The organism is Salinisphaera sp. T31B1 (assembly GCF_040361275.1).
Taxonomy (GTDB): Bacteria; Pseudomonadota; Gammaproteobacteria; order Nevskiales; family Salinisphaeraceae; genus Salinisphaera.
Window position 1 is genome coordinate 745,956 of record NZ_APNH01000002.1, and the last position, 57,671, is coordinate 803,626.

Here is a 57,671-nt window from a genome sequence, read left to right on the forward strand (position 1 = left end):
AAATTCGATACCCCGATCGCGCGGATCTTGCCCGCCTGTTTCAATTCCGCCATGGCTTCGGCGGTTTCACGCACGTCCACACGCGGATCGGGCCAGTGCACCTGCAAAAGATCGATCACATCAGTCTGCAGCCGACGTAAGGAATCGTCGGCCTCTTCTAGAATGCGTGGCCGACGCGCGTCTCGGGCCACGCGCTCGCGACTGTCCCAGGCCAGCCCACATTTGGTGGCTAGCAACACATCATCGCGCAGACACGCTTGCCGGATCGCCTTGCCCACGATCTGCTCGGACGCGCCGAAGCCATAGACGGGTGCCGTATCGATCAGAGTCACCCCGTGGTCGGGCGCGCTCTGGATGGTACGGATCGCCTGGCTCTCATCGGTTCCGCCCCACATCCAGCCGCCGATTGCCCAGGTGCCCAGGCCGATACGCGAGCCGATCAGAGCCTGACCGTTGAGATCCACCGTTTCCGTCTGGCGTCGTGCTGTAGTCATGCGCACAGAGATGGGATCGCGGCGCGGCCATTCAAGCGTGCGACATGCGAAACAGCGAGCTCAGAGTTTCAGAAGGTGGCGACGGGTGCCACGGGCGACCGAGCCGCGCACGCCGGCCCACGAAAAAGAGCCGGCCCCTGCGGAACCGGCTCTTCAACCACCATGATTGGTGGGCCGTGTAAGACTCGAACTTACAACCAATTGATTAAGAGTCAACTGCTCTACCATTGAGCTAACGGCCCATGTGGCCAGACGCCATAGCGACTTGCCGATGACGAGTAAACCTCGTCGTGCGCCATAATAAGCGCTGCTGCTCCCCAACGCCAAGAGTTGGAATGGGGTGGACGATGGGACTCGAACCCACGACGACTGGAATCACAATCCAGGGCTCTACCAACTGAGCTACGCCCACCACTGACGAACAGCCTGCAACGGCCGGTTAGCCTTGAACTGACCTGCCAGCCGATGCAGGCCGCGTATTCTAGTCGCCTTGGCCAGCGGATGCCACCCCTTCTGATCGCTTCACCTGACTCGGGCGACATGCGCGAGCCCCAACCCCTGCCCCTGGACATCTTTTCGACGAAGGTTACCGGCGGCGGGCCCTAAGCGAGCGCACGTGGCACCCAGCACCCGGATACGCCGGTACTCGCCCGATGAATGCCCGCCGGCTGCGCACCGGCTCACCCTTCGGGCCAGCGCGGCGGGTGCCGCCGTGTTCGGATGTGCCCGACGCATATCCGTCGAACCAGGCTCGTTGTTGTGTCGCTGATTCGAATGACGAGTCGAATAGGCCATTGCTATAGGCCGCGCTCCGGCGGCCTATAGCAATGGCGCGCCCGGCTGGATTCGAACCAGCGACCGACGGCTCACGCTTCGGGCCCGTGCGGCGGGTGCCGCCCTGTTCGGATGTGCCGACGCACATCCGTCGAACCAGGCTCGTTGTTGTGTCGCTGGTTCGAATAACGAGTCGAATAGGCCATTGCTATAGGCCGCGCTCCGGCGGCCTATAGCAATGGCGCGCCCGGCTGGATTCGAACCAGCGACCGACGGCTTAGAAGGCCGTTGCTCTATCCCCTGAGCTACGGGCGCAAAAAAAGGCCGGCCGCTCAAGAATCGGCCGCCGGCGGCGCTGCTCGAACAGTGCCGTTCAATGGTCGGGGCAGCAGGATTCGAACCTGCGACCCCCTGCTCCCAAAGCAGGTGCGCTACCAGGCTGCGCCATACCCCGATTAACTTTTTCTCGTCGTGCAATCGTACGCCCGTTCGGCGTCGATCTACACCTGCTCTGCGAGCAGTCTGTTACTAATCTCGGCGGGGCCTCGACAAGTAACCCAGCCTCGAAACCTGTGTTTCTCGGCGTTCGTCGTATACGACTCACCCCAAAGCAGGTGCGCTACCCGGCTGCGCCATACCCCGATTAACTTTTTTCGTGTCGTGCGATCGTACGTCTGTTCCGCCGCACTCGGCACCCGCTTGCGCGATCGATCGTCTATCTCGACAAGACTGTGACGATGCCGGCCGCCGGTCATGCCGCCGCTTACCGTAACGCCGCTCGAACGAACGATGACCGGCGACATCGCAGTGCCGGCGTTGTACTCTCGCCGAACCTCGCGGCGACTTGAAGGATGCAAAGTCTATCGCTTCAGGCGGGCTTGTGCGAGCACTTGTTCAGCTTGCGAAATTGTCCGCCCGTGCACGCCATGCGAAAATCCGCGGCCTCATTCGACCGACGATACCCGCATGGCAGCCCGCCTGATCGATGGCAAGCAGATCGCTCTGGATTACCGACACTCGGTGCGTCGCGCCGTCGACGCCCGCCTGGCGGCCGGCGCACGCGCGCCGGGGCTGGCGGTGATTCTCGTGGGCAGCGACCCGGCCTCGCAGATTTATGTCGGCAAGAAGATAGAGGCCTGCGAGCAGGCTGGTCTGGTCTCACAGGCGATCTATCCGGATGCGGACGTCAGCCAGGCAGATCTACTCGCCCTGATCGATCGCTGTAACGAGGACGACAGTATCGACGGCATCCTGGTACAGCTGCCATTGCCGCGCCATATCGATGCCAGCACGGTGATCGAGCGAGTTCGTCCCGACAAGGATGTTGACGGATTCCACCCCTACAATATCGGCCGTCTTGCCCAGCGCGTGCCCCGACTGCGCGCCTGCACGCCGCTGGGTATCGTCCGGTTGCTGGAAGCGATCGACGAGCCCTTTCACGGCCGGCAGGCCGTGGTCATCGGCGCTTCGAACATTGTCGGGCGTCCCATGGCGCTGGAATTCCTGCTCAAGGGCGCGACCACCACGGTTTGCCACCGTTTCACCCGCGACCTCGAGTATGAAGTCGGTCAGGCCGAGATCTTGGTGGTCGGGGTCGGCAAGCCGGGCCTGATCAAGGGTGAGTGGATTCGCGAAGGCGCCACGGTCGTCGATGTCGGCATGAACCGCTTGGACAGCGGCAAGCTCGTGGGCGATATCGAGTTCGACACCGCCGCAGAGCGCGCGGCATGGATTACGCCCGTGCCGGGGGGCGTCGGACCGATGACCGTGGCGATGCTGATGACCAACACGCTTCAGGCGGCCGAAGCCCGAGACGCTGCACGGGGCTGAACGCCCGGGGCCCCGGTCTTAGCCGCGGCGCCAAAGTGTACCGTCCGGTCCGTCTTCGAGGACGATACCTGCCGCGGTCAGTTCGTCACGGATACGGTCGGCGGTAGCGAAATCCCGATCTCGTCGAGCTGCCAGCCGTTGCTCGACCATCGAATCGACGGTCGCGCCGTCCAGTCCGCCTTCGGCAAGATCGCGATCGTTGCCCTTGAGAAAATCCGCGGGTGTCTGCTGAAGCAGCCCGATCTGGCCCGCCAGCTCGATCAACAACGCGGCAAGATCGCCCGCGGTGCCCGGCTGGTCGCGGTGCCGATTGCATTCGCGAGCCAGCTCGAACAGTACAGCGATCGCGGCCGGGGTATTCAGATCGTCTTCCATTGCTTGCGTGAAACGCTCGCGATAGTCGCCGAGCGCCCTTTGCCCATCACCGCCCGACGGCGCGTCGCGCAGCGCGGTATACAGACGCGTGAGCGCACTAGTCGCCGCGTCCATGGCATCGGCGTTGTAAGCCAGTGGGCTACGATAATGTGTGGACAGCACGAAGTAACGCACGCTCTCGGCGTCGTATCGCGCCAGCACGTCGCGGATGGTCAGAAAGTTGCCGAGCGACTTCGACATCTTTTCGTCGTCCACCGTCACGAAGCCGTTGTGCATCCACGTGCCGACATACCGCTGACCGGTTGCCGCCTCGCTTTGCGCGATCTCGTTCTCGTGATGCGGGAACTGCAGATCCAGACCGCCTCCATGGATATCGAACGAATCCCCCAGGCAGTGCGTGGACATCGCCGAGCACTCGATATGCCAGCCGGGACGACCGTCGCCCCACGGTGAAGGCCAGCTCGGCTCGCCCGGCTTGGCCGCTTTCCAGAGCACGAAATCCAGCGGATCGGTCTTTGCTTCGTCGATCGCGATACGCGCCCCCGAACGCAGATCCGCCGTACGCTTGCCCGACAGGTTGCCGTAGGCTTCGAACGTGCTCACGTCATAGTAGACATCGCCATTGTCCGCCGCATACGCCGAACCCTTGTCGACCAGCCGGCCGATCATGGCCAGGATCTGCTCGATATGCGCCGTGGCAGTGGGCTCGTTGTCCGGAGCCTGCAAGCCAAGGGCGGACTCATCCTCGCGCATGTACAAAGCGAACCGTTGCGCAATCGTCTCCGGCGATTCACCGACCTCGGCCGCCCGGTTGATGATCTTATCGTCGATATCGGTGATGTTGCGCACGTAGGTCACCCGCCAGCCGCGTGCCCTTAGATAACGCACCACCATGTCGAAGACGATCATCACGCGGGCGTGGCCCAGATGACAGTAGTCGTAGACCGTCACACCGCATACGTACAGGCGTACGTGGTCGGGTTCGAGGGTCTCCAGCGGCCGGCGCCGGCCGCTCAGGCTGTCGTGCAGTTCGAGCATGGCTGTTCGTATCGGTGATCGAGCGCGCATTCTACCGGCTCCGGCAAGCCGCGCCGCTCGCCCTTGGCCGGGGTGGGTGTCTTATCATGTCGTGATGAAGTACGTCCTTGCCGGATTCGCGATCGCGCTGACCGCCGCGCTGGGCGTGATCGCCTTCGATCCACACATGGACATACGCTGCGCGGTATCGACGATTCACGACCGGGCCACGGACAAGCACCGGGGCTGGCAGTGTCTGCATTATGCGGCCGCACGCGGCGACCGAGCCGGCGTCGAGTCGATTCTGGACAACGGTCTGTCGGTCAACCTGCGAACCCGACGTGGCCGCACGCCGCTGATTCTCGCCGCCCAGCACGGCCACCTCGGCGTGGTGCATGCACTTTTGGCCCGGCATGCCGGACTGGAAGCACGCGACGGACAGAACGGCTTTACCGCGCTGCATTGGGCGGCCGATCGCTATCATCCGGCGATCGCGCGCGCACTCCTTGTACACGGCGCACGCGTCGATGCGGCCAACAAGTGGAACCAGACACCGCTATGGCAGGCCGCATGGCAGACAGACCAGGCCAACACCGAGATCGCCCATATCCTGGTCGCTGCCGGCGCGGATTTTGACCATCCGGACATACACGGAAACACCCCCTTGCTGATGGCCGCACGCGCCGGTCATCGGCCGATGATCGCCTATCTGCTGGATCTCGGCGCGGACATCAACGCCCGAAATCGACAGGGCCAGACGCCGCTATATCAGGCGGTAGCCGGCGGCCACCCCGGCGCGGTACGACTGTTGCTCGCACGAGGCGCGCCGCCTGATGCCGCGGTCGTCGGGCAGACACCGCTGGCCCGAGCGGTCACCGATGATCGGCCCGAGATAATCGACCTGCTGCGAGCCAACGGGGCGACCGGCTATCGTCGCTATGCGGCCGAACGGGCGCTGCGTCGAGGCCGCGCGGCGTATACCGACGGCCGCTATGCCGATGCGGTCGCTGCCTTCAGCGATGCCATCGCGTTCCAGCCGGACCAGGCGCAGGCGTACTATCGTCGGGGACTCGCCCGCGCGGCGACCGGCGCCAGCGAACCGGCCGCGGCCGACCTGCGCGCCGCCATTGCCTATGACGACCAGCTGCACGCCGCACGCGAAGCGCTGGCACGGCTGTACGTGGATCACGGCGATTTCGCTCGGGCGATCGCTCCGCTGGGCCGCCTCGTCGCGGCCGAACCCGACAATCCGCGCGCGCTCTACCTGCTGGGCGAGAGCCGGCGCGGGCTGGGCGAAGCAGAGCGCGCCGGACCGTATTTCGCCAAAGCCTGTGCTCTGGGCTTCGAGCCGGCCTGTTCGCGCTGAACCGCTCCGGGTTTACCCGAAATGGTCCCAACCGGGCGCGGCCCCGGCCAAGGGTTCCAACGGTTGCCCATCGCTATTCTCATAACGCAGACCCGGTCGGGCCTCGATCCGGCCGATCACGGTCAACTGGCAGTCCAGGGCCGTGCGAACTTCCGCCAGCAGACGGGGGGCGATGATCAGGCACAGTTCGTAGTCGTCACCGCCGGCCAGCTGTAGCCGGTGGCGCGCACCGGCCTCGGGAACCTGGCGCGCCAAGGCGGGCGAAGTCGGCAGCCGACTCGGATCGAGCGTCGCGCCGACGTCGCTGGCCTTCAGAACGTGGCCCAGATCGGCCGCCAGGCCATCGGAAATATCGATCGCGGCACTCACCTGCCCGCACAGCGCATCGGTCGCACGCCACTGCGGTCGGCACAGGCGCTCGCGCAGGTACAGGGCGTCCGCGCTCCGGTCGTTCTCACGCTCGGACCACAGACTCAGGCCGCAGGCGGCATCGCCCAACGTACCGGTCACGGCCACGAGATCACCCGGCTGCGCCCGATCGCGCCGCATCGCCTGGCCAGACCGTACCAAGCCCAGAGCGGTGATCGTGATCGCCAGCGCGCCGCGGGTAGTGTCGCCACCCACGATATCGACCTCGGCCGAGCCGATGGCGGCCTCGGCACCGTCGATGAATGCCTCGCACCAGGCCGGCTCGAGGTCCGGCGCCGCCAGCGCGATCGTCAACCAGGCCGGTACCGCCCCCATGGCTGCCAGGTCGCTGAGATTGACCGCAACAGCCTTGTAGCCGATATCGAAGGCCGAGGTGTCGGGCGGAAAATGCCGGCCCGAAATGAGCGTATCGGTCGTGACCGCAATTTCGTGACCTGCCGGGGGGGCCAGCAGCGCCGCATCATCGCCGATCCCGAGCGTGGTATCGGCGCGGCGCGCGCGCAGACGGGAACGCAAGCGGTCGATGAGTGCGAACTCCTGCATGCGCCGACCGGCTCGGACGCGCTTCAGCTGCGCGCGCGAATCTCGGCAGCGCGCAGATCCCGGGCAGTCGCATCCAGCACGCCGTTGATGAACCGGTGCCCGTCGGTCGCGCCGAAGACCTTGGCCAGGTTCGTGGCTTCGTTGATGACCGCCGCAAACGGGATCTCGACCCGGTCACGCAGTTCCAGCGTGGCCAGCAGGAGAATGGCGTGTTCGACCGGGTCCAACTGCGCCGCGGGACGGCTCAAATGGCGATCGAACACGGCCTCGAGCGCCGTCGCGTCGTGGGCAACCCCGCGCAACAGCATCTCGAAATAGTCGCGATCGAGTTCACGCAGGCGACCGGCTTGCGCGAACTGGAGAATGAGTTCGCCGATCTCGGTGCCGCTGATACGCCACTGGTAGATCGCCTGGACCGCGGCCATGCGCGCACGAATGCGTGCGCCGCCGGGGGAACGCGTCGGGGCAGGCAGCTGATCGGCGTCGTCAGTATCCGGGTCGAGTGGCTCGTAGCGAACCTGATCGTCATTGATGATCACGGCGTGATTCTATTCCGTGTCGCTGCCAATCGCGCGCAGCAGCGTGATCATCTCGATCACGGCCGCCGCGGCCTCGGCGCCTTTGTTGTGGTCTTCATCAGGCTGGGCACGGGCATCGGCCTGCTCGGCGGTATCGGCGGTGATCACTCCGAAACCGACCGGTACACCGTACTCGAGCGCCGTGGCCGACAGCCCCTTGGCGCATTCGCCGGCTACGAAATCGAAATGCGGGGTTTCGCCGCGGATGACGGCCCCAAGCGCGATGATGCCGTCGTAATCCTCGCTGTCGGCCAGCCGATCGGCGGCCAGCGGCAACTCGAACGCACCGGGCACCTTGACCAGCGTGATGTCGTCGTCGTCCACACCGCAATCGGTGAGCACATCGGCCGCACCGTCGACCAGCCGATCCACGATGTCGTCGTTCCACCGCGTGGATACGATCGCGATCCGCAGACCGTCGCCGTTGAATTCACCCTGGATATTGCGCATGTTGGTCTCGGCTGAGCATTCAGGCGCGCATTATTGCATGCCCGTCCAGCCGCCGGTGCACGGCGTCATCGACATTCAGCCCGAGGTGAGCTCCTCACGCCCCTGGACGTATTCGACGACCTCCAGACCGAACCCCGATATCGCCTGCATGCGCATCGGCGCCGAGAGCACCCGCATGCGCCGCACGCCCAGATCCGTGAGTATCTGCGCGCCGACGCCGTAGGTACGCAGTATCCGGCTTTCGTCGCCGGCCTCGTCCGGCACGGGCGCCGGCGTCCCACCCTCGAGCACGCGTATCCGTTCGATCAGCTCACGCGCGGTCTCGGGCTTGCGTAGTACGACCACCACGCCACACCCCTGTTCGGCCACCCGCGCGAGCGTATCGCGTAGCGGCCAGCCGAACTCGCCGTGCCGAACGCCCAGCATGTCGGCCAGCGTGTTGCGCACGTGCACGCGCACGAGCGTCGGCGTATCCGCGTCGATCTCGCCTCGCACCATGGCAAAGTGCAGCACCTTGTCGACCTCGTCCTCGAACGAATACAGCGTGAATGGGCCGAACTCGGTCTGGACCTGAGACTCGGTCACCCGCACGACCGTACGCTCGTTCTCGATGCGATATCGAATTAGATCGGCGATCGTGCCCAGCTTGATGTCGTGCTCGGCCGCAAACGCCTCCAGATCCGGCAGGCGCGCCATCGTACCGTCCTCATTGAGAATCTCCACGATCACCGAGGCCGGTTCAAGCCCGGCCAGGCGCGCCAGATCGCAGCCTGCCTCGGTATGGCCGGCCCGGGCGAGCGTGCCGCCAGGCTGCGACATCAGCGGAAAGATATGCCCGGGCTGGACCAGATCCGACGGGGTGGCATCGCGACGCACCGCAGCTCGCACGGTCTGGGCGCGGTCGTGTGCCGATATCCCGGTGGTCACGCCCTCGGCTGCCTCGATCGATAGCGTGAAATTGGTGGACTGCTCGACATCACTGGCGGCAACCATCAAGGGCAGGTGCAGTTGACGACAGCGCTCCCGGGTGAGCGTCAGACAGATCAGGCCGCGCCCGTAGCGGGCCATGAAGTTGATGTCCTCAGGGCGTACGCATTCGGCGGCCATGATGAGATCGCCCTCGTTTTCGCGATTCGCATCATCGAGCATGATCACCATGCGTCCGGCACGCATGTCGGCGACGACATCTTCGATAGGGCTGATAGCCATGGTTATCCTTGCCTTTGGAACGGGCGCGCCGGGCGCTGTGTCGCGCCGCAGTCTAGCACCGGCCGGCGCTGCCGACGGTCGCTAAGCCGGCGGCTCGGCTGGCCCCGGCACCGCCGCCAAACGGGCCAGGTAGCGCGCGACGACGTCGATCTCGATATTGACCGAATCACCGATCTCGCGTTTACCCAGCGTGGTGTGGGACATGGTATGGGGCACGATATTGACGCCGAAACGATCGCCGCTGACCTCGTTGACCGTCAAGCTGATGCCGTCGACACAGATCGAGCCCTTGGCAGCGATGAACCGCACCAGTGCCGCCGGCACCGAGAAGATCAGGCGCCACGATCGAGCATCCCGGGTCGCACGCTCTAGCCGTCCGAAACCATCGACATGGCCGGACACCATATGGCCGCCCAAGGGCTCGCCCGCGCGCAACGCTCCTTCGATATTCACCGCCGACCCCGTTTCGAGCCGGCCCAGCGTCGTCAGCGATCGCGTCTCCTGCGACACATCAGCCACGAATCGGCTGCCATCGAGCTCGACCGCGGTCAGACATACGCCGGACACCGCGATGCTGTCGCCAATCGCGATCGGCCCCAGATCCGTGTCGTTCATGTCGATGGTGATCCGGGTATCGCCGCCGCGCGCCTGAAGGTCGGCCACCGTGCCGATTCCCTTGATGATGCCGGTGAACATGCTGGTTCTAGTCCTCGTTGTGGCCCGCCTCGGCCGTGTTGGCCGGCCGTGCCCGGATCCGCCAATCGCGCCCCACCGGCTCGATCGCCTCAATATGCAGGGCAAGGGCCTGGTCGAGCTCGGTCACGCCGTCGAGCCGCAGCAGTTCGCGGCCGGCATGCCCGATCAGCGTCGGCGCCATGTAAATGATGAATTCGTCCACCAGCCCGGCCCGTGCGAACGCGCCGGCCAGCGTCGGGCCGGCCTCGACCAGTACATCGTTGATCTCGTCTTCGGCCAGCGCGGTCAATACCGCGGAAAGATCCGCGCGACCGTTGTTTGCGGGCACCCGATCGATACGTGCACCGGCCGACTCGAGTGCGGCGATGCGCTTGCTGTCGCCGCTGAGGGTGAACACTCGGGTACACCCGTCCAGCCCGAGCATGCGCGCCTGCGAAGTGATTTCGAGATTGCCGTCGACCACCACTCGCAATGGCTGCGGCCACTGGCCCGGCAGGCGCACGGTCAGCGACGGGTCGTCGGCCAACAGGGTTCCACGGCCGATCAGAACCGCGCCGGACTCGGCGCGCAGCCGGTGAACATCCGAGCGGGCCTCATCGCCGGTGATCCACTGGCTCTGCCCGCTGGCTGCCGCCGTTCGGCCGTCCAGGCTCATGGCCAGCTTCACGCGCACGCGTGGCCGACCCACCGTCATACGCATGTTGAAGCCTGTATTCAGTGCGGCGCAGCCTTCGGCCAGAATATCGGTGACCACGTCGATGCCGGCCGCGCGCAGACGTGCCACACCCTGGCCGTTCACCCGCGGGTTGGGATCGAGACAGCCAATGACCACGCGCGTCACCCCCGCATCGATCAGCGTATCGACACAGGGCGGCGTGCGTCCGGTATGGCTGCAGGGCTCAAGTGTGACGTAGACCGTGGCACCGCGCGCGCTACCGCCGCGTTGCTCGACGTCGGCCAGAGCCGCCGGCTCGGCGTGCCGCTCGCCGGCTCGCTCGTGCCAGCCCTCACCGACCACCTGCTCATCGACCACCACGACACACCCGACACGCGGATTCGGACGCGTGGTGTACCAACCACGGCGCGCGAGTTCGATCGCGCGCTGCATGTAGTAGGCGTGCACCGAACGTCTGACTGGCGTGTCGTTCATCCTGTGCCCTCGTCTCCGTTGGCCGGGTCGGGCAGCGGCGTATTTTCGATCAGCGACAGCTGGCCGCTACGTCGTCCCGGTGTGGATTCCAGACGCTCGATCTCCTCACGGAAGGCGTTGACGTCCTCGAACCGGCGATAGACCGACGCGAAACGCACGAATGCAACCTGGTCCAGCTCGCGCAGCTCTTCCATCACCCACTCGCCGAGTTGCCGCGAGGCAACCTCTCGCTCGGCGTCGGTACGCAACCGCTGCAGGATATGACTGATGGCGGTATCGATCGACTCGGCGGCGACCGGCCGTTTGTACAACGCGCGCTCGACGCCCTGCCTGAGCTTGCGCTCGTCAAACGGTTCGGGGGTTCCATCGCTCTTGACGATCCGTGGCAGCACCAGTTCGGCGGTCTCGAAGGTCGTGAATCGCGCGGCACAGGCCGGGCATTCACGTCGCCGCCGGACCTGGCTGCCCTCGGCTGCCAGACGCGAGTCGACCACCCGGGTCGCGCGCTCATCGCAGAACGGGCACTGCACGGCGTGTCAGCCGGCTTCGATCACGCCGCGCCGCGGGCGGCGCTGCGATAGACCGGATGCGCTGCGCACAGTTCGGTCACGGCGCTGCGCACCCTGGCCGCCACGGCCTCGACGTCGCCGCCACCGGCCAACGCATCGAGCACGTCGCAGATCCAGGACGCCACGCGTCGCACATCGTCCTCGCCGAAACCGCGCGTGGTGGCCGCGGGCGTGCCGATACGAAGCCCGGACGTCACGAACGGCGAGCGCGGGTCGTTGGGCACCGCGTTCTTGTTGGCGGTGATGTGGGCACGCCCCAGCCAGGCCTCGGCATCCTTGCCGGTAATATCCTGGGCGACAAGACTCACGAGCATCAGGTGGTTGTCGGTGCCACCCGACACGACATCGAAGCCGCGGTCCACAAACACCTGAGCCATGGCTTTGGCATTGGCCACGATGGCGGCGCAATAGCTGTTGAAATCGGTGTCCAGCGCTTCCTTGAAGGCGACCGCCTTGGCTGCGATGACGTGCATCAACGGCCCGCCCTGCGTGCCGGGGAACACCGCCGAGTTGAGTTTCTTGTAGAGCTTGTCGTCACCGTGCGCCGACAGGATCAGACCTCCGCGCGGCCCGCGCAGTGTCTTGTGTGTCGTAGTCGTGACCACGTGGGCATGCGGCAGCGGGCTCGGATAGTGCCCGGTCGCCACCAGCCCGGCGACATGCGCCATATCGACCAACAGCCAGGCATCGACCGAATCGGCGATACGACGCATACGGGCCCAGTCGATCTCGCGTGAATAGGCCGAAAAACCGGCCACGACCATCTTCGGCCGGTGCTCGGTCGCCAGGCGCTCGACTTCGTCGTAGTCGATCAATCCGGTATCGGGGTCCAGCCCGTACTGAACGGCGTGATAGTTCTTGCCGGAGAAGTTCGGCGCCGCGCCGTGGGTGAGGTGGCCGCCGGCATCCAGACTCATGCCCAGAATGGTGTCGCCGGGCTTGACCAACGCCAGATAGACCGCGGCGTTGGCCTGTGCGCCGGAATGCGGCTGCACGTTGGCGAAATCGCAGCCGAACAGCTTGCAAGCGCGCTGGATCGCCAGCTCCTCGGCGATATCGACATGCTCGCAGCCGCCATAGAACCGCTTGCCCGGATAGCCTTCAGCATACTTGTTCGTCAACAGCGAGCCCTGCGCTTCCATGACGCGCGGACTCGTGTAGTTCTCGGATGCGATCAGCTCGATATGGTCTTCCTGGCGCTGGTCCTCGTCGGCGATGGCCGAGGCCAGTTCCGGGTCGAAGTCGGCGATACGCTGGGCGGAGTCAAACATGATCGAATGCTCGGGTTGAAGAACGTAGAACGCAGCACGCCGCCGGCGGGCGCAGTGCGACGCGATACGCTTCCGGAGTTTGTTGGGGCGCATAGTGTAGCGCAGTCCATCGGCCGACCCCATATGTTGGGGTCGGCCGGCGCCGTCAGGCCGTGATCTCGAGCATGAGATCGAGCGCGGCCTTTGCCTGACGTGCCTCGTCGGCGTCCACCTGAATACGATTGACGACGTGGCCTTCGACCAGATTATCCATCACCCAGGCCAGATGCTGTGGGTCGGTACGGAACATCGTCGAACACATGCACACCACGGGCGACATGAACTGGACCCTGACCCCACGTGGCGCCATCTCGTGATGCAGGCGGTTGACCAGGTTCAGTTCGGTACCCACGAGCCAGTGGGAACCGGGTTCACTCGCGCGCACGGTCTTGAGGATTGTTTCGGTCGAACCCACCACATCGGAGGCCTGACAGACCTCGAAAGCGTTCTCCGGATGCGAGATCACACGCCCCTGCGGATGCTCTTCACGAAACTTCTTGATGTGGTTCGGATGAAACATCTGGTGGACTGAGCAGAAACCTTTCCAGAGGATCATCCGCGCGTTGCGTATCGCCTCGACGGAGAGCCCGCCCATGGGCTTTGCAAAGTCCCACACCACCATCTCATCCAGCGACACACCCATGTCGAAGGCGGTGTTGCGCCCCAGATGCTGGTCGGGAAAGAAAAGCACCTTCTCGCGGCGCGAAAACGACCATTCCAGCACCCCTCGGGCGTTGGACGAGGTGCATACGATGCCCCCGTGGCGGCCACAGAAGGCCTTCAGATCTGCGGCCGAGTTGATATAGGTGACCGGCGTGATCGCCTCATCGGGATCCAGCACTTCCGAAAGCTCACGCCAAGCACGTTCGACGTTACGCAGATTGGCCATGTCGGCCATCGAACAGCCCGCCGCCATATCCGGCAGGATGACCTGCTGGTCGTCCCGGGTCAGGATATCGGCGACCTCGGCCATGAAGTGCACGCCGCAGAATACAATGTATTCGGCATCCGATGCCGCGGCCTGTGCCGACAGCTTGAGGGAATCGCCAGAATAATCGGCGTGCGCGAAGACTTCGTCGCGCTGATAATGATGGCCAAGTATCGCGCAGCGGTCGCCCAGAGCAGCCTTGGCCGCGCGAATTCGCGCGTCGCAGGCCGCGTCGTCATACTGGGCGAAATCCTGCAGGGCCAGTGCGGTAGCGGTCATGTCGATGGCAGGGAAGGATCGTCCGGGAAATGTACCACAACCGGGGCCATCCGCCGCATTGCCCTAAGGCAGCGAATATCGTCAATTCGACGTCGACGGGGATATAATTCCCATCATGACCGAATCCGCACATCAGTGGCTGGCGCGCGCTTGTCATCGGCTGCTTCGTCCGCTGGTGCGTATCCTGCTGCGTCACGGTATTGCCTACCGGGACTTTTCCGAGATCGTGCGCGCGGTATATGCAGAGGTCGCCCGCGAATCGTTCACCCCGCCCGGCCGCCGCCCCACCGACGCCCATGTGGCCGTGGTGACCGGTTTAACACGCAAGGAAGTCAAACGCCTGCGCGAGGAGCCGGTCGAAGAGTTCGCCGCCGATCACTGGGGCGGCGCCAACCGGGCGACGCGCGTACTCTCCGGATGGCATCGAGATCCCGACTTCACCAATGATCGGGGCGAGCCTTGCCATCTGTCGCTGGACGACGAAGCCGCCGGCTTTCCGGCCTTGGTCAAACGTTACAGTGGAGATATTCCCGCGAGTGCTATTCTCGAGGAGCTCGAGCGCGTTGCGGCGGTCGCCCGAGGTACGCACAACACCCTGTCGGTGACCCAGCGGGCTTATGTGCCGGCCGGCAGTGATCCACAGAGCTTGCGCATGCTGGGTTCGGCCAGCCACGACCTGCTGTCGACCCTGGAGCACAACCTCGCTCGAACGGACGGGGATCGGCCGTATTTCCAGCGGACCGTGTTCAATACACGGGTCGACCCGCGGGTGCTGCCGGTCTTCCACCGCCTGGTGGCAACGCAAGGGCAGCAGTTTCTGGAGACGCTCGACGACTGGCTCGAGCATCACGAAGCCAGCGACGTTGAGGCCAACCCGCCGGTCGTTCGCACTGGCGTGGGTATCTATTATTTCGAGGATGCAGCACATCCCGGGGAGCACAAGGATGACGATTAGCCGCTCGGGCACAGGTCGCCACCGTGGTTTTCGTGCCAGGCGCTTGGTCGCGCTCGCGATCACCGCACTGCTGGCCGGATGCGGCGCGGGCGGTGACGGCGGCACGGGACAGCTGGCCGGTATCGAAGGCACCGGCATCGTCTCCGGTTTCGGCAGCGTTTATATCGATGGCATCGAGTTCGACACCGACGATGCCCAGGTACGATTCAACGGCGCCCCGGCAACGCCGTCGGCATTGCGGGTCGGCGATGTGGTTACAGTCGCCGGAACGATCGACGATGACGGCCGTGCACGCGCCGACCGTCTGGCCTTTGACCGTCTGGTCGACGGGCCCATCGAGCGTATCGAGACCCGGCCGGACAATACGGGCGAACTCGTCGCCCTCGGTCAGACCGTGCGTTTCGATGCCGATACCCGATTCATCCGGTCTCAGCCCGAAGCGCTGAAGGCTGGCGATCTGATCGCCGTCAGCGGTCTGGTCGATGCAAACGACGTGCTGCATGCAAGCTCGATCGAGCACGGCCCGGATTACAGCGAGGGCCGGCTCATCGATATCCGGGGCCGGATCGATACGTTAACTCCGGACCGTTTCGATATCGGTGCGCTGACCGTCCGCTACGACAACGCCACCATCGACGACACAGCGCTGGCGGTCGGCGATTATGTACAGGTCTACGGACGCCAATATGGCACCGGAACGCCGCTGGAGGCCGAGCGCATCACGCGCCCGGAGCAGCGCATAGGCAACGACGGAGAACGAGTGTTCCTCGAAGGCGTCATCAGCGCTGTGAACGGGCAAACGCTCACCCTCGCAGGCCAAACCGTGGATATCGGTAATGCCGAGCGTATCGGGCCGTCTCAGGCGCCGATCACGTCGCGGGCGAAGATCTCGATACGCGGACACCGACGCGGCGAACAGATCGTCGCCGAGACGATTTCGGTCCAGCCGGCCCCGACGGTCACGCTCCGCGCGCGGCTGACAGATATCGATGCGGGCCCGGATCGCGTGGAACTGCTTGGCACACGTTGGCAGGTCCCGGCCGATACGCTGTATGTCGATCTCGCCGAGCCGGCCGATCGCCGGCTGCGGCTGTCTGGCCTGCGTGCTGGCGACACCGTCCAGGTCAACGGCTATCTGGACGCAGCTGGGCTGGTAATGACCCGTCTCGACCGCGTAAACGCGGATCCGGTCGGCGATTCGATGGTGCGCGGGCCGATCGATTCCATCGATCGCAGCGACGATCGTCTGACCCTCAATATTGCCGGCGCGACCGTGGTCGCCGACATCGGCCGCAGTCGTTTCGAAGACGCCGATGGACAGGCCATAACGGCCTCGGCGTTCCAGGCCGCGGCGGCTGGCGCAAGAGCCCAGGCCACCGGGCCGGACAACAGCGGCCGCATCGATATCGCTCGCACGGTGCGCCTGCTCGACTGAGCAACCGGCAAACCAGGCCGCCCGGCGCGCGCCGGGCGGCTCACCACGGGTCCAGCCATGGCCGGCCCTGCCCTCGACGCTCGGTCGACTCGGCATCAAATCGACAACTCGGACCGGCACCCGTATCGCCCACGGTGCCCGTATTCGAGTCACCCAGCGCGACGGCCCCGTGCACGCGCCAAAGCCCGGCCAAGCGCGCCTGCGGCATATCGGCAAACGGCCGCCGGAGGCGGTACGCTCGTCACGACTCGGGCATGGTGCAGTATCGATGGCCGTTCAGCGGCGTGTCGTGCATACGAGACCTGTCACACCGAGGCCTGCCAGCCCACGAGTCGCAACCACTACCCCCCGTATGAGGCGCACAAAAAAACCGGACCGGGGACATATGCCCCGGTCCGGCTATTCCGCCACCTGTCAGCGATGATCAGTCGGCCTGATCGTCCTCGGCGAACAGGATGACCGAGCCCTTGACCGGCAGGTTGTCGCCAATCAGCAGGGCATCGGCGGCGCCGGCATCGAGAGACTGGACGACGAACTGGAACTGACCCGTGGTCATCAGGTCGCCGCCGCCGTTACCGCCGCCGTTCATACCCCCGGGCGGCGGCGCATCGACACCGACGTTATCGTCGTTATCGCTGTCACTGCATGCCGTGAGGATGATCGTCGCAGCCATCACGACAAGCAACAGCTGGGTGCGGCGGCGTACGCCGCCGACCGACAGCAGTCCCACCAGGCCAAGCAACGCACCGCCCGCATACAAGGGCATGAACGAGCCGATGGCCGCAACCGCCTGCCCGTCATCGCCCGACAGATCGGCCGTCACTACATAGCTGGTGCTGTCCATCGCCGGGATAGATGCCCCGCCGCTGGTGAAGCTGACGCTGAAGTTCGTGCCGTTGTCCGCCACGGTGCCGCTTCCGACCGGGTTCTCACCCGAGTCCCGCCGGCCGTTGCCGTTGCTGTCCTGATAGACCGTCAATGCGACACCGGCCAGCATCAGACGACGGGCCACCGTGCTGTCATCGTCCATCGAACCTCGGTCGATGTAGCCCGAAAAACCAGCCACAGTGGCCGCGCTGTCGTCATCGTTGGTCAGGGTCAAACCGATCACGTCCGTGTCGCCGCTGTCCTGCGCAGTGACCGACGACGGACTGGTGGCGGTCACGCTGAGCACCGGGTCGTCGGTAAGTTCGAACGCGCCCGCATCACAGCTGCCGTCGTCATCGTCGTCCATCAGATCGAACGGACGCGGGGCGCCGCGCTGGTCGGTATCGCCACAGCCGTCGTTCGCATCGAGTGCGGCTGCGCTGTCCGCGGTCAGCGGCTGGGTGGCCGTGGTGCCGCCGAACAATCGATATGACCCGACGGTCACCGCACCGACGACGTTGCCATCATCGCTCGACGCCGACACGCCATCGCCCAGATCCGGGTCGTTGTTGGCGATCAAGCTGTTGCTGATGCTGATCGAATCGCCGACGCCGGTCATACCGTCATCCGTGTTGGCGGCCACGCCGGTACCGACGTTCTGGGTCACCGAGACCGACTCCAGCGTGATGGTACCGCCCGCGCCGTCGAGATAGACGCCGGCACCGGTATCAGCGGTGTTATTGGACACGGTCGAGGTATCGACGGTCAGCGTACCCGCCCCCGAATTCCACAGACCACCGCCTTCGACCGCGGTGTTGTAGCCGACCGACGAGCGCGTAATGGCCGTGGTACCGGCACCGCCGATATGCAGGCCACCGCCGTTGCCGGGGTTCGCGCCGGCATCGTTGGCCGCACTGCTGTCGGTCCCACCCAGGGTGACCCGAGTCATGGTGACCGCACCGCCTGCGTTCTCGATACCGCCACCGGCACGCTGTGCGCTATTGCCGGCGATACGCGTATCGGTGATCTCAGCACTGGCGTTCGGGCTGACCAGGATACCGCCCCCGGAGCCGGACGTGCCACTGGCCGTGTTGTTGGCGATACGGCTGTTGACAATCGTCAGCGACCCACTGTCGCCGTCGGCGTTGGTCTCAGCGTAGATACCGCCGCCGCCCTGCGTGGCGTCCGCGCCGGTGGCCTCGTTGCCCACTATCGACACGCCATCGAAACTCATCTCGCCCTGATTGTTCCAGAACGCACCGCCTTCGACAGCCACGTTGTTCGCATACAGCCCGCCAATGACGTTCACATCGCCGTCACCGGTGACATGCACCACACCGCCGTTGCCCGGATTCATGCCGGCGTTGTTGCCGGTCGCCGTGACGTTATCGAGCGTGGTCGTGGTATCGCCCAGGACTTCGATCGCCCCGCCGGCCCGATTCGCGCTGTTGCCCTTCATCGACGAGTCGGCCACGCTCAGCGTGCCACCCGCTCTGAGCAGGATCGCGCCACCCGAGGACGAACTGGTCTCGTCATCGCTGCCGGCGCTGTTGTTGGCAAAACTCGAGTCGGTGACCCGGATCGTACCGCCGGTGGCCTCACCGAAGATTGCGCCGCCCCCCTCATCGGCCGCCGGTCCGGTAGCCGTGTTGGCCGTGAATGTCGCGCCGTCGACGGTCATCGTACCGGCGTTGTTCCACAGGGCGCCGCCTTCGGTCGCGGTGTTCGCGTCGAAGGTTCCGCCGTTGACCACGATATCGGCGCTGCCGGTCACATGCAGCGCACCACCGTTACCCGGGTTCGCACCGGCATCGTTTCCGGAGAAATCCACCCCGTTGAGCGTGACGGCCACGTTGTCCGTGCCGTCGTCGCTGTCGTCTCCATTGCTGGCTCCCGAGGCCTCCTCAATGGCACCGCCGGCCCGGTCGGCGGTGTTGTTGTTCATGGCACCGCCATTGACGACCAGCACGCCGCCGTCGTCGTTGAGAATCGCCCCGCCCGAACGCGCGTCGGCATCGCCGTCAGCGGTGGTCGCCACGCCGTTGACCAACGTCAGGCCGTTGAGTGTGAGCATGCCCTGGTTGGTGAAGATACGGCTTTGCGTGTCGGCATCGATCGTGACATTTGCGTTGTCGTCACCTTGCATGCCGATGGTCAACGCGGACCCTGCCATCACCGTAGGCAGCGCCGTGCCGCCGAGAGTAATGGTCTGACCCGCCACGCCGCTGCCGAAGACGATCATGTCGTTGTTGTCGTCGCCGGCCATGCAGCCGCCCGCTGCGACATTGCCGTTGGCAGCATTGATGGCATCGCGAAGCGTGCAATCGGCGCCGCCCTGGCCATCGGCCGTGGTTGTGACGGTGATGGTGGCCGCAAATGCACCCGGAGCGGCCACGACCAAGGCCGTGCCGGCAATGGCGGCCCTGACCTGTTGACGTAACCGCAACCGCGGCCTCGATGGACTGTTCATGACGTGTTCCTTCCCTACTGCGTTTTGACGCGATGGGCGCGCCGCCGATGGGGAGTGACCCCCGAACCCGTTTTGGGAATAATTTCCCTATTGGCATCGGCGAGTCAAACACGCGTGCGGAATACAACGAAAAAAGCCGGCGAAACTCGGTTCCGCCGGCCTTGGTCAGTACGCTGCAATCTATTGGGCGGCCGCGTTACGCCCCGCCCCGGGACGTCAGCCGCCCGCGTCTGTCTTGGTTCGCAAACGAATGCCCAGTTCGCGCAACTGCGCATTATCTGCCTGGCCAGGCGCGCCGGTGAGCAGATCGGTGGCCGTCTGGGTCTTGGGAAAGGCGATCACTTCGCGGATCGAATCCGCACCGGCCATGAGCATGACCAGGCGATCCAGCCCAAACGCGATACCCGCGTGGGGCGGTGCGCCGAACTTGAGCGCCTCCAGCAGAAAACCGAATTTTTCTTCTGCCTCTTCGGGGCTGATACCGAGAACGTCGAAGGCGGCCTGCTGCATTTCCGGGGTATGGATACGCACGGAGCCGCCGCCGACCTCCGAACCGTTGAGCACCATGTCGTAGGCCTGGGCTCGGGCTTCGTGCGGCGCGGCCTTGAGCGCCTTCGGATCGTTCACCGCCGGGGCGGTGAACGGGTGGTGCGCGGCATACCAGCGTTTGGTTTCTGTGTCGTACTCGAACATCGGCCAGTCGACGATCCAGAGCGGCTGCCAGCCCTCGGCGACCCGGTCCAGGTCGTGGCCGAGCCGGACTCTCAACGCACCGAGCGCATCGTTGACGACTTTTTCCGAGTCGGCGCCGAAGAACAGTAGGTCCCCGTCGGCGGCGCCGCTCCGCTCGACGATACCGGCAATGGCGTCATCCGAGAGGAACTTGAGAATCGGCGAGGCCAACCCGTCGCGGCCGGCGGCAACATCGTTGACCTTGACGTAGGCCAGCCCTTTCGCCCCGTAGCGACCGACGAACTCGGTATAGCCGTCGATCTGCTTACGGGTCAACGTGGCGCCCCCGGGCACGCGCAGCACGGCCACTCGGCCCGTGTCATTGTTGGCCGGGCCGGAAAATACCTTGAAATCGGCATCGGCGACCAGATCCGCGATATCGACCAGTTCGAGGTCGATACGCAGATCGGGCTTATCCGAACCAAAGCGACGCATCGCTTCGGCATAGCTCATGCGAGGGAACGGGTCCGGCAGCTTGGCGTCCAGCACGTCGGCGAACAGCGCACGAATCATGGTTTCATTGATCGACATGATGTCGTCGGCATCGACGAACGAGGCCTCGATGTCGATCTGGGTGAACTCGGGCTGCCGATCGGCCCGCAGATCCTCGTCGCGAAAACAACGGGCGATCTGGTAATAGCGGTCCATGCCGGAAACCATGAGCAGCTGCTTGAACAACTGCGGCGACTGCGGCAAGGCAAAGAAATGCCCCGGCTGCGTCCGGCTCGGCACCAGATAATCGCGCGCGCCTTCAGGCGTGGCACGGGTAAGAATAGGGGTCTCGATATCGAGAAAGCCCAGTTCGTCGAGTGCGCCCCGCACCGCCCGTGTCACCTGGGCACGCAACTGCATATGACGTTGCATGCGCGGCTTGCGGAGCTCGATATAGCGATAACGCAGGCGCGCGGCATCGCCGACCGTTTCGGTCTCGTCGAGCTGAAGTGGCGGCGTTTCCGAGGCATTGAGTACCGTCAGCGCCTGGGTGTAGACCTCGATCTCGCCCGATGCGAGATTCGTGTTGACCGTGCCAGCCGGGCGTGCGCGCACGCGACCGGTGACCTGAATGACGTACTCACTGCGCAACTTTTCAGCCGCCGCGAAGGTTTCAGCCTCATCGGGGTCGAACACGACCTGAATCAGACCACTGCGATCTCGCAGATCCACGAATATGACGCCACCGTGGTCGCGGCGGCGATGAACCCACCCGCAAACGGTAATTTCACTATCGATGGCAGCGGCGGTTACATCGCCGTTGTAGTGGGATCGCATCATGGCAGGCGCCTTTATCGGCTGTGCAAAAGAGCGCGAGTCTAGCAAGAGGCAGGCCGTCGCCGGTAGTCCGACGACCGCCCGATCCCGAACGCGTCTCAGCTCGCCGTCGAGGCGCCGGACGCAGGTTTGCTGTCGTTCTTGGCCTTGGCCGCCGGCTTCCCGCTGTCCTTTCCCGCGGCGGACGTCTTGGCGGATTCGGACTTGCTCGATCCGCTGTCGCCGGCCTTACTGTCGCTATTCGAAGCGCTAGACTTCGCGCCGCCGCTGTCGCCGGCCAAGTTACGCTTGCCGTCCGATTTGAAATCGGTTTCGTACCAGCCGCCGCCGGCCAGGCGAAATCCCGCGGCCGATATCTTGCGCTTGAGCGCGGGCTGGCCACAGGCCGGGCAATCGGTCAGCGGATCGTCGGACAACCGCTGCAGTTTTTCGACTTCTTCGCCGCATTCGCGGCAGACATATTCATAGATCGGCATGAATTGATCCCCTTGACAAAGACCGCTGTCGCTACGCCTAGAGCGCGGTTGCGCCGCTGGCGGCCGAACGTCCGATGCCGTAGTAGGTAAACCCTGCCTGAGCGACATACGAGGGCTTGTAGATATTGCGTCCGTCGACGAGCACCGGCTGCTTCATACGCGCGGCGAGATCGGCGAAATCCGGCGTACGGAATATATGCCACTCAGTGACCAAAACAAGAGCATCGGCGTTGTCGGCCGCCTCTTCGCCGCTGGCACACAACGTCAGGTCGTCACGTTCACCGTAGATGCGCCGTGTTTCGTTCATTGCCTCGGGATCGAACGCCCGCACCTGCGCGCCGGCTTCCCACAACGCCTCCATCAGCGTACAGCTGGGCGCCTCGCGCATATCGTCCGTGTTGGGCTTGAAGGCCAACCCCCAGACGGCGATGGTCTTGCCGGCGAGATCGCCGAAATGGGCGGCCAACTTGTCGAACAGCACCCGTTTCTGGCGATCGTTAACCCGCTCCACGGCGTTGATGATCTCGGTGTCATAGCCGAGCTTGCCCGCGGTCTGAGCCAGCGCGCGCACGTCCTTGGGGAAGCAAGACCCGCCGAAGCCGCAGCCGGGATAGATGAAATGATAGCCAATCCGGTGATCGGCACCGATCGCGCGTCGGACCTGCTCGATATCGGCATCGACCCGGTCGGCGACTTGCGAGAGCTCGTTCATCAGGCTGATCTTGGTCGCCAGGACGATATTGGCGGCATACTTGGTCAGCTCCGCCGAGCGAATATCCATGACGATCGTCCGGTCATGCTGACGGTTGAACGGCGCATATAACGCACGCAAATGCTCGGCGGCTCGGTCGGTATCGACACCCACGACGACGCGGTCCGGCTTCATGAAATCCTCGACGGCCGCGCCTTCCTTGAGAAACTCCGGGTTGGAGGCGACATCGAACTCGACGTCCATCCCGCGCTGGGTCAATATCCTGCCCAGGGCCTCTCGCACCTTATCGGCTGTGCCAACCGGCACCGTCGATTTGGTGATGACCAGTCGATAATCGGACATGTGCTCGCCGATGGTCTCGGCGACCTTGAGCACGTACTGCAGATCGGCGCTTCCGTCCTCGTCAGGCGGGGTGCCCACCGCGATGAATTGCAGCGTGCCGTGCGCGACGGCCTGCGCGGCGTCGGTCGTGAATCGCAGGCGACCGGAGGCGACGTTGTCGTGCACGATCTGTTCGAGGCCCGGCTCGTAGATCGGAATGTCGCCTCGGGTCAGCCGAGCGATCTTGTCCGCGTCGATATCCACGCAGATCACATGGTTGCCGCTCTGAGCCAGACAGGCGCCCGTCACCAGGCCGACATACCCCGTTCCGAAAATCGTAATACGCACCGCGACTCCTGTTGGCTATGGGCGGCAGGGTCAAAACGACATTATGCGTCAACCCGCTACGATCTCGCGACCGCGCACATTGCACGCATAAAAAAAGCCGCGCCGCCCGTAGGCGCGCGGCTTATCGCCGTCATGGCGTCCCCAAGGGGATTCGAACCCCTGTCGCCGCCGTGAAAGGGCGGTGTCCTAGGCCTCTAGACGATGGGGACTTGATTGGTGGAGCCAGGCGGGATCGAACCGCCGACCTCAACACTGCCAGTGTTGCGCTCTCCCAGCTGAGCTATGGCCCCTTCGACTTTGCGAGCGGCGCATTATAGAGATCGGATCACGCGTTGCCAACCTCTCCCCCGAGATTATTTTGCGACCGCCCGTTCCAGCGTGCTCACGACGTGCTTCTGATCCTCGATATCCAGGTAGGGATGCATGGGCAAACTGAGCACGCGCTCGGCGGCCGCCTCAGAGTGCGGAATAGCCACGTCCGAATACAAAGGCGGCTGACGGTTGAGCGGCACAGGGTAATACACCGCGTTCGGAATGCCTGCCTCGTTGAGCACGGCGCGCACCCGGTCGCGCTCATCGACCTGTACCGTGTACTGCGCGAACACGCTGGTACATCCCTCGGCGATCGTCGGCGTGGTGACGATTCCCGACAACATGTCGGAATAACGTGCGCCGACTTCGGCGCGCCGTGCCACCTCGTCCTCGAAGACCTCCATCTTGGCGAGCAACACCGCGGCCTGGATCGTATCGAGCCGGCCGTTGATACCGAGTCTAGGATGGTAGTACGGCGCGCTCTGCCCATGATTGCGCAGCTCTCGCATGCGCTCGGCGAGATCGCTATCGGTCGTGAATGCCGCCCCGCCGTCCCCGTAACAACCCAACGGCTTGGCCGGAAAGAACGAGGTCGCGGCCAGCGACGACACGCCGCCCGAGCGACGGCCTTTGTAAAGTGCACCGAAACTCTGCGCGGCATCCTCGATCACGGGCACGCCATGTTTGTCCGCAATGGCGTTTATGGCATCCATATCGGCGATCTGGCCAAACAGGCTGACCGGCACGATCGCCTTGGTACGCTCGTTGATACGATCTTCGATCAGCGTCGCATCGATATTGTAGGTCCGCGGGTCGATATCGACGAACACCGGCGTCGCGCCCAGCAGGCCGATCATCTCGCCCGTGGCGATGAACGTAAACGGCGTGGTGATCACCTCGTCACCCGGGCCGATATCAAGCGCCATCATCGCCACCAGAAGCGCATCCGTTCCACTGGACAGGCCGATGCAGTGCGGCACGCCCACGTAGTCGGCCAGACGTTGCTCGAGCTCTTCGATTTCCGGGCCCATTACGTAGCGACCGTGTTCGAGTACGGCGTGGATGCGCGCATCCACGTCGGCCTTGATACGGTGATACTGCGCTTGCAGGTCGATGAGTTGCATGCACGCTCCTGTGGCGGCGTTTGGCTGGATCGATGTTCCAGCGCGGATTCTAGCACCGCAAGCCCTGCGCACCATGCAAGGCCGTTGACCCGCGTTACGCTCGCGACTAGACTTCGCCTCGCGCAATCGGACGACGGGCGGTTAGCTCAGCGGTAGAGCACTGTCTTCACACGGCAGGGGTCACTAGTTCGAACCTAGTACCGCCCACCATCGTCCGGGCCGTCGGTCGAACGCAGTGGTCAACGGCCGACCCGGAATTGGCCGGATGTCGTATGACGCTGGCCGCCAGAGTGTGTGATCTTCGGCCCCCCGGCGCAGCGTCAACCGCCCGATCGCGAGCCACCCGCACCGACAGGACGACCCGACATGCGCGTGACGAGCCGGCTAAAAGCCTTGCGCAACAAGGCTCGCAGCCCCCACAGCATCCCGCGTTTCGAGGGCCGCGAATCACGTAGCCATCATAACGTGGCGCTCTGGCGTTTGGCGGCCTGGGCGTCAGCCGACAGCCTGCGCAATCGACGCCGACTGACGCAGATCGAGACCTTCGTCCAGTTCGCCGGCTTCCCGCGCTCGGGCCATTCCCTGATCGGCTCGATACTGGATGCCCATCCTCACGCCCGTATATCCCACGAACTGGATGCGATGGGGTTGTTTGAGAAAGGGTTCCCCCAGTCGGCGATCTTCGCGCTCATCGACCGCATGGCGCTCGAATTCACCCGTCACGGGCGATACTGGAACGGCCACGGTTATCGGGTTCCGGGGGGCGCGCACGATTCGGCGGATCCATTACGCGTGATCGGCGACAAGAAAGGCGACGCCGCCGTGCGCTGGATCGCCCGCAGCCCGTCGCTGATCGACCGTCTGGGTCGCGCCGGCGGGCCGAACAAGAAATGGATCCTCGTCACACGCGACCCGTTCGATAACATCGCTACGATGTCACTGCGTCACGGACGGGCGTACGACACATTGCGTAGCAGCACCCGCGGCCATACCGATTTTCATCGCGCGCTCGCTCAAAAACAGCGTGAGGGCGTGATCGCAAGCCGCGTGCTCGACTCCCAGCTCGACGAATACGAGCGACTGTGCCGCACGGTGGGCGCGATGAAAAACCGGACGCGGCCGGCGGACTGGCTCGACGTCGGGCATGAGCAGCTCACCGCAACACCCGCCGCCGAGATCGAACGGATCATCGGGTTTCTCGAACTCGCGGTGGAGCCCGCTTATGTGGAACGCTGTGCGGCCATGGTCTATGACAAATCGCACCGCACCCGGGATCTGATCGACTGGCCGGATACCGCCATCGAACGCGTGGAGGCGCTATGTGCTACGTATTCCTTTCTGCAGCCCTACCAGGCACAGACGCCCCATGAGCTCTGAGCCCGAACGGCTGCCCCACTTGGTGACCTGTGTCGGGGTGGACACCGAGTATGGCCATCTCGCCCATTTTCTCAAGCACTATCTGGCGCTGGGCGTCGCACCGCAACATATCCACGTCCTGCTCAATACGCGGGACCCGGCGTCGGCCAATCTGGCCCGGGCCGAGACACTTCTGGCCCACCACGGCATCGCCGAACCGAAACGCTGGATCGCACCGTATACGAGCGACAGCATGTGGGCCCAGCGACGCGAAATACAGCGGGACCGCGTACCGGCGGGCGCCTGGGTGATCAGCGCCGACGTCGATGAGTTTCACGAATACCCGGAACCCCTGGCGCGCTTCATCGCCCTGTGCGAGGCGAGCCGGGTGAACTGCGTGCAAGGCGTTTTCATCGATCGCCTGGCACCGGCGGGGCACCTGGCGCCGGTGACCGACGACCCGATCGAGACCTGCTTCCCGCTACAGGCCGACGTCCAGTGCCGGATCGCGGGCCGCGGCCGGAATCACAATTGGCACGGCACGGTGAAGCTGATGATGATGAAAAGCCATATCGAACCTTCCCGAGGCGGCCATCATCCGGTCGAAGGCACCGTCGGCGTGCGTTACCTGTTCGGCCGCCAGCTCGCCCAGTTTCCCTATATCGGCCAGGCCTGGTTCCGGTTTCTGGTGCCGCTGCGCGTGCATCATTTCAAGTGGACTGCCACGCTGCACGACACCTTACGGCGACGGCTGGACACGCCCGGCGTGAGCGTCGCCGGCGCCGAGTACGGCGGCAAGCTGTTGGCCTATATCGAACGCCACGGTCGTATCCGCCCCGAAGATGTCGCCATCCGACAGCCGTCGCGCCTGGCACATATGAGTTGGCGTCGGCGCAGTGCGGCGCTCAGAGCGTTGAGCGCGGCTTATTGGCATGCCGGGCGGCCGCGACGCCTGGCCCGAAAGCTCAAGCGAGGCCTCTCCGGATGACCGACTGGCAACTGGAACAGCTCACCGAGGGCAGCGCCGAGCGGCGTTTCCATGCCCACAGCTACTACGACATCCGGGTATTCGACAGCACCAGCCGATACGTCGTCGCCTACCGAACGTCCTTTGTCGAACGGACCCCCCTGATCGACGATCGCGTCGACATCGGCATCGTGGACACTGACGACGCCGGCTGTTGGACGACCATTGGCGAGAGCCGGGCGTGGAGCTGGCAGCAAGGCCCCATGGCGCAATGGATTCCGGGCCGCCAGGAAGTGATATGGAACGACCGCGAGAATGGCCGATTCGTGGCCCGCGTTCACGACGTCGCAAGCGGCCATACCCGCACCCTTCCCCGGCCCGTCTATGCCGTCGACCCGGAGGCAGGCTTTGGCCTGTCGCTTAACATGGCACGGCTGGATGCGCTGCGGCCGGGCTATGGCTATGTAGGCGGTCGCGGCGCGCAGCTGCGCCGGCGGCGCTCGCGAAGCGACGGCGTATGGCGATGCGATCTGGCCAGCGGCGACACGCGGCTGATACTCACGCTCGACCGCGCGGTGCGTTTTCTTTATACCCAGCTCGGCTGGCGCGGCTATATACGTCATCTGCGTGCCCGCTACAGCTACTGGTTCAATCACGTGAAACTCAGCCCCGACGGCCAGCGTTTCACCGTCAAACTGCGTTTCCGTCGTCGCGGACCCAACGGTCAATGGAACGATCGAATGGGCGTCAGCCTGACCTGCGGCGTCGACGGCCGGGATCTCCGGCTGTTGACCGATGCCACGTCGCACGTCATCTGGCTGGACAACGAGCACCTGTATCTCTGGCGCATCGACGGCTTCTATCTGTATCGGGACCAGGCACCGCGCGGAGAACGTGTTCGCCAGATCGCAGCCGGGACGCTCGGCAAGAACGCCCATGTCCGCTACTTTCCCGATTCGGCGGAGCGTTTCGTATTCGATACGCCCTATCAGCAAACCATCGACCTGTTGACCTACGACGAAAGCGAAGGCGTATCCAGCCGGATCGCCCAATTCGGCAACCACCGGCCCGAAGCAGGTCCCTATCGCTGCGATCTACACCCCTGCCCGAGTCCGGACGGACACAAGATTCTGGTCACATCGTTACAGGACGGCGGGCGCCAGCTCTACCTGCTTCGGAACGACGCCGCTGCCTGAACGGCGGGCGCCTCAACGGAAGGCGCTATGTGATGTAGCGTGCGTGGCGAGCCGCCAGACGAGCGGCCGCTACCAGCAGCATCGTCGATTGTCTGGCTCGACGCTCCCGCATGAACCGGCGCGAGGCCCAGTACAGCCCCTGGGCCGCCGCTCTGGTCAGCGCTCGCTTGCGGCCACGCGGGTAACGCCCTCGCCCGAGGTCGCGTACCAGCGCTGTCTTGCCGGGCAGATAATGCGGCTTTTCGATATTGGCGGCATGGCGTACCAGTTCGACGGCATTCTGCCACTGATCGGGCGCGATTTCGCGGCGACCGGCGATAGCCTCGATATTCGCCACGCCTTCGTCGAACAACCCGTGGGAGAACATCACCCGAGCGCGTTCGGTGATCGCCTCGACGACCTGCCGGTCGTCGAGCTGCGCATCACAAACCGAGGAAGCGACCGAATCCAGATAGGCCGCGAGCGGGAGCGTGTCGCGATAAGGCAGAACGATCTGACGATCGTATTTCGACCACATGGCCAGACGTTCGGCTTCCGAATGGCGCTCGATCGCCGGCCCGCGACCGCCTGCGTGATTGCGCATGATGAACGTCGGCTGCCCGGTACTCACGCCCCGATAACGCCATGCTAGCTTCAGCATGACGTCGTAATCCTGACCGCGCAGCAGTGAGGTCTGGAAACGACCCACCTCTTCCAGATACTGCCGGGGGATCATCATTCCCTGTAGGTAGATGAGGAAATACTCACCCCATTCCAACGTGCGCAGAAAAAGCGTGTCGGGATCGGCGTACTGGCGATGTTTCAAGGTTTTGTGGCGCGCTTCGTCCCAGATGGAATCATTCGGCCCGTGCTCATCGAACGCCAGGTTCGGGCTGTAGGAATAATCGGCGTCCGGCACGGCGTTCAACACGTCCAGGTGCGCTTTCACCGCGCCGGCCAACAGCACGTCGTCGTCGTCGAAGAACACCAGATGGGAACCCGTCGCGTTTTCCAGACCCAGATTCAGAGCGGTCGGACGGCCCTGATTCGGCTGCCAGAAATAGCGGATACGGTTTCCAAACCCCTCGACGACCCGGCGCGTACCGTCGTTGGAGCCGTCATCGATGACCAGGATTTCGTCGGGCGCCCGACTCTGCGCCAGCACGCTTTCAAGACACTGCGCCAGATAGCCGGCACGATTATAAGTCGCGATGATGACGCTGACCGTCGCCCGCGAATGATCCACACCCATATTCCCCCGTCGCTGCGTCATGTCGATACAGCAGCCATGCCTTGAATCGAATCCGATCAAGCCAATCGGATGATCGGGCGTATGCCCGAGCACGGACGGTGCGCTGTCGATAGCGCTGGCGTCAAACGGTCTGATGAAAGCGTTCGGCTCTTTCCAGCGGTGAGCGTCGGATCAGCCGACGGCGTCTAGCCGCGATAACCCTGGGGATTGTCCGACTGCCAGCGCCAGGCATCCCGCATGATCTCGTCGAGGCCGTGGCTGGCACGCCAACCCAGTTCGCGTTCGGCTTTCTCGACGTTGGCCCAGCACTCCGCGACATCGCCCGGGCGCCGCGCGACGATGTCGTAGGGCAACGGACGGCCCGACGCGCGTTCGAACGCCTCGATCATTTCGAGCACCGAGTAGCCGTGGCCAGTACCGAGATTCCAGGTCTGTACGCCTTGCCGTGCCTTCAGCGCGTCCAGCGCGGCCAGGTGGCCTCGGGCAAGATCCATCACATGAATATAGTCGCGCACACCCGTGCCGTCCCGCGTCGGATAATCCCCGCCATACACCGAGAGCCGGGGCAATCGGCCGACGCCTACCTGGGTGATATACGGCAACAGATTGTTGGGCGCCCCGGCCGGATCCTCGCCGATCTGCCCGCTGAAGTGGGCTCCGACGGGGTTGAAATAACGCAGCAAGGCGATCGACCAGTCCGGCTCTGCGCGCTGAAGATCGGTAAGCAACCACTCGATCATGAGTTTGGATGTGCCATACGGGTTCGTGGGCCGTCCGGTCGGCGCGGATTCGGCGAGCGGCATATCGCGCGACTCGGCATAGACCGTCGCCGAAGAACTGAACACCAGCGTCTTGACGTCCGCCGCGGCCATGGCCTGACAGAGCGTTACGGTACCGCCGACGTTGTTGTCGTAATAGGCCATGGGCAGGCTGACGCTCTCGCCGACGGCCTTGAGCCCTGCGAAATGGATCACCGCTTCGATATTGTGCGTGGCAAACGTGTCCGCGAGTGTCTTGGTGTCACGGATATCACCTTCGACGAAGACAATGCTGAGACCGGTCAGCCGCTCCACTCGTCGAATCGACTCTCGGCTTGCGTTGGACAGGTTGTCGTAGATGACAACCTCATGCCCGGCCTCGAGAAGCACCAACGCCGTATGCGAGCCAATGAAACCCGCTCCGCCTGTAAGAAGAACCGTCATACGCTCTCGTTTACCACGTGAAGTACGCCATTATGGCCCAGCGTAAACTGTTGGTGATCGTGCCTAGGAAAACAACAATGGATAGACTTGGTCGTCAACCGGTTTCTAACTGTCGCCGGTCCCGGCTGCCGCTGCGGAACCGGTCGAAGGTAGTCGAGTGCACGCGCTGTCGTGCTCAAACCGCAACGACTGCACTGGCCCGCATACCAGATCCATACCACCGATACGTTGCACGAGATGGGTCGAGAGGGTGTGTGCAAACAGTGCGACACCCGCCATTTCCATACACTTTTCAATGACGGTGCCCAGCTGATACGCCAGACTGGGGTAACTGTAGGCGTGAGCGATCACGCCGTTCCCGTCTTCTACAAACAACGCGCCGGACACATAGATCGCGCCGCTGGCGATCATAAGCCAGCGGGTGCGCGCGGGTAGCCGATACAGAAACGGCACATAGACTAGGGCGACCACCGCCGAAAATACGGCACCCACGACGATCCAATGGTACAAAATCAGCCCGTCCGCCCGGGTCGCCGCTGGCGCCAGCTGATTGCCCAGAAACGTGCCCAGCACTTCATGTATCCGAGCGGTCTAATCCACCGATAAGAACAGGAATATCAGCGCCAACCCGTACCACCCGACGATCCGGCGGTCACGTTCTGCCCGAGAGATTCGGCCGTGCGCGTACAGCAGTCCACTACAAACCAGCAGGCTAATAGACGCATACCAGGTCGGCACGCTGCTGTCCCCGTCCAGATCGAACAGCGCGTAGAGACCATAGACTCGGTCATAGCGATACCCGACTCGCAAGGCAACGACAATCAGTACCGCAACGGTCAGGAACACGGTGCACCAGGCAAACCACCGCCCGATCGAACGAAGCGGTATGCCCACGGCCAGTAGCCGGTCGTTCGTCATCGCCACGCTTTCCCCTCTTTCCTCGACTCGAGTCCCGCATGCCCACGGCGGCAGCCGCTTTTCGCGCACTATGCGCGGCACGCAGGCTTAGACGCCAACAAGTAGTATTAATAGGCTGCCGACGATCCAACCCAAGCCCACGATCGCAAGGAGAATTCGGGTGTTGAAGGTTACCAGCCGCCAGGCCACATCGGCCGCCAGCACGCACGCGAGGCCGTAGACCACCAGGCCGAAGAAGACCCAGGATAGCCGCGAGCCGGCCCACAGCCACTCAGGCATTGCCATCACGGCGGCGTTGCACCAGCACGGTCTGGCCGGCGCGTACATGCGTTCGGAGTGCGGGCGTGCATTGATAGGCGTCGGGGACTTCGAGCACCACGGTGCTCCCGAGGAGGATTCGCCCGATTCGCTGGCCACGACGAATCGTCTGGCCGGGCTCGACCCAAGCCTCGATACGCCGCGCGGCCACGCTGGTGATCAAGCGCACGGCAACGGTGCCGATATCGCTGTCGATCACGATCCGCGTCTGTACCGGGCAGATCTTGGCTCGCAAGAACGCGAAATCCCGTCCTTCGCCGTCGGTATGCGTGTCGCCGAGCGACACGACCGAGCGGACCCGACCATCGATCGGGCTGCGCTGTACGTGCATATCCCAGAACGACAGTGCGATGACGATATAGCGCACCCCGTCTAGGCAATCGTGACCGGTTACCAGCCCGTCGGCGGGCGCCAGCAGACCATCTCCGTGGGGCGCGACTCGCTCCGGGTCGCGATAGAAGTATCGAAGATAACCGGGATGGAAATCGCCCGAGGCCAGCCAGGAGCGGATCTGATTTTCCGGCCAGCGCCGCTTGCCACGCAGCAACGGTCGCGCCAACGGCGACGGATGCGGGAAATTGACCGCCCAGAGCACGACCGCCAGTGCCAACAAAACGATTACCGCTAGCTGGAATGTCAGCACCAGCATCTATGCGCTACCCGGCCGCCACGACAGATTCGAGCCGTGCCAGCAGGTCATCACAGGCTGCGCGTATCCGTGGATCTATAGGCAGGTCGCCCGTCGGTACGGACGACGAGATCTCGGCGGATACGAAATCGCACACCGAGGGTTTGTAGTCGAGATCGAGAAATGCGAATAACTGACGCGCGCCGGCATGCGGGTCGGCGACCAGACGGTCATAGCCAATCAACAGCGTTCTATCGTCGCAATCCAAGCCCTGTTCGAAGAACAGGATATTGCGCATGTACCAGAACAGCGCACACGCCGACTCGTTGGTGAGTGCGTCGTGATAACAGTCGCGGATCAGTGCGCGTGTATCCGCTGACATGCCGCGACCACGCCAGCCATGCGTGGCGTTTTCGTCGGCGGCAAGGCGACGCATCGTATCCGGCATACCGCGCCACTTGCGGACATGCGAACGTACCACCGGCTCGTAATGCCGATAGACCCACACCGCCCGAGCCGGCTCGAATCGCTGCAACAGATCGGCGAGATCCTGCGATTCGCACAGCGCCTTGAAGACCACCAGGGGTGCCGGAGAGCGCTTTAGCAATGTCTTTAGGACATCGTCCGAGCGCAACTCGTAGCGTTCAAACGCGCGCGGATCACGTTCGTGATAGACCTCCGTCGACCCGCTGCGCTCAAGCATGTCCATGACCATGTTGGTCCCGGATCGCTGGGCGCCGGCCACGAACGCCGTCGAGTGGCTGCTCGTGCCGCTGGTGCGCCGCACGAGCCGCTGCACGAGACTTTTCTTCGTGAGAAGCAACCTGTGATCCAGCTTATGGCGAAGCCGGTCGATCGACGAGCCTATCTGAGCCATTCTTGAAACTCTCTGAATTCAGAAATTGGTCCGATTCTAGTCCTGATCGGTGGGTGACGCAGCGTCGCGTTCGCCGGGGCGCCGGACACGAGCGCTTCGGTGGTGATCACGACTGTGCCACGCTCGGCGACACGCATCGGCGTTCCAGCTCGAGCATCACGTCGGCCGTGAAGTCGCGTATTCGATCATTGAGATATCGTTCGTCAAGCGACTCGAGCAGGCCGAATTTCGTCGCGGCCGTGAACGCATGAGCCCGCTCGGCATCCAGTAGCTCGGGGTCGACGTTCAAAAATTGAGCGATGCCGGCGATCGAGTCACCGATATGCCGTGTCTTGAGCACCATCAGACGATCGGCGGGCACCGCCTCCAGCACCTTGAGGTTGTGCTCACGCCAGTACGAAAGATAGCCGTCCAGGCTATACAGGCCGTGCTCCGCGAATACAGCGTCGTCCGGACCATGTGGAAACACATCCGGCCGAAAACGCAGGTCACGCAGGCGCTGCCAGTTCGACGAGGCGCTACGGCCGAGCTGGTGGTTCACGAACGAATCGAGCCAGGCTCTCGGCTCGCGCACCGTCAGAATGAACCGCGCACGCGGAAACAGTCGGACCAACTCGTCCAGAAAGAAGAAATTCAGCTGCGACGAATCCACATCAAGCCGGTGCCTGCGATCTCGCTTGAGCAGGAAGCGGTCCAGCTGACGATCGGACAGCTGGCCGTCACGGCGCGCGATGATGGTCTCGATCGTTCGTTCACTTTCGAGCTCATGAGCCGCGGTCAGGGGCGGCTTGATGAACGCGTTGATCGAATGGGTTCCCGATTTCGCCGTGCCCACGCAATAGGCGTGTGTCCGGCGCGGCGACACCATCCGTCGCAAGAAGCCGAGCTTGGCCGTGCGGCGGGCATGAAGTGGGTTCATTTTTAGGTGCTCCTCGGCGCCCTAGGGACTTGGATTTACAGGGTTCGGCATCAAGCGCCTTGGCACGCATCGCGCCATACGCGCTAATCGCGAATGGTCACATCGGGATGGCCGCTCAGCCATGTCCGATGATAATGGCCGATCTTGCCGTTGTTGTTGTCGGCCAGTGTGACCGGCGCGCCGGTGAGCAAGGCGAACAGGCCGCCATGCAAGCGGTCTGTATACACATGGTTCGCCCCTTGAAACAACGCAAGGGCCCGTCGAAGGATACGGGCGCGATAGCCGCTCCATGTCTCGTATGCCACGCGATCCAGATTCGCCAGATAGAGATACTTGTGAAGCGTGTTGTGGCGTTGTATCCACGTCGCGTCGCGGGCGGTCAGGAGCCGCTCCCAGTCCCAGGACTGATCTTCAGCGCCCATCTCGGGAAACCGGGCGCTGCGTTGCTCGTCACGCTCCTTGTCCGTGCGCAGGAAGAACAACGCGTCCGACCGGCGTGTGCGGTCGACCACGGCCGGCAACGCATCTTCGAGCTGGTGCGTCATATCCGGGATCATGAGGTGGCCGATATCCGAGTAGGAGGCGAGCAGGTCTCGGCTGACGTCGTCTCTGGCACAGATGGTCAGATCACGGTAGCGCGCATAGGCTGCCAGCGATCGGTCTCGGGCGTCGGGCGTTGAATAGTGGATGCTCTGCGGCATGATCACTGCCTTGTGATCCGGATACCGCTCGAGCATCGCCTGGCGCAGCCTTTCGTGCCCGGGGTAGAGATCGCCCAGATTGCCGCCGCCGTGAAATACGAGCGTGGCATCGCTTGGCACGCGACGGGCATGCCGACCGCGCGGCCGCCAGCTGAATGTTCTCGCCACGTGATAGCCGTGCTCATGGAAGAATCGGTCGGTCGCCAGATGAATCAGCAGATCGCCGACGTTGCCATGCACCGGATAGTCAAAGTACACCACCGGCTTGTCTCGAGGAATGACGTGCAAAAGCGCCGACAAGCGGCTTTTGAGGCGCGGCCCGGCGCTTGTGCAGTACTCGCGTTGGCGCACCAGGTCGACGTGCCGGCGACCGATCATATTAGCCACCGCAGCAGTTCCTCATGACCCGTGCCGCGGATGGACAAAGCGAGGCGAATCGTCTGCCCATGCCCATCATTCGGTTTCCGGAGATGTGCTGCGTCCAAGCTTTCTCGCTTCGTAGATACGTCCGAGACGCAACCAGATATCCAATTCCCGGTCGAATCGCTTGCCCGCGTTCCGGTTGGCCCAGGCCTTCACATAGCGGGGTAAATCGCGTGTCAGCAGGTAACGAAGATACCAACGCGGAACGCCGCCCAGCCGATCGCCGCCGGTCACCGTTTCGCTCCGGTTTTCATACTGGTAGGTCGTACGTCCCCAATCGAAACGGTTGCGACGCCAATAGTTCTTGTTGTAGCGCTCGGGGCGCAGAAAGTGGTACTGAATGAGACGCGGGTCATAGGCGATCCGCCCACCTGCGGCATACAGGCGCTCCTGAAGATCCGTTTCTTCCTTGGCGAACAGCAGCTCGCCGCGACGTCCCAGTCGCGTGTCGTAGCCACCTAGCGCGACGAGATCCTTTTTGAGGATCGCCATGTTGCCGCCTCGCAACAGTTCGCCGTCCGGGGTGAGATCGCACTGCACAGGGCCTGCATCGAACTGGCCGATATATTGCAGCAGATGAGGCAACCACTTCGGCAGTTGAGTGGCGTTGTAATAAAGCAGCGGCCCCCCGACACACTGTGCCCCACTCTCTTCAAAGACGAGCTCTACATCAGCCAGATAATTCTCGGCGATACGCTGGTCGTCGTCCATGAACACGACGATAGACCCGCGTGCTTCGGCCGTCCCGCGATTGCGCGCCGCCGATAGGCCCTGCTCGGCCTCGAAAACATATCTCAGTTCGAACGGAAAACCGCGCGCAATTACGCGCTCGACCTGCGTGGCGGTGTCGTCTGTACTGTTGTTATCGACGACGATCACTTCCACAACCACGTGGTCGCCCACTATCGAGCGGCCGATACTCTCGAGCGCTTCGACCAGAAGATCGGCACGGTTGTAGGTCGTCAAGACGAGCGTTATACGCGGGTTATTCACGGTTTATTCCTACATGTGCGAACGGTTTTCGGCGTTGACCGCCTCGCGCGGGCACGCCACACCGGCGGTTCGTATCCGATCGATGACCATGCGGTACTCATGCCAGGCTCGGCGGAGCAAGACGGGCTAGCGCACGGAGGAAATCAAGGACATGGTACGTCTGCCGACGACGGATCGAGCCTCGCAAGCCCCAGTAAAGTCCCTGGACCGCCGCGCGACGAATCGTGCGCGTGTGAGCGGTGCGGGGTGCGCCGGCGAGCTTTCGCGCTAGACCGATCGCTCCAGGCACATAGTCCGCCACACCGATATTGGCCGATGCACGAACAAGATCGGCTACGCGCTTGCACTGTGTCGGCGTCAGATCACATTGTTCGAGAATCAGGCAAATATCTTCCCCGCCTTCCTCGAACAGTCCGCGTTTGAACATGATCAGTGCGCGCTGATACAAGGCGTCGAACCGTTGGCCGTCGTCGAGCACCGATACCGGTTCGAGCGATGCGTTGCGTGGCAGGTATTCGCCCAGAGCCAGGTCGTCGCGAAGCGCACGAAACAGGCGGCGATCGTACTCATGCCAGACAGCATGACGGCTCTTCTCGGCGTGCAATGCACTGCCCGGGCCACGAGGCCCGGCATGATTGCGATGCACGAACGTAATTGCGTCGATGCTCGCGCCGCGAAATTGCCGCGCCAACTTGAGCATCATGTCGTAATCCTGCGTCCTCAACAGCCACTCGGCGAACAGCCCGACGGCTTGCAGACAACGCACCGGCACCAGCATCCCCTGCATGAGCGTGCCGTTCCACTCCATCGTACGAATCAATAGCTCTTCGGGTGGACAAGCATCGAGCTGGCCCACCCGCCACTGCGAACGATCCCATATATCGCCACGCTCGTCGGTATAGGCATCGTAAAAATACTTTCCGCTGTAGGAGTAATCGATATCCGGATGCATTTCCAGAAAGTCGACGTGTCGTTCAAGCGCGTCCGGTAACATGACGTCATCGTCATCGAAGATACAGACATGCGACCCCACTGCCAGCGGGATCGCGAAGTTCAGCGCAATCGCCTTCCCCTGATTGGCCTGATGAAAGTAACGGACCGTGTCGCCATAGCGCTCAACGACTGCCGGCGTGTCGTCCGTGGAGCCATCGTCGACGACGATAATCTCTGCCGGAGGCCGCGTCTGGGCCAACAGGCTGTCCAGGCACTGGGCAAGAAAGTGGCCACGATTGTACGTCGAGATCAGTACGCTGATCGTGATCGGTGACTTCTGAGCACTCATGCAACGATTCCGATATGAGAATGGACCGTCCCCGACGCTCGGCACATGTCGGCGCCACGGGCAGCCGGCGTCACAATCGTGATCCCGGATTGGACGAGACGCGGAGCTCGGCGACGAGCGACCACATGAACTGAGGCATAGCCGCTGCCAACCGGACCGCATCTCGATGACGATGCTGACGCAGCGCCCGACGAGCCGACCAGTAGAAACCTTTACCGGCAGCCGAAGCGCAATCGCGTCGATACCGGCCACGAATAGCGTGGGCCAATTGTCGAGCCCGATGTCCGGCGCCAACCACGAATACCGGGTCGCCGATATCGGCAGCGCGCGTGATCACCGCACGCACTGCCGCCACCCGGGCCGCGTCGGGACGACCTTCAAGTTCGGCCAGGACCTGCTCGATATCACTCGCGCCTTCATCGATCAGATCGTGGCGAAACATGATGTCGGCGCGCTGGATCAGCCCATCTACCCGCAGCGACGGGCCATCGGCACCCTGGTGGCCAACGTATTCCGACAGTTCGAGGCGTTCTCGTACGCGCTTGAAGATGATCCGCTCATACTGGCGAAACAACCTTGTTCGCTCTGCGTTGGAGTGCCGCTCGCTGGCCGACCCGCGTTCGCCACCGTGATTGCGCCAGACGAACGTCTGATCGCCGGTAAACCCGCCGCGATAGTGCCGGGCCAGACGAAGCAACATGTCGTAGTCTTCGGCGCGGCCAAGGGTTTCGTCGAAAAGCGACAGATCAACCAGACACTGGCGCCTGACCAGCAGGCCCTGAAAGACCAACGTGCAATCGCGCATCAGGTGTAATAGCAGCGATTCGGCGCGATAGTTCGGAGCAACGGGGGTGCGCCAGCGAGCAGCATCGGTAATATCGCCGTCGCCATCGAACGTGAAGTTGTGGCTGTAGCAGAAATCCAGGTCGGGCCGATCCTCGAGAAACCGGACATGTGTCGCCAATGCGTGGGGCAAGGCGTAATCGTCGTCGTCGAAAATCCACACGTGCGTACCGCGGGCCTGAGGAATCGCACGGTTCAGCGCCGCCGGCTTGCCGCTGTTGGTCTGTCGAATACAGCGTATGCGTGAGCCATAGGCCGCCAGTAGATCAGGCGTCGCATCGCTCGAGCCGTCGTCGATGACCAGCACCTCATCCGGTGGACGAGTCTGCGCCAGGAGGCTGTCGAGCGCCTTGGCGAGATAGTCGGCACGATTATAGGTGGCCACTACCACGCTGACGGTGATCGCTTGCGCGTCCTTGGAGGCTGGCATCATCCGGCTACCCGGTCAGACAGCGCGTGGCCGAATGACCGATGATCGATAGTTGTCATGGCCAGCATTATAACCTGCTGCGCTGCAAAACGGATGCCTCACGGCGACCGACCGTCGAGCCGCACAAGACGAGCAACCCGTTACAATAAGCGGGAGTCGGGCCATTGCGAGCCCCGTAATCTCTCGAGCGTTCAAGCATTAATCTTCCATGACCGTGACTTCCGACCCCACCTGCCCTCACGGCACGCCAAACCAGGCCGCCGATCGTCCGCGGGTTTCGGTTGTGCTGGCTACATACAACCGGTGTGAATATCTCGCGGAAGCTATCGACAGCCTGCTGAACCAGAGCTGTCCGATCGATGAGCTCATCGTGGTCAATGACGCCTCGACCGACGATACCGCGCAATTGCTGGATGCGTACGGCGATCGCTTGCGCGTCATCCACCGAACCCGTAATCAAGGCAAGCCGGCCGCGCTGAATCTAGCGATCCCGCAGGTCGACGGCGACTATGTATGGCTGTTTGACGACGACGATATCGCCCTGCCCGATGCGCTGGTCGCCCATCAAACCTTTCTCGCCGCAAACCCGGACATCGATTTCACCTACAGCGACAAGTACCGCGTCCCGGGTGATGTCGATATCTTCGACCGCGACGCCTGGCAATTGGCGATGATGAGCCAGACGCCGCCCGAGGCTTTTTTCATGCGCACGCTGTTGAGCATGAACACGTTGATGCAGGGCATGCTCATCCCGGTTCGATGCCTGGCCGCTGTCGGCCCGTTCGACGAATCTCTGGATCGTTGCGAAGACCACGACATGATCCTGCGGCTGGCGGCACGCTTTCGGGGGGCCGGACTGGGAAGAGCGACCTTCGTCTACCGCGAGCATGCGGGTACGCGAGGGGCGGGAACAAAAGGACATGCCGCGCATGAGCGATTTCGGGTGCTGGCCCAATACCGACGCGAGGTCTTCCGCAAGGCCCATGCTCGGTTCGAACTGACCCAGTACTTGACGCATGTGCCCGAGGCGAGCGTCGCCGACACTTCGGCGGGGCTGGAACCTGCCGCGCTGATTCAGCGCGGGTGTGTCATGCTCCGGCACGGCGTGGTCGATCTGGCGCTGAAAGACTTTGACGCAGGCTTCGCACATCGGCGCTTCGACGAGGTTCGCCAAACCTGGTTGAGCGAGACGCTTGGTACCGCGCTGGACAGCGATCTGTCCGCTGTCGAGGACCGGACGCGGTTGATGCGCGAACTTCATCTGACACTGCGCCGCCATCGACAAACCGCACAGGTTCGGCATCTTGCCAGAGGCCTCTATTGGCATCTGCGACGCGCGCTCGCCAAGCGCGAACGGCCGGCACTGACGCGCGCGGGCGCAAACACAGCGGCGTTCGCGGGTGGTTGGCTGTACGCGAACCTGTATCGTAACCACGCTCGACCATGAACATCAGCGCGCGCCGCAGCCGATACCGGCTGCGGGTGCCCAGCCAATACGCACGAATCGAATCATATCCAGGCGACACCCCATGAATTCACAGCGTTTCAGAATCGTCATTATCGGCGCAGGCACGATCAGCCGGGTCGCTCATGTACCTGCGGTTCTGGCGTCGCCGATCGCCGAACTTGCGGCCATTGTCGACCCGAACAGATCGCTGGCCGCCGATCTCTGCCAGCTTTACGGAATCAAACCGGAGATTGCCGACGACATCTCCAACGTGAAGAACACATTCGACGCCGCGATCGTGGCCACGCCCAACGATCTGCACGCGCCGTTGGCCGAAGCCCTGATCGAGCGCGGAATCCCCGTGCTCATCGAAAAACCGCTGGCCGCCGACCTCGAATCGGCGGAGCGCATCGCCGCAGCCGCCGAAAAGCACGGAACAATCGCTGCTGTGGGCTATCAGTCCCGCTTCTCGGGTGCCTGTCAGGCACTCAAGAACGTGCTGGACGCACGCCAGTTCGGCGCGCCCATACGTTTTGCTTGTCAGCATGGCTCGCGCGGCGGATGGTCGCCTGCGTCAGGCTACAACCTGGACACCAAGCGAGCCGGCGGCGGCGTGCTGGTGACGACAGGAACGCATTTCCTCGACCGGCTGATCTGGCTGTGGGGCACACCCTCGGACGTATCACTGACCGATAACGGCGATCACGGCCCAGAAAGTCATTCGATCGCCCGTTTTACGTTCAACCGCGAGAATACATCGTTCTCGGGCACTGCCTATTTCTCAAAGCTCGTCGCGCTGACAGAGAGCTTCGTTGTCGAAACCGAAGAAGGCGTGCTCGTCATCCGGGGCGACAAACCGGACACGGTTGCGTTCCGCCCCAAAGCCACGCCGACGTTCACCTACGATATTACGCCTGATGGCTACGCCCATGATCCACGTGCGCTATATCAGCGCCAGCTCGAAGATTTCATTGGCGCGTGCCGTGCCGGCACGGCGCCCAAGGTCGACGCCGCACTGGGACGGGAGTCCGTGGCCCTTCTTTCACGGCTTTATGCCACCCGCCAGCCGTTGTCGGCTGATCACTACGCCTGAGCGAGCGAGTTCGCATGTCTAATAAAGTTGCCATTCTCGGCGCATCCGGCTTCGTCGGCAGTACGCTGTTCGAGTATCTGCGCGAAGATCCGTCATTCGAAGTTGTTCCGTTTTCCCACTCAACCGGCGGCGCGGCTTGTCTGGCCCACCAGGGTCTGATCTTCGAGCAGTTGGACGTGCTCGATGCCAAGGCTGTCGAACGTGCACTCAAGCCCTTCGACTACATCGTCAATTGCTCTCGCGGTGGCCCGGACGTCATGCTGGGAGGACTGAACAATCTGCTTGCCGCGGCCGCGAAGAGCCCATCGCTGAAGAAATTCGTGCATTTGAGCAGCGTCGCCATCTATGGCGATCCGCCCTCGCCGCAGAGCGTTCGTGAAGACGCGCCGACCGTACCAGCCGCAGAAGAAGGCTACGGACCGATCAAGGCACTCCAGGACGAGCGCGTCGCAGCCGCAGCCAATCGCGGCGTTCGGTCGGTGGTGCTTTGCCCACCCAATATCATCGGCCCATACTCGCCGTATCTGATGAGCCTGATCAGCACGATAGAGGGCGGACGCTTCCGGTTGGTCGACGATGGTCGACACGTGGTAAGCACGGTCGATGTCACCAACCTCTGCGCCGGCATCCGCGCGGCGATGGTATCGGATGTACACGACGGCCGCCGGTTGTTCGTGTGCGATGCAGAACGCACGACCTGGGCTGATCTGTACCAGGCGCTGAAACCCATCCTGCGGGGGGCGCCCGACGCACCGTCGATCACCGAGACTGAATTCCGCGAGATCCACGCGCGCGAGCAGGCAGCGTCGGCCCCGGCCGATGTCGCGCGCAGCGCGCTTCGACACCTGGTCTCAGATGAAGTGCGCGAAGTGCTGCGTCTGAACCCGCGTTGGGCACGTGTCGAAGGCGCGGCCAAGGATCTGGTGCGCATGTTCGGCGACAAGGCCGAAGGTTACATGCGCGGCGTGACCGGCGGGATCATCAAGGTTCCAACGACCTACCCGGCCGATGGCCAGGACAGTCGCCTGATCGCCCAGCAGCTCCGCAAGGTCTACCACGACCCGGCGCGGGGTCTGAAGGAGCTGGACTATACGCTGCCCTACTCGTTCGATCAGAGCATGAAAGCATTCTGCGACTGGTACACCACGGTATTTGAAGGCAATACACCGGAATGGCAGCTGCTCGTGGAATCGGCGAGAAGCTGACCGGCGCGGGCTGACGCTCGCCCCGGTGCGTTGCCGGCAGGTAGCGCTGGCCGCGCGATCAGCCGGACGAATTCGCGGGCCCTGACCGTGCAGGACGTACCAACTTGCGCGTGAAAAGCGCGTAGCGTCGCAGCCCGCCGTTTCTGAGGCTGCGCAGGTGTCTGGACCAGGCCTTGCGATACTCGCCCTGCTGCCAGTAGGCCATCGCAAGCACGTGCAGCGTATTGGCGTACTTGTAGCGCGCCCGTCGATAGGTCTGCGCGTCGCACGCCGGATGCGCCATGATTTCCGCCAGCGCCAGCAGTGCGTGTTCCTGATGCTCGGGGCCCTTGGATAGCGATCCCTGCGTGTCGTTGTACACGACAGTTGGTTGCTGCATGAAATGCAGGCGTTTTTCCTGCGCAACCAGGCGAAATGCGAGCGTCGTCCATTCCATGAACGGCCGCTGGAAGTCGAACAGTGATCGCTCGATTGCCGCACTACGGAACAAGGCGGCGCCCGGATGGAGCCAACAACCCGACATCAATGTCAGCAGCGGGTTGGCGTGATGGACGTCCATATCCGGGCTCGCCAACACCCGGCGGCCGGCCCGTTCATGGTAGATATTGCAGACCGCGACGTCGCAGCGAGGATGAGCATCGAGCCATCCCGCGGGCGACGCCAGACTGTCGGGGATCAGTTCGTCGTCGTCGTCGAGAAACGTGAAGTATGGCGCGTCGACGTGGTCCCAACCACTCAACCCCGCGGCGATCAGGGAAGCCTGCTCGAGTTGTACGAGGCATACATCGCTGCGCGCGGCGATCTCGTCGCGCAGAGTGATATCGAAACGCGATCCGTTCACGACCACGATCGCACGGGTTGAAACACCACGCTGGTCGCCGATCGTCTGCAGCGCCCGCAGAAGGGCATCCCGCCGATCGGCCTCGCACAGCGTGCGGATGATGACGTCGACACGTTTCCGGCCTGGGATGCTACCGGTGCTTATACCGGCTCCGTTTTTCGTTTCAGCTTCCAACTATTCAAGCCTTCGTGCGTCTCACTCGCGAAACGGCGTTCGCGAGCAAAGTATTTATTTCGTCGCTTAGCGGATGGCGCACGATGTTCAATCCAACAAGCCAGGCCACGCCGGCGACCATGCCACCGACAATCAGCGGAACCCAGAGGTTATTACCGCTTGGCGGTATAACCGCTACAACTATCAACGGCGGCACCATGGTAATCACGGTGGACAACACGCTGGGTGTCAGCGCAAACCATATATCTCGAAATTTTATCGGCGTGTACCGTTTGATCAAGGCTTGGTATAGAGCCACATTTAAGCCGGCACCAACCACCGACGCCGCAGCAACGGCCTCGAGACTATAGAAAGCAGCCCCGACCAATAGCGCGATCCTGATTATCTGTAAGACGATGATCGTGCGCGTAACCGCTTTCACATGTCCGATAGCAGTAAGCAATTGAGGGCCATCCATGTTAATCACGCCGATCACACTCGCCATCGCGATCCATTGCAGGATTGGAACCGCTGCGTCCCATTGATCGCCAAACATGATTCGCATGATGGGAAAACCCATCAACGCGGAGAACATGAAGAAAGGCCAGCTCACACCCGTCACGTAGGTCATCGATTTCAGAAACATCAGGTGCGCGTCGTTTCTACGTCGAAAATCGCGCGCGTAGGTGGGAAACGTCACGACACCGACGGCGGCGAGGATGTTTTCACGAAAAAGATTAACCAAACCCTTGCCGCGACTGTATAGACCCACCGAAGCGAAATCGATAACTCTCGCGATGATAAAATCCGGCGCACTCGCGCCTATCCGCGATACGACATCGCCGGTTACCCGCTGTATGCCGAAGCTCGACACATCTCGCCACTGATCCAGACCCAGTCCACGAATCCGGTAATTTCGACCGAAATACATACAGGCCAGAATATTAGCGACCGTGCCGGCCACCGAGCCCATCGCCAAACCCATAAAGCCGAAACCCATCAATACAAAGACAATGGTCGAACCGCTCTGAGTCGCTTGCTGGAACAAGTTGATCTGGTATGAAATGCCGAACTGCATTGACCTTTTGAGTAACGCCGTGACGGTGGATCCGAACGGAAGAAGAAAAAAGTTAATCGAAATGACTTTCAGCAAAAGCTCTAGGCCTGGCTGGCTATAGAATGTCGCAACCACGCCACTTGCGAGGAACATCGTGCAGCCGAGCACCCAGGCAATTATAAGGTTGATCGTAAACGCAGATCGGGCTTTGCGGTCATCGAGATCTTCTGTTCTTACAAGGTAATCCGAAACCCCGAAATCGCGGAGAGAATGTATCAACGTTACAAACGCCATGCCCACCGAGTACACACCTACTTGTTCCGGTGTCAGTAGACGACTGACGATCATGATCGTTGGAATCGTCATTGCCATATTGGTGTACCGCTTGGCGAATGACCAAGCGAGCGACTGGCGAACCGAGAGCGGCTTTTTCTTCTCTGCGTCGGATGTCATTTGTGAATGATGTCCTTAGTGGCTGGCCAAAATCGCGTCGGCCCTCAGAAGGCTAAAATTTAAGGGCGAAAAATGTTCGATATGCCGGCCAATTTTGGCGCGCCCTGACCCCGATCAGGTTGTCGACAACCGGCGATGCGATGGATTGACGCGTCGGGTAGTAGGCCATGCGCGAGCGGATCGTCACCTTCGCGAGTCGCCACATATCTTTCGGCGAGAACCTATCAATTTTGACCCGGTACTAACAGATCAGATCGAAGACCTCAATTAATCGTGCAGGCCATGTTTTTTTCTCATGCGCCATGGGACTGGAAAAATTTGCGCAAACTCCTGCATATGTGTCGTATTAATCTTCACCTTAGACAACCGCGAGCTACATTTCGCATAAAGGCCGTGGTGCAACGCTTTCTCCCTGAATCGCGCATCCTTATCTACGCTCAAAGCAGCGCTGATAATGCGTCGCGAGCTCATTGGCGGAATCACTTCCGCCAGCGCTTCTTTGCAGGTAATGCACGAGGCGCCCCAAATTCCCATTTTCACATCCCAATAAAGAAGATCAGCTAAGATACTGCTATCCACAGGCGCCTCGCTCAGCCATTGCAGCGTCCCTTCGTGCACGAAGTCCAAAGGCGGCATAAAGGCTCGCTTGGCTAAGCTCTCGGCGCTGGCCTGAGCGGGCGCAATGTAGCCAAACGAATTACGCAACAGCTCACCTATAAACCCTTGCATGTTGACCCCCCCCGAGCCCAATATTCGGCCGAGCGCCTCTGCTTCCCGTCTGGAAGGATCAAAACACATATAACTGGAATTTCTGTCCAATATATCAAGCAGGTATTCGTCGAAATCACTGCTTTCGTGAGTAACATGCTTCAGACCCGCAATGTTAGCTATCTTACCGGGCAAAACCGCGTCGTGACGTGGAATGCCCCGGTAATTAAAACTGAAGGCTTCTATGGCGCCTCCGATTCCAGCGGCGACCGCAGCTACGGCGCGCGAGTCGTGGCCTCCGGTAAGCGACACATAGCCTGAATAGCGCGCTAGAATTGCACGCATCAACCCTTGCGTATCCTGATAGATACGATCCACAGCCACCGGTACCGCTTGAAGCTCAGGATCCTGCTTCGGCCAAAAGCGAGCCACTGTATAAGTATTGAGGTCGATCCGCCGGTTCGGTAATAATTGCTTGAAATTATCAAACGGGTATACATACGGCGGCCACGTCGGCGATCGATATTTTTTTAATAGTTCGGTGTAATCGCGAGCGCGTTTCAGCCCCAGCAAATCCGCAACGATTTGCGGCTGAGACGCCACAATTCGGTGATGACCGTCCGAATACAGAAATACTGTCTTGAATCCACACGCATCGTGGTACAAGAAATGCCTGCCGCCCATACGACAACAGAGCACGAAACGGCCACCCATCCTTTCGAGCTCGAGCTCTAAAGACTCGGAATCTTCGACCTGACGCGTTATATTCTCGATCACACGCCTGCTGCTGTTTGCCGGATTGTCGGGATCGAGAATTATGCCGAGACACACAATTTCGATGCGACCTACACTCGCGTGCTCATAAGGTAAATCTGGGTGAAGATGGAGTTCGTAGTCACCCCAGACGACCTTGGACCATGCAGACAATGGCTTGGCGAACTCATTATCTTGATCGGAATGCATCAACAGGAATTGCTTCCGATATAACAAATTTTCTTTGTCGCTGTTTTCCATTGATTGCCGGTTCCTTCGCCCCGTCAGCTTTACGCTAACAATATAATCGCGCCGCAAACAGCAGCACGCACGTTCTCGTCATACTCTAGACGCGGGATCTGTTAGAAACCGTTCGCGTATCGATAGGTCGCGCTGACGCTACCGCGGTGCAATTGCAAACTGGGGCGCCCAGCTATAATCCGGCTTGACAGGTCGACTGATGAATAGTCGCCAAGCCTCAGCAGCCCCTGGATTCTTGGAACCAGCCGCTGCCGCCAGTCCTATCTGAAAATTCGCTGGAAACCCCGTTGCGGATTTCGGATATCCCACCATCGTATTTGCCGGATAGTGCCATTTTTTCTTGCCATATTTGTCGGCTAACGCGACATTGAGCTTGTCCGGCGCGCACCCTGCACCAATTAGCTCGGGAAACGTGTTTTTGTAGACTGCGCCGAAGTCAGTGTAATACGGACTATCCTTCGTATTTCGTAACCGGACCTGGTAAGCGGACGCCAGTGGCCAACAGTAGTCAGGGCTCGTCATCAAACCGATTTGGAATTTGCTGGTCCAATCGAGTAACCGATCGGCACCGTCAAATCCCTGTTCGGCGAGATTACCTACCGTCCAGTTGAAAAATGATTGCTGCCAGGTCGCAATACCGGTGCGTTCGGCGCTGCCGTTCTTATAGATCACGGCGCCCCAGCTAGCGACAGCACCAAGCCTGTTCGAATCCGGACTATCGGTATAACGCTTGTTATACCACTCAAGATTTCTCGAAATAACGTCGTTGAAATATGACTTCAAAGACGAATCATCCGGCAGAATATAGGCCGCATCACCCAACGAACGAAGCGCCCACGCTTGACCTCGTAGCTGAGTCGAGTGAACGAGACCTTCGTCATAACCTCGATATTTCGGATTCTGCCAAAAAATCGACCAGTTCGCCCAGAATTCCATTTCAGAAGCATAGTACCAGTCACCGGTCGCCAGATAAGCCACGTATGCGGGCGCCGGATGATGCGCATTGTCGGCCTTGAGTGGCGTTTTGCATCGCCCTTTGTCGGCGCACAGGGGAAAGCGGTCATCGTTGTGAGGAGCCACATCGCAGCTAGCCGACCGAGCCGCCCATAGCGTTGTAGCACACGGATGTTTTTTGAGCGATAACGGAATATGGTGATCTTTTTCCCGATAGTGAATGTTATACGCACCTAAAGCATCACTATTGGCAAGCATCCATCGGTACAAGCGGTAGTCTGTATCGATGACATAAGCGCTACTCCAGCGTGGCAAAGGTCCAATCTGTGATTGAGCCCCGGTGATCTGCATCTGTTTCGACAAATCGCACGATTTAAGCGGATCGCAATGCTGGCGCACCTTGTTGGCCAACTTGGGATTTAAACGAATGTCCTGATAGTTCGGCAGCGCCGGTGTGGATTGAATATAAGCCGGATTCAAGGCAGCGTATAGCGGCGCTTTGGAGCTTTTACCCCACCACATAGTCTTATGCCAGCGCGCTTGGCGATAATGTTCTAATTGGTGTGTTTGGAAAGTGGAGGCACTGGGAATCGAAATCGTCGCGACGTAATTCAAGTTACGCGGCTCTTTGACATACGCCCAGGCATTCTCCGCAATCACGTCGACTCGTACTTTCTCGACGCTTGATGGCCCGTAGGCCCGCACGGCAAAATACACTTCCAGATGCGGTTGTCTGTCGCCCTTAGTGTTAGTCGGTGGTGCGCCGACAATCCATTCTGACACTAGTGGGCCCGCCAACCATTTACGACAGTAAATAGTCGCTTGTTCACAGCCACCATCTCGCTGGATTTGCGTAAACAACTCACGTGCGGACACGCGCCATTGGCCTTCGGCCGCATTTGCTCTAAACACGGTATCAAAGGCTGTATCTAGTACATCTGCCATCCGAAGGACCTCGGCAGGTCGTGCCGCGTCCGGTTGGGCCTCGGCGACTAGTGCGATTACAGCGTCGTCTTCACAAGGCGCTTGCACCGTGATCACAGCATGGCGCGCTGAGCCATCCTCGTTCCGTGCTTTTATATCGACCTGGGTAGCCAGTCGCTCGCCTTTATATTCTGCGCGCAGTGTCTGGCCAGCCGGCAGGTCTCCCGTGCGAAACGGCTGGCCAAAAGTGACCGGCGCAAAACGACAGCCTGCCTCGTCTAGATCGGTCAGGCGAACCGTGGTCACGGTGCCCGCCGGTAGTGGGGCTGCGTCTTTGGCTAGTGAAACGACAGCTGCCGCCCCCCCGCAACCTGCTAGCAACCAAGTCGAAACGAACAGCCATAAACTATGCGCAAGCCAATGCTTACAAACAGCTCTCGTCAATCGCATAACTCAATCTCCCTGGCCAGCCCGGCGAGCTTCGCCGTTCCTGCGCTTCTCGTGTAACGGGCGAGCGCCCTTTCGTCCACACTTGGCTGTTGTGCTGCTCGGATCTGGCCGAGAAATACACGCAACTTGTCGGCGATCGCCTGGGCGTCGTCTATGGGCGCCACTGCGGCTCCGCCGGTCTCATCGAGTAACGCCGCGGTATCACCGCCGGCGCCGATCAGTGCGAATACGGGGCGTCCGATACGAAGATATTCGAAGATCTTGGCAGGAATCTGGGCGTTGAACTCCGTGCCCTGGAACAGTAACAGGCCGTGAGCGGCCGCCTGCTCAGCTAACGCGTCCTGATACGGAATCGGCGGAGCGAGATCCACCATATCCGTGATATCGAGCGTCTCCACCATGCGTTGATAGATATCCTCCGAGCCGCTCGCACGCAGGGTCACCCGTAGACGGGTGCTGCCCACAACCCCGTCGCGCTTGAGTTGCGAAAGCGCCTCGAAGAACGGTTCCGGGTTACGACCCTTCGGATACAGCAGGCCGCTGTGAACCAGCTTGACCACGTCTCGCTCCGTCGGGTTCGGCGGGGCGGCGATCGTGGCCAGGCTCTCGTCCTCGAACCCATTGGGGATGACATGGAGTCGTCCGGCATCGGCCAGCGCTGGAAAGCGTCTTGCATACGATGCGCGTGCGCCGGGCGTGGTGAACACCACGGCTTTCGCGCAGTCCATGGTGCGCCGCTCGATCGATTTCATCGCGCGCTGTTGCAACGCGGTGCCCGCCGGCACCACCGGGTCTCGGAAATCGGCAATCCAAGGCAACCCGGTGATACGGGATAACGTCAGCGCAACCAAGTGGGTGGTCCCGATCGGATACGTCGACCAGATAACCCGAACACGGTGGCGGCGGATCAACGCCAGCCCGCGGGCCACGGCGGTAGGCCACCAGGATACCCATCGGTCGGGCACGGCCGTCAGCGCGCTGTATTTACCACGCCAACCCAGGTGTCTGCGTGCATCGATGGCCGGCGTTCGGTAGACGGGCAGGTCCGCAGGCACATCGGACAACCCTTGTACGTCGACACGCTCATAGGCACGCGGAGTCGGCGCCAACACGACCGGCCGCCAGCCGTGAGCCGGCAGATGGCGTGCGAAGCCAAGTGTGCGTAACCGTCCGGTGGACGAAGCGTCCGGCGGGAAGTGATAGGCGATCAGCAGTATCGCAGAGCACGCATCGGTGCCGCTGGTGGCGTCTTCCGCCGGTTGTTCAGTCAATTCGCTTACCACCACGGAAGATCCTGGACACCGTTCGGGCCGGTCTTGCGGCCTCGCGCCGGTCGTCTAGTCCGAGGCCTGATTTCCCTGCGCCCAGGCGGGCCGACGTCGGGCGTCGTACCGGACGCGGGCGACGGCGTATCACCGGGACTACGGACAGCCTCGGACCTGACGGCCCGTTCAAGCAGCACATTGAGTACGGCCGTGATCGCGAGCATCTGATAGAACAGGTCGAAATACGGCATCGGCAGGAATGCTCCCGCGGCCATGTACGCGAGCAGCGATACCTGCATCATGCTGGCGAGATCGCCCATCCAGGCCGTATCGGGCGAACCGCGTGTTCGCTTTCTGATCCGCGCCAGACTGAGCCAGGCGGTGGCGAGCATGCCCACGAACAACCCGAACCCGACGAAGCCGTGCTCGCCCAGCACCTCGAAGAATATGCTGTGAATAGCCCGATGCTTCGCGCCGGGCGGGCCATAGGTATTCCACATGTCGCTGCTCGCCCATACCCGCATCCCACCGCCGAGTAGCGGATTGGCTATCGCGACATTGGTTGCGAACTTCCAGGAATCGAGCCGCCCCTGCGCCGACTGATCCTCCTCGTACTGGTCGATGGTATTCATCCGGTCATACCACTGCTGCGGCATGAACGATGCCAGGCCGATCGCCAGGATCGGCATGACCAGTATCAGGGATCGGCGGTGACGGCTCTTGTACAGCAACATGATGCTGGTCACGCCCAATGCCAGCAGACCGCCCCGGGAATAGGTGCCGATGATGGAAAAAGCGGTCAGCCCCATCAGTACCCATAGACCGATCCGGCACCATTTCCTCGGTTCGTGCAGCTGCATGTAGCGCATGAACGGAATGCTCATGCACATGACGAGCGCGAAACCGTTGTTATCCCGGAAGAAACTCTTAATCGGCCCCATCACGTTGTAACTGCCGCCGGTCATCAGCGTGAACAGGCCGCCCTTGAACCCCCAGAAGCCGAATGACAGCACGATCGTCCACAACACCCAGTGCAGCTTCTGTCGGTCGGTGACGAGTATGAGCGTGAAATACGCCATCAACAGGATCTTGAAGAACCGAACCCACTCGGTACGCGCCATGTCCGCCTCGACGGCCGTAAGCGCGGTGATTCCGGTCCAGACCAGGAACAGGGTCATGGCCACCATGACCGGCGTCATGCGCAGCGGCTGGCGTTGATCGCTATGGGCCATGGTGGCAATCATTGTCACCAGCGCGGTTATCATGACCCAGTTGAACCCGGTCGCAAAGCCGTAGGCCACACGATGGGGGTTCATGTAGCTGAACAGAATCCACAGCATCAGCCCGACAACCGGGCGCATGAAGGCCATGGGTATCGTGGCGGTCACGAACATCAGCAGTACAAGCGCGCGCATCAGCCAGGCTCCCGGGCCGCATCGAAGTTCATCAAGGCATCCATAAAGAATCGGGCTGCCCAGTTCGGATATCGTCCCGGCATGTATTGACCGTTGAGAGGCGCGGAGCCCGGAATGGCCCCCCGGACACCCTCGTCGGGATGGTCTCGCTTCTGGCGAGTCTGGGTGAAAGCAATACACCGGCGCGCCGGCGAATGCCAATCGCCGGATACCCCGTATTCGGACAATCTCAGCCAGATGCCGGCCATCTGCACATTACCCGTCAAACACGACCAGCGCCCGCTCGCGCGCCAATTATCATCGAAGCGGCCCGGCAGGCTGCCATCCGATCTTATCCGGTCGGCGACACAACGCGCGGTCGCGGCGGCCTGCGCCACGTAACCGTCCACGCCCTGGCGGATACCGACCTCCATGATGCCCCGCAATGCATAGGCAATCGTATGGGTCAACGGGCGGTCGTTGTCGTCCAGATCGTTGTAGTCGAACCACCCATTGGGCCGGCGCTGGCGCAGCGCCCACTCTATGTTGGCGATGGCCGCCGTTGTATAGCGATGCTCGCCGAGCACCTCGGCCGCCTGCACCAGGCCGAACGCCACACGCGTGTTGTATGTATTGATCTGGGAGCTGCAGAACGGTGAGCCGTAGCGCCGCCATGCGCCGTCGTCATCCTGTGCGGCCAGCAACCAGTCGCAGGCGCGCCGCAACGATTCGGCAAAGCGCGAGTCGCCGGTGGCCCGATAGGCTGCAGCCCAGCCGAACAGCACTTGCCCCGTGTTGAATATAGTGGGCACGATTTGGTCTTTGGAATCGAGCGTGCCGGCCCGAACCGCACCGTCGGATAGCTGTATATCCGATTCCCAGTGCGCCATGCGGATGGCCCGTTCGAAAAATTCGTCGCGCCCGCTGCGCGCAGCATATTCGAAGAACGTCGGGATAATATATCCGGTGGTCTCCGGATATGATCCCGCCCAGACACGTCGGCGCCCGTCATAGAAAGCCGATACCCCACCGTCCGGGGTGGCGTCCTGGGCTCTTGCGATCCAGTCCGCGGCCGCGTGTAACGCGACGTCGAGATCGGGCAACGCGTCGTCCGTCGGCCAACCGAGCGTTCGACGAAGCGACAGCCAAGCCGAACGGATCATGACTTACGTCGTCCGATACGCGGCAGCCGACGCTCCACGCGAGCCACCAACGACGCAACCGCAGGTCCCGGATCATTCCAGCGTTGCAGCGCATCGACGACCTGCGCGCCCTCGGGCATCACCGCCGGCTCTGCGTGAGGATGGGCCGCCGAACGAGCCGTGCCGTATCGCTCACGCCATACCCGGACTCGGGTCCCAGGCGGCAGGCGCGCCGGCGCGGCCAGATCAAGCGTATCGCAATACGCCAGCAATGGAAGATTGGTGCCACAAAGTGTGGCGATTTCTTCCTGGAAGTCGGTGCGGCCGACTGTTGGCTCCACGATGACGTACGCATTGCGCGTCATATCGTACTTGTATTCCATGCTTGCCAACCCCCGAATGCCCGCGTGTTCGAAGAAGCGGTCCGTAGCCTCGACCAATTCTCCGGCCTCGGGAGCAGCGGTACAACTCGCCGTGCCACCGACACGCGGCGGCCAGCAGACCAGCTTGCGTCCGACGAACGAAAACGCGCGTCCACCGTTCAGCGGCCGATACTGCAAACAGAAATACAGATCGCTATCAAGACCGACAACCCATTCCTGGACGATCACGTCTGGCAATACGGGCAGGATGCGCGCGATCAGATGCCGCGCGCTGTCGTAATCGTCGACACGATAGGCCTTATCGAATGCTTGTTCGTAGGCCGGCGTGCGACGGCCGGGCTTGACGACGAGGGGCAGTTTGCACCGCGCGATGGCATCGAGCTGTTCGCGTTCCGTGATATGGATGGTCCGGGGGATCGCCAGGCCAGCCTCGAGCGCAATCGTCCGTACGCCGTCCTTGTGCAACGCCGGTTCCAGCCGGCTCGGTGCGCCCATGGTCAGGTGGAAGCGCTTGGACATCGAGCCATAGTTTGACGCTACCGCAGCGACCGCTTGCTCGGTGGTGAGTATCAATACCGGCCTCAGCGGGGAAAGCCGACCGGCTACGGATTCGAGTGCATGGACGATGTCACTGGGCTGATCACCGCCACTGATCACCGCTTTCGCGTAGCGGCTCCGCAGCGCCGGCGCGGCGGCGTTCGCATCGATGACGATAGTCGGCACACCGGCCTGTCCAAGACTGCGCACTACGCCGAGCCCGTTGATCCCGCCGCCCACGACTACGGCCGGCGTCATAAACCGACTGCCCATAGCGAATCAGCCGGGCCGCCGAGCGGCCGTTGTACGAGTCAGCGCGTTATAAACGGTCGCGTAGCGGGCCGCGCTGCCTTGCCAGGTTCGCTCGGATTCAACGAAACGGCGACCGGCTTGACGCACGGCCTCCAGCCCGCGAACCGGCATATCCACCAGCTGGGCGATCTGGGCTGCCAGCGCGGCAGCCGACTCGGGTGCGAAGAGAAATCCGGTGCGGCCGTCATCGATCAGCTCGCGATGCCCACCGACGTCGGAGGCAGCCACCAGTTTGCCCTGGGCCATTGCCTCGAGCGGTTTGAGCGGCGTCACGAGTTCGGTCAGCCGATGGCGCACGCGGGGAAACACGAGCAGATCCATCAATCCGTAGTAACGATCGATCTCATCGTGTGGCACGCGACCGGTGAACACGACGCGCGCCCCTACGCCCAATTCAGCGGCCAGCGATTTCAGGCGGTCGTCCTCGGGACCGCCACCGACCAGCAACAGCTTGATATCGCGCTGGGCCACGCATTCTTCGGCCATTGCGCGGATCGCAATCTCCAAGCCTTCATAGCCGTAGAACGATCCCGCGAAGCCAAGCACGTAGCATCCCTGAACCCCGAGGGCCTGCGCCAGCGCCGCATCGTAGGCCGGGGCATAGGTGAACCGCTCGACATCCACCGCATTGGGAATAACCGTCACCCGCTGAGAGGCGACGCCGCGGGCAACGATATCCCGCCGCAGACCCTCGCAGATGGTCGTAACCGCGTCAGCCCGCTTGAGCACATACGTCTCCAGTGCGCGCGTCGCCCGATAACGCGGCCCTCTTTCAGTATGCGTACCGTGCTCGACGGCTGCATCTTCCCAGAACGCGCGAACTTCATACACCAGCGGCAGGCCGGCCGAGTTCGCCACGCGCAACGCAGCGAGGCCATTCAGCACCGGCGAGTGGGCGTGAATCAGATCGGGCTGCACCGTCGCAACGAGCTCACGCAGCCGCTTTTCTATCGCACGAACGATCAACAGCTCGCCGGCGACCGGCCACTGCGCCAGCCGCCCCGACGGTGACGGCGTGCGGTAAAAATCCCAGCCCTGGGCGCTTTGCTCGAGCAGTTCGCCGCTGTTCTGCTTGGGGCCGGTCATGAGCACCGGTTGCCAGCCTCGCTTGCGCTGCTCGTTGACCAACGCGAGCGTGCGGAACGTATAGCCGCTGTGGAGAGGCGCCGAGTGGTCTAGAACGTGGAGAATCTTCATGGTCGGTGCTCCGTCGCCGTTCCGGCCCGCGTGGACAGAATATCGTCGTATAGGGCGAGTTGGCCGTCGGTCGTCGCTTGCCAGCTGAACTGCTCCGCCCAGGCTCGCCGGTCCGCCCGCCCCGCTGGCGTCAGTTCCTGTTCCTGCAGATCCTCCCAGGCACGCACGACGGCCTCACCTGTACGATCATCGGTCAACCGCCCGGCCAGTCGATCGGTCATGATTTCAGGGATGCCATCCACGGGATTGGCGATGACCGCTAGTCCGCAGGCCAGTGCTTCCAGCAACACGTTCGGCATGCCTTCGGAGCGCGAAGCCAGAATCAGCGCGTCGGCGGCGTTGTAGTATTCGACGAGCGCATCATGCTCGACCGCTCCGACGAATCGTGTGCGCCCAGCTACACCGAGCGATGCGACCTGGCGTTTCAACGCAGCTTCTTCCGGCCCGTCGCCGGCGATGATCAACTCGGCGTCCGGCACCCGTGCCAAGGCGTCGATCGCGACATGCATCCCTTTGCGCTCGATCAGATGACCCACGCACAGCCAGACGGGCCCGTCGAGGCCCAGCCGCTTGCGCCCGGCATCGCGATCGGCCAGGGTGAACCGGCTCAGGTCGACGCCGTTGCGTAGCGTTTGCAGGCGTCGCGGCGCCAGGCCGAGCAAGCGCGCCTTGTCGGCCAGCGATCTCGACACGGTGATCATTCCCTCAACGCCGCGCATCGCCGCTCGAATCTGTCGCCCGGGTATGGACATTTCGGCAATACTGTTCAAATCAGCACCGCGTGCAGTCATCACCACCGGCCGGCCAAAGCGTTGGCCAAGCCGTGAAGCAGCGACGCCATCCGGATAGACATAATGCGCATCGATCAGGTCGAAATCGAACCCGTCCGCTAACAGCGTCTCGAGCGCTGCGACGCCGGCACGCGCAATACTGGCCGGCCCGAGCGTCATGCCGACTTTGGGGACGACAACATAGCGTGGGTGATCGATGCGTATGCCGTGTCGATATTCAACCACGGGCACCCTCGCCTGCCGCGCATAGTGTCCGAAACGCGCGTCACGCGAAAAAAACCATGGGACAGGCGCGATCACCCGGGCCTCCACGCGCCCACTGGCGATCAATTGCCGCAGCCGCTCCTCGACGAACACGCCGTGGCGTGGAAACATGCTGTTCGGATACAGGCTGGTAAAAACCGCCAGCCGGATCGTGCCAACGGCAGTCGTCACGACGCGGACGACTCTGGCGGCTTCATCGCCAGATAGGCTTGCCCCACGTCGCTGCGCGACACGATCGCCATCACGCGCTGGACCGTGTCCGAGTCGAGTTCATCACGCCAACGCCAGGCGGCGACCTCCGGATCCTTGAATACGCTGTAATAATCGGCGCGACTGCGTTGGGTACTGGATGCCACGAAATCTCGGGTCTGATCACTCACTGACAGCCCGGCAAAATCGAACATCGATTGAACCCCCCTCAGAGGATCCCGACAAATGGTTTCATAGTGCACGGGCAGATAACGGTCGCTGCCTGTCAACGCCATATGGACGCGTTCGTTGATCAGCACCCAGTGCCAGGCCAACCGTTCTTCCGGCGTCAAGGCCGATAGCTGTTGCTGGTGGCCGTCGTCAAAGCCGAACCGTTCGCCCACTGGCGTTCCTACAGATCTTCTGGCCACGCCATAAACGAGGCTGTCGGCGGAGTTATCGGTAAAGCTCTTGCTCTGGATACCTCGCCGCACGGATGCGATATAGCCACAGGGATGGCGCAGAATATGGATTCCGCGCGCCTGCTCCAGCATTGCCAGCATCTCGGGCAACCGTCCCAATGACTGAATCGATTT

General features: G+C 62.4%; 47 protein-coding genes, 7 tRNA genes and 1 pseudogene (2 of these 55 cut by a window edge). 11 read left to right on the forward strand and 44 right to left on the reverse strand.

All coding sequences use genetic code 11. The features are described from left to right. The 5 genes from T31B1_RS10285 to T31B1_RS10305 all read right to left on the reverse strand — a co-directional run. Window positions 1-494 carry the 5' end (the start) of an aldo/keto reductase gene (locus T31B1_RS10285; RefSeq protein ID WP_353249386.1) on the reverse strand. 520 nt of this gene lie to the left of the window's left edge, so only the first 494 of its 1,014 coding nucleotides appear in the window; the start codon lies at window positions 492-494; its stop codon lies off the left edge, out of view. Between the two features lie 167 nt (window positions 495-661). After that, window positions 662-736 (reverse strand) — tRNA-Lys (locus T31B1_RS10290). A gap of 94 nt (window positions 737-830) precedes the next feature. Beyond that, a tRNA-His gene (locus T31B1_RS10295) sits at window positions 831-906 on the reverse strand. A gap of 601 nt (window positions 907-1,507) precedes the next feature. Then, window positions 1,508-1,583: transfer RNA gene (locus T31B1_RS10300), tRNA-Arg, on the reverse strand. Window positions 1,584-1,645: 62 nt separating this feature from the next. Further along, window positions 1,646-1,722: transfer RNA gene (locus tag T31B1_RS10305), tRNA-Pro, on the reverse strand. A 512-nt stretch (window positions 1,723-2,234) separates the two neighbouring features. Here T31B1_RS10305 and folD point away from each other — a divergent pair. After that, window positions 2,235-3,098, forward strand: a complete 864-nt coding sequence (gene folD / locus T31B1_RS10310; protein ID WP_353249387.1) for a bifunctional methylenetetrahydrofolate dehydrogenase/methenyltetrahydrofolate cyclohydrolase FolD — start codon at window positions 2,235-2,237, stop codon at window positions 3,096-3,098. A gap of 18 nt (window positions 3,099-3,116) precedes the next feature. On the opposite strand, the gene cysS is transcribed toward folD, so the two are convergent. Beyond that, the gene (gene cysS, locus T31B1_RS10315) at window positions 3,117-4,511 is read right to left on the reverse strand and encodes a cysteine--tRNA ligase (protein WP_353249388.1); all 1,395 of its coding nucleotides are present in this window, start codon (window positions 4,509-4,511) and stop codon (window positions 3,117-3,119) included. Between the two features lie 94 nt (window positions 4,512-4,605). On the opposite strand from cysS, the gene T31B1_RS10320 reads away from it, so the two are divergent. Then, entirely contained in the window at window positions 4,606-5,856 is a 1,251-nt protein-coding gene (locus T31B1_RS10320) for an ankyrin repeat domain-containing protein (RefSeq protein ID WP_353249389.1), read from the forward strand. A gap of 12 nt (window positions 5,857-5,868) precedes the next feature. On the opposite strand, the gene thiL is transcribed toward T31B1_RS10320, so the two are convergent. The 9 genes from thiL to nadA form a co-directional block, all read right to left on the reverse strand. Beyond that, complete coding sequence (thiL, locus tag T31B1_RS10325) at window positions 5,869-6,828, reverse strand: thiamine-phosphate kinase (RefSeq protein WP_353249390.1); 960 nt, start codon at window positions 6,826-6,828, stop codon at window positions 5,869-5,871. 23 nt (window positions 6,829-6,851) lie between these two features. Further along, window positions 6,852-7,367 carry a transcription antitermination factor NusB gene (gene nusB / locus T31B1_RS10330; RefSeq protein ID WP_353249391.1) on the reverse strand — a complete coding sequence of 172 codons (516 nt, stop codon included), beginning with the start codon at window positions 7,365-7,367 and terminating at the stop codon, window positions 6,852-6,854. Between the two features lie 9 nt (window positions 7,368-7,376). Beyond that, window positions 7,377-7,856, reverse strand: coding sequence for a 6,7-dimethyl-8-ribityllumazine synthase (gene ribH / locus T31B1_RS10335; protein WP_353249392.1), 480 nt, complete (start codon window positions 7,854-7,856; stop codon window positions 7,377-7,379). 75 nt (window positions 7,857-7,931) lie between these two features. Continuing rightward, window positions 7,932-9,065, reverse strand: coding sequence for a bifunctional 3,4-dihydroxy-2-butanone-4-phosphate synthase/GTP cyclohydrolase II (gene ribBA, locus T31B1_RS10340; protein WP_353249393.1), 1,134 nt, complete (start codon window positions 9,063-9,065; stop codon window positions 7,932-7,934). 81 nt (window positions 9,066-9,146) lie between these two features. Then, window positions 9,147-9,761, reverse strand: coding sequence for a riboflavin synthase (locus T31B1_RS10345; RefSeq protein WP_353249394.1), 615 nt, complete (start codon window positions 9,759-9,761; stop codon window positions 9,147-9,149). A gap of 7 nt (window positions 9,762-9,768) precedes the next feature. After that, complete coding sequence (gene ribD / locus T31B1_RS10350; RefSeq protein ID WP_353249395.1) at window positions 9,769-10,911, reverse strand: bifunctional diaminohydroxyphosphoribosylaminopyrimidine deaminase/5-amino-6-(5-phosphoribosylamino)uracil reductase RibD; 1,143 nt, start codon at window positions 10,909-10,911, stop codon at window positions 9,769-9,771. Continuing rightward, on the reverse strand, window positions 10,908-11,441 hold the full coding sequence (nrdR, locus tag T31B1_RS10355) for a transcriptional regulator NrdR (protein WP_353249396.1): 534 nt from the start codon (window positions 11,439-11,441) through the stop codon (window positions 10,908-10,910). Before nrdR ends, ribD begins: the two co-directional genes overlap by 4 nt. A gap of 20 nt (window positions 11,442-11,461) precedes the next feature. Then, on the reverse strand, window positions 11,462-12,751 hold the full coding sequence (gene glyA, locus T31B1_RS10360) for a serine hydroxymethyltransferase (protein WP_353249397.1): 1,290 nt from the start codon (window positions 12,749-12,751) through the stop codon (window positions 11,462-11,464). A 145-nt stretch (window positions 12,752-12,896) separates the two neighbouring features. Next, the gene (gene nadA, locus T31B1_RS10365; protein WP_353249398.1) at window positions 12,897-13,997 is read right to left on the reverse strand and encodes a quinolinate synthase NadA; all 1,101 of its coding nucleotides are present in this window, start codon (window positions 13,995-13,997) and stop codon (window positions 12,897-12,899) included. A gap of 115 nt (window positions 13,998-14,112) precedes the next feature. On the opposite strand from nadA, the gene T31B1_RS10370 reads away from it, so the two are divergent. After that, the gene (locus T31B1_RS10370) at window positions 14,113-14,952 is read left to right on the forward strand and encodes a DUF6502 family protein (RefSeq protein WP_353249399.1); all 840 of its coding nucleotides are present in this window, start codon (window positions 14,113-14,115) and stop codon (window positions 14,950-14,952) included. Beyond that, window positions 14,942-16,387, forward strand: a complete 1,446-nt coding sequence (locus T31B1_RS10375) for a DUF5666 domain-containing protein (RefSeq protein WP_353249400.1) — start codon at window positions 14,942-14,944, stop codon at window positions 16,385-16,387. Before T31B1_RS10370 ends, T31B1_RS10375 begins: the two co-directional genes overlap by 11 nt. 424 nt (window positions 16,388-16,811) lie before the next feature. Here T31B1_RS10375 and T31B1_RS10380 read toward each other — a convergent pair whose 3' ends face one another. From T31B1_RS10380 to T31B1_RS10410, 7 genes are all read right to left on the reverse strand, one after another. After that, entirely contained in the window at window positions 16,812-19,724 is a 2,913-nt protein-coding gene (locus tag T31B1_RS10380) for a beta strand repeat-containing protein (RefSeq protein ID WP_353249401.1), read from the reverse strand. Between the two features lie 216 nt (window positions 19,725-19,940). Then, window positions 19,941-21,725, reverse strand: a complete 1,785-nt coding sequence (aspS, locus tag T31B1_RS10385) for an aspartate--tRNA ligase (protein ID WP_353249615.1) — start codon at window positions 21,723-21,725, stop codon at window positions 19,941-19,943. 98 nt (window positions 21,726-21,823) lie between these two features. Continuing rightward, window positions 21,824-22,201: an FmdB family zinc ribbon protein gene (locus T31B1_RS10390; protein WP_353249402.1), complete on the reverse strand. Its 378-nt coding sequence runs from the start codon at window positions 22,199-22,201 to the stop codon at window positions 21,824-21,826. Between the two features lie 37 nt (window positions 22,202-22,238). Further along, a complete protein-coding gene (locus tag T31B1_RS10395; protein WP_353249403.1) occupies window positions 22,239-23,582 on the reverse strand; it encodes a UDP-glucose dehydrogenase family protein in 1,344 nt (447 codons plus the stop codon). Between the two features lie 133 nt (window positions 23,583-23,715). After that, a tRNA-Glu gene (locus T31B1_RS10400) sits at window positions 23,716-23,791 on the reverse strand. Between the two features lie 5 nt (window positions 23,792-23,796). Then, window positions 23,797-23,872 (reverse strand) — tRNA-Ala (locus T31B1_RS10405). A 63-nt stretch (window positions 23,873-23,935) separates the two neighbouring features. Next, a complete protein-coding gene (locus T31B1_RS10410; protein WP_353249404.1) occupies window positions 23,936-25,093 on the reverse strand; it encodes a DegT/DnrJ/EryC1/StrS family aminotransferase in 1,158 nt (385 codons plus the stop codon). Window positions 25,094-25,153: 60 nt separating this feature from the next. Here T31B1_RS10410 and T31B1_RS10415 point away from each other — a divergent pair. From T31B1_RS10415 to T31B1_RS10430, 4 genes are all read left to right on the forward strand, one after another. Next, window positions 25,154-25,228: transfer RNA gene (locus T31B1_RS10415), tRNA-Val, on the forward strand. 156 nt (window positions 25,229-25,384) lie between these two features. Continuing rightward, window positions 25,385-26,395 carry a sulfotransferase gene (locus tag T31B1_RS10420; RefSeq protein ID WP_353249405.1) on the forward strand — a complete coding sequence of 337 codons (1,011 nt, stop codon included), beginning with the start codon at window positions 25,385-25,387 and terminating at the stop codon, window positions 26,393-26,395. Next, entirely contained in the window at window positions 26,385-27,362 is a 978-nt protein-coding gene (locus T31B1_RS10425; RefSeq protein WP_353249406.1) for a glycosyltransferase family protein, read from the forward strand. Before T31B1_RS10420 ends, T31B1_RS10425 begins: the two co-directional genes overlap by 11 nt. Further along, complete coding sequence (locus T31B1_RS10430; RefSeq protein ID WP_353249407.1) at window positions 27,359-28,537, forward strand: hypothetical protein; 1,179 nt, start codon at window positions 27,359-27,361, stop codon at window positions 28,535-28,537. The genes T31B1_RS10425 and T31B1_RS10430 overlap by 4 nt, the downstream gene beginning before the upstream one ends. 25 nt (window positions 28,538-28,562) lie before the next feature. Here T31B1_RS10430 and T31B1_RS10435 read toward each other — a convergent pair whose 3' ends face one another. From T31B1_RS10435 to T31B1_RS10490, 11 genes and pseudogenes are all read right to left on the reverse strand, one after another. Further along, window positions 28,563-29,762 (reverse strand): glycosyltransferase family A protein, encoded by a 1,200-nt coding sequence (locus tag T31B1_RS10435; RefSeq protein ID WP_353249408.1) that lies wholly within the window; start codon window positions 29,760-29,762, stop codon window positions 28,563-28,565. Between the two features lie 191 nt (window positions 29,763-29,953). After that, window positions 29,954-30,970, reverse strand: a complete 1,017-nt coding sequence (gene galE, locus T31B1_RS10440; protein ID WP_353249409.1) for a UDP-glucose 4-epimerase GalE — start codon at window positions 30,968-30,970, stop codon at window positions 29,954-29,956. Between the two features lie 105 nt (window positions 30,971-31,075). Continuing rightward, window positions 31,076-31,888 (reverse strand): annotated as a pseudogene (locus T31B1_RS20075) (DUF8692 domain-containing protein). Between the two features lie 87 nt (window positions 31,889-31,975). Next, complete coding sequence (locus T31B1_RS10455) at window positions 31,976-32,167, reverse strand: hypothetical protein (RefSeq protein WP_353249412.1); 192 nt, start codon at window positions 32,165-32,167, stop codon at window positions 31,976-31,978. Continuing rightward, on the reverse strand, window positions 32,160-32,855 hold the full coding sequence (locus tag T31B1_RS10460; RefSeq protein ID WP_353249413.1) for a phosphatidylserine decarboxylase: 696 nt from the start codon (window positions 32,853-32,855) through the stop codon (window positions 32,160-32,162). Before T31B1_RS10460 ends, T31B1_RS10455 begins: the two co-directional genes overlap by 8 nt. A gap of 7 nt (window positions 32,856-32,862) precedes the next feature. Further along, complete coding sequence (locus tag T31B1_RS10465; protein WP_353249414.1) at window positions 32,863-33,633, reverse strand: sulfotransferase family protein; 771 nt, start codon at window positions 33,631-33,633, stop codon at window positions 32,863-32,865. A gap of 184 nt (window positions 33,634-33,817) precedes the next feature. Next, window positions 33,818-34,630, reverse strand: coding sequence for a sulfotransferase (locus tag T31B1_RS10470; protein WP_353249415.1), 813 nt, complete (start codon window positions 34,628-34,630; stop codon window positions 33,818-33,820). An 83-nt stretch (window positions 34,631-34,713) separates the two neighbouring features. Continuing rightward, window positions 34,714-35,709 (reverse strand): polysaccharide pyruvyl transferase family protein, encoded by a 996-nt coding sequence (locus tag T31B1_RS10475; RefSeq protein ID WP_353249616.1) that lies wholly within the window; start codon window positions 35,707-35,709, stop codon window positions 34,714-34,716. Window positions 35,710-35,784: 75 nt separating this feature from the next. Next, window positions 35,785-36,747: a glycosyltransferase family 2 protein gene (locus tag T31B1_RS10480; RefSeq protein ID WP_353249416.1), complete on the reverse strand. Its 963-nt coding sequence runs from the start codon at window positions 36,745-36,747 to the stop codon at window positions 35,785-35,787. 97 nt (window positions 36,748-36,844) lie between these two features. Continuing rightward, on the reverse strand, window positions 36,845-38,029 hold the full coding sequence (locus T31B1_RS10485; RefSeq protein WP_353249417.1) for a glycosyltransferase family 2 protein: 1,185 nt from the start codon (window positions 38,027-38,029) through the stop codon (window positions 36,845-36,847). Window positions 38,030-38,099: 70 nt separating this feature from the next. Continuing rightward, window positions 38,100-39,305, reverse strand: coding sequence for a glycosyltransferase family 2 protein (locus T31B1_RS10490; RefSeq protein WP_353249418.1), 1,206 nt, complete (start codon window positions 39,303-39,305; stop codon window positions 38,100-38,102). Between the two features lie 205 nt (window positions 39,306-39,510). Here T31B1_RS10490 and T31B1_RS10495 point away from each other — a divergent pair, with 205 nt between their 5' ends. The 3 genes from T31B1_RS10495 (at window position 39,511) to T31B1_RS10505 (ending at window position 43,047) form a co-directional block, all read left to right on the forward strand. Beyond that, window positions 39,511-40,749 carry a glycosyltransferase family 2 protein gene (locus tag T31B1_RS10495; RefSeq protein WP_353249419.1) on the forward strand — a complete coding sequence of 413 codons (1,239 nt, stop codon included), beginning with the start codon at window positions 39,511-39,513 and terminating at the stop codon, window positions 40,747-40,749. An 82-nt stretch (window positions 40,750-40,831) separates the two neighbouring features. Further along, on the forward strand, window positions 40,832-41,842 hold the full coding sequence (locus T31B1_RS10500) for a Gfo/Idh/MocA family protein (RefSeq protein WP_353249420.1): 1,011 nt from the start codon (window positions 40,832-40,834) through the stop codon (window positions 41,840-41,842). Between the two features lie 14 nt (window positions 41,843-41,856). Then, window positions 41,857-43,047 (forward strand): NAD-dependent epimerase/dehydratase family protein, encoded by a 1,191-nt coding sequence (locus T31B1_RS10505; protein ID WP_353249421.1) that lies wholly within the window; start codon window positions 41,857-41,859, stop codon window positions 43,045-43,047. Between the two features lie 58 nt (window positions 43,048-43,105). Here the strand turns inward: T31B1_RS10505 and T31B1_RS10510 are convergent, their stop codons facing one another. From T31B1_RS10510 to T31B1_RS10560, 11 genes are all read right to left on the reverse strand, one after another. After that, window positions 43,106-44,062: a glycosyltransferase gene (locus T31B1_RS10510; RefSeq protein WP_353249422.1), complete on the reverse strand. Its 957-nt coding sequence runs from the start codon at window positions 44,060-44,062 to the stop codon at window positions 43,106-43,108. Between the two features lie 4 nt (window positions 44,063-44,066). Then, window positions 44,067-45,551, reverse strand: coding sequence for an oligosaccharide flippase family protein (locus T31B1_RS10515; protein WP_353249423.1), 1,485 nt, complete (start codon window positions 45,549-45,551; stop codon window positions 44,067-44,069). Window positions 45,552-45,818: 267 nt separating this feature from the next. Next, entirely contained in the window at window positions 45,819-47,273 is a 1,455-nt protein-coding gene (locus T31B1_RS10520; RefSeq protein ID WP_353249424.1) for a hypothetical protein, read from the reverse strand. Between the two features lie 138 nt (window positions 47,274-47,411). Beyond that, on the reverse strand, window positions 47,412-49,457 hold the full coding sequence (locus T31B1_RS10525; RefSeq protein WP_353249425.1) for a hypothetical protein: 2,046 nt from the start codon (window positions 49,455-49,457) through the stop codon (window positions 47,412-47,414). Window positions 49,458-49,591: 134 nt separating this feature from the next. Continuing rightward, window positions 49,592-50,887, reverse strand: a complete 1,296-nt coding sequence (locus T31B1_RS10530; RefSeq protein ID WP_353249426.1) for a glycosyltransferase — start codon at window positions 50,885-50,887, stop codon at window positions 49,592-49,594. Further along, window positions 50,878-52,281 (reverse strand): putative O-glycosylation ligase, exosortase A system-associated, encoded by a 1,404-nt coding sequence (locus T31B1_RS10535; protein ID WP_353249427.1) that lies wholly within the window; start codon window positions 52,279-52,281, stop codon window positions 50,878-50,880. Before T31B1_RS10535 ends, T31B1_RS10530 begins: the two co-directional genes overlap by 10 nt. Next, complete coding sequence (locus T31B1_RS10540) at window positions 52,281-53,423, reverse strand: pectate lyase (RefSeq protein ID WP_353249428.1); 1,143 nt, start codon at window positions 53,421-53,423, stop codon at window positions 52,281-52,283. Before T31B1_RS10540 ends, T31B1_RS10535 begins: the two co-directional genes overlap by 1 nt. Beyond that, entirely contained in the window at window positions 53,420-54,595 is a 1,176-nt protein-coding gene (locus T31B1_RS10545) for a carboxylate--amine ligase (protein WP_353249429.1), read from the reverse strand. The genes T31B1_RS10540 and T31B1_RS10545 overlap by 4 nt, the downstream gene beginning before the upstream one ends. Window positions 54,596-54,601: 6 nt before the next feature. Continuing rightward, a complete protein-coding gene (locus T31B1_RS10550) occupies window positions 54,602-55,831 on the reverse strand; it encodes a TIGR04063 family PEP-CTERM/XrtA system glycosyltransferase (protein WP_353249430.1) in 1,230 nt (409 codons plus the stop codon). Beyond that, entirely contained in the window at window positions 55,828-57,057 is a 1,230-nt protein-coding gene (locus tag T31B1_RS10555) for a glycosyltransferase family 4 protein (RefSeq protein WP_353249431.1), read from the reverse strand. The genes T31B1_RS10550 and T31B1_RS10555 overlap by 4 nt, the downstream gene beginning before the upstream one ends. Continuing rightward, a protein-coding gene (locus T31B1_RS10560) for a sulfotransferase family protein (RefSeq protein WP_353249432.1) crosses the window boundary here: on the reverse strand, window positions 57,054-57,671 show its 3' portion. Its footprint extends 408 nt past the window's final position; 618 of the gene's 1,026 nt are visible here — the last part of the coding sequence; its start codon lies off the right edge, out of view — the gene reads right to left on this strand; it ends in the stop codon at window positions 57,054-57,056. Before T31B1_RS10560 ends, T31B1_RS10555 begins: the two co-directional genes overlap by 4 nt.

Excerpts from the sequence above, each read along its gene's own strand:
- T31B1_RS10550 (WP_353249430.1), bottom strand. The coding sequence starts at position 55,831 with ATGAAGATTCTCCACGTTCTAGACCACTCGGCGCCTCTCCACAGCGGC.
- T31B1_RS10455 (WP_353249412.1), bottom strand. The coding sequence starts at position 32,167 with ATGCCTGAGTGGCTGTGGGCCGGCTCGCGGCTATCCTGGGTCTTCTTC.
- T31B1_RS10420 (WP_353249405.1), top strand. The coding sequence starts at position 25,385 with ATGCGCGTGACGAGCCGGCTAAAAGCCTTGCGCAACAAGGCTCGCAGC.
- T31B1_RS10390 (WP_353249402.1), bottom strand. The coding sequence starts at position 22,201 with ATGCCGATCTATGAATATGTCTGCCGCGAATGCGGCGAAGAAGTCGAA.
- T31B1_RS10370 (WP_353249399.1), top strand. The coding sequence starts at position 14,113 with ATGACCGAATCCGCACATCAGTGGCTGGCGCGCGCTTGTCATCGGCTG.
- nadA (WP_353249398.1), bottom strand. The coding sequence starts at position 13,997 with ATGACCGCTACCGCACTGGCCCTGCAGGATTTCGCCCAGTATGACGAC.
- T31B1_RS10430 (WP_353249407.1), top strand. The coding sequence starts at position 27,359 with ATGACCGACTGGCAACTGGAACAGCTCACCGAGGGCAGCGCCGAGCGG.
- T31B1_RS10545 (WP_353249429.1), bottom strand. The coding sequence starts at position 54,595 with ATGGGCAGTCGGTTTATGACGCCGGCCGTAGTCGTGGGCGGCGGGATC.
- ribBA (WP_353249393.1), bottom strand. The coding sequence starts at position 9,065 with ATGGCTATCAGCCCTATCGAAGATGTCGTCGCCGACATGCGTGCCGGA.
- T31B1_RS10380 (WP_353249401.1), bottom strand. The coding sequence starts at position 19,724 with ATGAACAGTCCATCGAGGCCGCGGTTGCGGTTACGTCAACAGGTCAGG.
- T31B1_RS10500 (WP_353249420.1), top strand. The coding sequence starts at position 40,832 with ATGAATTCACAGCGTTTCAGAATCGTCATTATCGGCGCAGGCACGATC.
- T31B1_RS10490 (WP_353249418.1), bottom strand. The coding sequence starts at position 39,305 with ATGATGCCAGCCTCCAAGGACGCGCAAGCGATCACCGTCAGCGTGGTA.
- T31B1_RS10505 (WP_353249421.1), top strand. The coding sequence starts at position 41,857 with ATGTCTAATAAAGTTGCCATTCTCGGCGCATCCGGCTTCGTCGGCAGT.
- T31B1_RS10460 (WP_353249413.1), bottom strand. The coding sequence starts at position 32,855 with ATGCTGGTGCTGACATTCCAGCTAGCGGTAATCGTTTTGTTGGCACTG.
- thiL (WP_353249390.1), bottom strand. The coding sequence starts at position 6,828 with ATGCAGGAGTTCGCACTCATCGACCGCTTGCGTTCCCGTCTGCGCGCG.
- T31B1_RS10535 (WP_353249427.1), bottom strand. The coding sequence starts at position 52,281 with ATGCGCGCGCTTGTACTGCTGATGTTCGTGACCGCCACGATACCCATG.
- T31B1_RS10515 (WP_353249423.1), bottom strand. The coding sequence starts at position 45,551 with ATGACATCCGACGCAGAGAAGAAAAAGCCGCTCTCGGTTCGCCAGTCG.
- glyA (WP_353249397.1), bottom strand. The coding sequence starts at position 12,751 with ATGTTTGACTCCGCCCAGCGTATCGCCGACTTCGACCCGGAACTGGCC.
- T31B1_RS10345 (WP_353249394.1), bottom strand. The coding sequence starts at position 9,761 with ATGTTCACCGGCATCATCAAGGGAATCGGCACGGTGGCCGACCTTCAG.
- ribD (WP_353249395.1), bottom strand. The coding sequence starts at position 10,911 with ATGAACGACACGCCAGTCAGACGTTCGGTGCACGCCTACTACATGCAG.
- folD (WP_353249387.1), top strand. The coding sequence starts at position 2,235 with ATGGCAGCCCGCCTGATCGATGGCAAGCAGATCGCTCTGGATTACCGA.
- T31B1_RS10320 (WP_353249389.1), top strand. The coding sequence starts at position 4,606 with ATGAAGTACGTCCTTGCCGGATTCGCGATCGCGCTGACCGCCGCGCTG.
- T31B1_RS10410 (WP_353249404.1), bottom strand. The coding sequence starts at position 25,093 with ATGGTGCGCAGGGCTTGCGGTGCTAGAATCCGCGCTGGAACATCGATC.
- aspS (WP_353249615.1), bottom strand. The coding sequence starts at position 21,725 with ATGCGATCCCACTACAACGGCGATGTAACCGCCGCTGCCATCGATAGT.
- T31B1_RS10425 (WP_353249406.1), top strand. The coding sequence starts at position 26,385 with ATGAGCTCTGAGCCCGAACGGCTGCCCCACTTGGTGACCTGTGTCGGG.
- ribH (WP_353249392.1), bottom strand. The coding sequence starts at position 7,856 with ATGCGCAATATCCAGGGTGAATTCAACGGCGACGGTCTGCGGATCGCG.
- T31B1_RS10540 (WP_353249428.1), bottom strand. The coding sequence starts at position 53,423 with ATGATCCGTTCGGCTTGGCTGTCGCTTCGTCGAACGCTCGGTTGGCCG.
- T31B1_RS10485 (WP_353249417.1), bottom strand. The coding sequence starts at position 38,029 with ATGAGTGCTCAGAAGTCACCGATCACGATCAGCGTACTGATCTCGACG.
- T31B1_RS10475 (WP_353249616.1), bottom strand. The coding sequence starts at position 35,709 with ATGATCGGTCGCCGGCACGTCGACCTGGTGCGCCAACGCGAGTACTGC.
- T31B1_RS10520 (WP_353249424.1), bottom strand. The coding sequence starts at position 47,273 with ATGGAAAACAGCGACAAAGAAAATTTGTTATATCGGAAGCAATTCCTG.
- T31B1_RS10495 (WP_353249419.1), top strand. The coding sequence starts at position 39,511 with ATGACCGTGACTTCCGACCCCACCTGCCCTCACGGCACGCCAAACCAG.
- T31B1_RS10375 (WP_353249400.1), top strand. The coding sequence starts at position 14,942 with ATGACGATTAGCCGCTCGGGCACAGGTCGCCACCGTGGTTTTCGTGCC.
- galE (WP_353249409.1), bottom strand. The coding sequence starts at position 30,970 with ATGACGGTTCTTCTTACAGGCGGAGCGGGTTTCATTGGCTCGCATACG.
- cysS (WP_353249388.1), bottom strand. The coding sequence starts at position 4,511 with ATGCTCGAACTGCACGACAGCCTGAGCGGCCGGCGCCGGCCGCTGGAG.
- T31B1_RS10470 (WP_353249415.1), bottom strand. The coding sequence starts at position 34,630 with ATGAACCCACTTCATGCCCGCCGCACGGCCAAGCTCGGCTTCTTGCGA.